This window comes from uncultured Tenacibaculum sp., from assembly GCF_947494125.1.
Classification (GTDB): Bacteria; Bacteroidota; Bacteroidia; order Flavobacteriales; family Flavobacteriaceae; genus Polaribacter.
Window position 1 is genome coordinate 1 of record NZ_CANLTU010000011.1, and the last position, 57,671, is coordinate 57,671.

At 29.0% G+C, this 57,671-nt stretch carries 51 protein-coding genes and 1 pseudogene (1 of these 52 running past the window's edge); 36 read left to right on the forward strand and 16 right to left on the reverse strand.

The genetic code is table 11. The features are described from left to right. Positions 1 to 594: 594 nt before the first annotated feature. The 4 genes from Q0881_RS14575 to Q0881_RS14590 all read right to left on the reverse strand — a co-directional run bounded on the left by Q0881_RS14575 (position 595) and on the right by Q0881_RS14590 (position 5,444). Complete coding sequence (locus Q0881_RS14575; RefSeq protein WP_299161763.1) at positions 595 to 1,323, reverse strand: DUF4294 domain-containing protein; 729 nt, start codon at positions 1,321 to 1,323, stop codon at positions 595 to 597. Between the two features lie 105 nt (positions 1,324 to 1,428). After that, on the reverse strand, positions 1,429 to 2,682 hold the full coding sequence (locus Q0881_RS14580; protein WP_299161766.1) for an aminotransferase class I/II-fold pyridoxal phosphate-dependent enzyme: 1,254 nt from the start codon (positions 2,680 to 2,682) through the stop codon (positions 1,429 to 1,431). A 135-nt stretch (positions 2,683 to 2,817) separates the two neighbouring features. Beyond that, positions 2,818 to 4,971 carry a molybdopterin cofactor-binding domain-containing protein gene (locus Q0881_RS14585; protein WP_299161769.1) on the reverse strand — a complete coding sequence of 718 codons (2,154 nt, stop codon included), beginning with the start codon at positions 4,969 to 4,971 and terminating at the stop codon, positions 2,818 to 2,820. A gap of 11 nt (positions 4,972 to 4,982) precedes the next feature. Further along, complete coding sequence (locus tag Q0881_RS14590; protein ID WP_299161772.1) at positions 4,983 to 5,444, reverse strand: (2Fe-2S)-binding protein; 462 nt, start codon at positions 5,442 to 5,444, stop codon at positions 4,983 to 4,985. 166 nt (positions 5,445 to 5,610) lie between these two features. Here Q0881_RS14590 and Q0881_RS14595 point away from each other — a divergent pair, with 166 nt between their 5' ends. Next, entirely contained in the window at positions 5,611 to 6,855 is a 1,245-nt protein-coding gene (locus Q0881_RS14595; protein ID WP_299161774.1) for a mechanosensitive ion channel domain-containing protein, read from the forward strand. On the opposite strand, the gene Q0881_RS14600 is transcribed toward Q0881_RS14595, so the two are convergent. The 4 genes from Q0881_RS14600 to Q0881_RS14615 all read right to left on the reverse strand — a co-directional run bounded on the left by Q0881_RS14600 (position 6,845) and on the right by Q0881_RS14615 (position 9,912). Next, complete coding sequence (locus Q0881_RS14600) at positions 6,845 to 7,321, reverse strand: hypothetical protein (RefSeq protein ID WP_299161777.1); 477 nt, start codon at positions 7,319 to 7,321, stop codon at positions 6,845 to 6,847. The two genes, Q0881_RS14595 and Q0881_RS14600, sit on opposite strands and share 11 nt — an antisense overlap. Before the next feature lie 75 nt (positions 7,322 to 7,396). Beyond that, entirely contained in the window at positions 7,397 to 8,584 is a 1,188-nt protein-coding gene (gene fabV / locus Q0881_RS14605; RefSeq protein WP_299161780.1) for an enoyl-ACP reductase FabV, read from the reverse strand. Then, the gene (locus tag Q0881_RS14610; RefSeq protein WP_299161783.1) at positions 8,562 to 8,972 is read right to left on the reverse strand and encodes a glyoxalase; all 411 of its coding nucleotides are present in this window, start codon (positions 8,970 to 8,972) and stop codon (positions 8,562 to 8,564) included. The genes fabV and Q0881_RS14610 overlap by 23 nt, the downstream gene beginning before the upstream one ends. After that, entirely contained in the window at positions 8,965 to 9,912 is a 948-nt protein-coding gene (locus tag Q0881_RS14615; RefSeq protein ID WP_299161785.1) for a phosphoribosylaminoimidazolesuccinocarboxamide synthase, read from the reverse strand. The genes Q0881_RS14610 and Q0881_RS14615 overlap by 8 nt, the downstream gene beginning before the upstream one ends. A 162-nt stretch (positions 9,913 to 10,074) precedes the next feature. On the opposite strand from Q0881_RS14615, the gene Q0881_RS14620 reads away from it, so the two are divergent. After that, positions 10,075 to 11,511, forward strand: coding sequence for an endonuclease/exonuclease/phosphatase family protein (locus Q0881_RS14620; RefSeq protein WP_299161788.1), 1,437 nt, complete (start codon positions 10,075 to 10,077; stop codon positions 11,509 to 11,511). Between the two features lie 123 nt (positions 11,512 to 11,634). Here the strand turns inward: Q0881_RS14620 and Q0881_RS14625 are convergent, their stop codons facing one another. Further along, complete coding sequence (locus tag Q0881_RS14625; RefSeq protein ID WP_299161791.1) at positions 11,635 to 12,588, reverse strand: PhoH family protein; 954 nt, start codon at positions 12,586 to 12,588, stop codon at positions 11,635 to 11,637. A 119-nt stretch (positions 12,589 to 12,707) separates the two neighbouring features. Here Q0881_RS14625 and Q0881_RS14630 point away from each other — a divergent pair, with 119 nt between their 5' ends. The 5 genes from Q0881_RS14630 to gldG are packed head-to-tail and all read left to right on the forward strand — an operon-like array spanning position 12,708 to position 16,772. After that, positions 12,708 to 13,571: an SAM-dependent chlorinase/fluorinase gene (locus Q0881_RS14630; protein ID WP_299161794.1), complete on the forward strand. Its 864-nt coding sequence runs from the start codon at positions 12,708 to 12,710 to the stop codon at positions 13,569 to 13,571. A 4-nt stretch (positions 13,572 to 13,575) separates the two neighbouring features. Then, complete coding sequence (locus Q0881_RS14635; RefSeq protein WP_299161797.1) at positions 13,576 to 13,872, forward strand: antibiotic biosynthesis monooxygenase family protein; 297 nt, start codon at positions 13,576 to 13,578, stop codon at positions 13,870 to 13,872. An 8-nt stretch (positions 13,873 to 13,880) separates the two neighbouring features. Then, positions 13,881 to 14,402 carry a GNAT family N-acetyltransferase gene (locus tag Q0881_RS14640; RefSeq protein WP_299161800.1) on the forward strand — a complete coding sequence of 174 codons (522 nt, stop codon included), beginning with the start codon at positions 13,881 to 13,883 and terminating at the stop codon, positions 14,400 to 14,402. Positions 14,403 to 14,419: 17 nt separating this feature from the next. Next, positions 14,420 to 15,139 (forward strand): gliding motility-associated ABC transporter permease subunit GldF, encoded by a 720-nt coding sequence (gene gldF, locus Q0881_RS14645; protein ID WP_299161803.1) that lies wholly within the window; start codon positions 14,420 to 14,422, stop codon positions 15,137 to 15,139. Continuing rightward, positions 15,132 to 16,772, forward strand: coding sequence for a gliding motility-associated ABC transporter substrate-binding protein GldG (gene gldG, locus Q0881_RS14650; RefSeq protein WP_299161806.1), 1,641 nt, complete (start codon positions 15,132 to 15,134; stop codon positions 16,770 to 16,772). The genes gldF and gldG overlap by 8 nt, the downstream gene beginning before the upstream one ends. Here the strand turns inward: gldG and Q0881_RS14655 are convergent. Together Q0881_RS14655 and Q0881_RS14660 are read right to left on the reverse strand one after the other, a co-directional pair. Further along, positions 16,769 to 17,533 (reverse strand): NAD-dependent epimerase/dehydratase family protein, encoded by a 765-nt coding sequence (locus Q0881_RS14655; protein ID WP_299161809.1) that lies wholly within the window; start codon positions 17,531 to 17,533, stop codon positions 16,769 to 16,771. The two genes, gldG and Q0881_RS14655, sit on opposite strands and share 4 nt — an antisense overlap. Further along, the gene (locus Q0881_RS14660) at positions 17,520 to 18,185 is read right to left on the reverse strand and encodes an MIP family channel protein (protein WP_299161811.1); all 666 of its coding nucleotides are present in this window, start codon (positions 18,183 to 18,185) and stop codon (positions 17,520 to 17,522) included. Before Q0881_RS14660 ends, Q0881_RS14655 begins: the two co-directional genes overlap by 14 nt. A 110-nt stretch (positions 18,186 to 18,295) precedes the next feature. Between Q0881_RS14660 and Q0881_RS14665 the strand changes: the two genes are divergently transcribed. After that, positions 18,296 to 19,135 carry a DUF2911 domain-containing protein gene (locus Q0881_RS14665; protein ID WP_299161814.1) on the forward strand — a complete coding sequence of 280 codons (840 nt, stop codon included), beginning with the start codon at positions 18,296 to 18,298 and terminating at the stop codon, positions 19,133 to 19,135. A 177-nt stretch (positions 19,136 to 19,312) separates the two neighbouring features. Continuing rightward, positions 19,313 to 21,589: a neutral/alkaline non-lysosomal ceramidase N-terminal domain-containing protein gene (locus tag Q0881_RS14670; protein ID WP_299161817.1), complete on the forward strand. Its 2,277-nt coding sequence runs from the start codon at positions 19,313 to 19,315 to the stop codon at positions 21,587 to 21,589. 65 nt (positions 21,590 to 21,654) lie between these two features. Here the strand turns inward: Q0881_RS14670 and rlmF are convergent, their stop codons facing one another. Genes rlmF through Q0881_RS14685 form a run of 3 tightly spaced genes read right to left on the reverse strand, consistent with a single transcriptional unit; the run spans position 21,655 to position 24,766 of the window. Next, entirely contained in the window at positions 21,655 to 22,509 is an 855-nt protein-coding gene (gene rlmF, locus Q0881_RS14675; protein WP_299161820.1) for a 23S rRNA (adenine(1618)-N(6))-methyltransferase RlmF, read from the reverse strand. Continuing rightward, positions 22,509 to 24,101 carry a bacillithiol biosynthesis cysteine-adding enzyme BshC gene (gene bshC / locus Q0881_RS14680; protein ID WP_299161823.1) on the reverse strand — a complete coding sequence of 531 codons (1,593 nt, stop codon included), beginning with the start codon at positions 24,099 to 24,101 and terminating at the stop codon, positions 22,509 to 22,511. Before bshC ends, rlmF begins: the two co-directional genes overlap by 1 nt. Next, positions 24,101 to 24,766, reverse strand: a complete 666-nt coding sequence (locus tag Q0881_RS14685) for a class I SAM-dependent methyltransferase (RefSeq protein ID WP_299161826.1) — start codon at positions 24,764 to 24,766, stop codon at positions 24,101 to 24,103. The genes bshC and Q0881_RS14685 overlap by 1 nt, the downstream gene beginning before the upstream one ends. Positions 24,767 to 24,888: 122 nt before the next feature. Here Q0881_RS14685 and Q0881_RS14690 point away from each other — a divergent pair, with 122 nt between their 5' ends. From Q0881_RS14690 to Q0881_RS14710, 5 genes are read left to right on the forward strand one after another with little or no spacing between them, the layout of a single operon-like run. Continuing rightward, a complete protein-coding gene (locus Q0881_RS14690) occupies positions 24,889 to 26,823 on the forward strand; it encodes a BatA domain-containing protein (RefSeq protein ID WP_299161828.1) in 1,935 nt (644 codons plus the stop codon). After that, the gene (locus tag Q0881_RS14695) at positions 26,820 to 28,079 is read left to right on the forward strand and encodes a dihydroorotase (protein ID WP_299161831.1); all 1,260 of its coding nucleotides are present in this window, start codon (positions 26,820 to 26,822) and stop codon (positions 28,077 to 28,079) included. The genes Q0881_RS14690 and Q0881_RS14695 overlap by 4 nt, the downstream gene beginning before the upstream one ends. A 2-nt stretch (positions 28,080 to 28,081) precedes the next feature. Next, positions 28,082 to 28,408 carry a hypothetical protein gene (locus Q0881_RS14700; RefSeq protein ID WP_299161834.1) on the forward strand — a complete coding sequence of 109 codons (327 nt, stop codon included), beginning with the start codon at positions 28,082 to 28,084 and terminating at the stop codon, positions 28,406 to 28,408. A 4-nt stretch (positions 28,409 to 28,412) separates the two neighbouring features. Then, entirely contained in the window at positions 28,413 to 29,054 is a 642-nt protein-coding gene (locus Q0881_RS14705) for an alpha/beta hydrolase-fold protein (RefSeq protein ID WP_299161837.1), read from the forward strand. A gap of 28 nt (positions 29,055 to 29,082) precedes the next feature. Next, positions 29,083 to 30,018 (forward strand): sterol desaturase family protein, encoded by a 936-nt coding sequence (locus Q0881_RS14710; protein ID WP_299161840.1) that lies wholly within the window; start codon positions 29,083 to 29,085, stop codon positions 30,016 to 30,018. A gap of 33 nt (positions 30,019 to 30,051) precedes the next feature. On the opposite strand, the gene bcp is transcribed toward Q0881_RS14710, so the two are convergent. Beyond that, entirely contained in the window at positions 30,052 to 30,504 is a 453-nt protein-coding gene (gene bcp / locus Q0881_RS14715; protein WP_299161843.1) for a thioredoxin-dependent thiol peroxidase, read from the reverse strand. A 34-nt stretch (positions 30,505 to 30,538) separates the two neighbouring features. Between bcp and nth the strand changes: the two genes are divergently transcribed. Continuing rightward, complete coding sequence (gene nth / locus Q0881_RS14720; protein WP_299161846.1) at positions 30,539 to 31,189, forward strand: endonuclease III; 651 nt, start codon at positions 30,539 to 30,541, stop codon at positions 31,187 to 31,189. 246 nt (positions 31,190 to 31,435) lie between these two features. Here the strand turns inward: nth and Q0881_RS14725 are convergent, their stop codons facing one another. Further along, positions 31,436 to 32,020, reverse strand: a complete 585-nt coding sequence (locus tag Q0881_RS14725) for a sigma-70 family RNA polymerase sigma factor (RefSeq protein WP_299161849.1) — start codon at positions 32,018 to 32,020, stop codon at positions 31,436 to 31,438. Between the two features lie 328 nt (positions 32,021 to 32,348). Between Q0881_RS14725 and Q0881_RS14730 the strand changes: the two genes are divergently transcribed. The 21 genes and pseudogenes from Q0881_RS14730 to uvrA form a co-directional block, all read left to right on the forward strand. Then, complete coding sequence (locus tag Q0881_RS14730) at positions 32,349 to 32,849, forward strand: hypothetical protein (protein ID WP_299161852.1); 501 nt, start codon at positions 32,349 to 32,351, stop codon at positions 32,847 to 32,849. 69 nt (positions 32,850 to 32,918) lie between these two features. Beyond that, positions 32,919 to 34,631 carry an ATP-binding protein gene (locus Q0881_RS14735; protein WP_299161854.1) on the forward strand — a complete coding sequence of 571 codons (1,713 nt, stop codon included), beginning with the start codon at positions 32,919 to 32,921 and terminating at the stop codon, positions 34,629 to 34,631. A gap of 2 nt (positions 34,632 to 34,633) precedes the next feature. After that, positions 34,634 to 35,380: a response regulator transcription factor gene (locus tag Q0881_RS14740; RefSeq protein WP_299161857.1), complete on the forward strand. Its 747-nt coding sequence runs from the start codon at positions 34,634 to 34,636 to the stop codon at positions 35,378 to 35,380. Positions 35,381 to 35,569: 189 nt separating this feature from the next. After that, positions 35,570 to 36,076 carry a hypothetical protein gene (locus tag Q0881_RS14745; RefSeq protein WP_299161859.1) on the forward strand — a complete coding sequence of 169 codons (507 nt, stop codon included), beginning with the start codon at positions 35,570 to 35,572 and terminating at the stop codon, positions 36,074 to 36,076. 71 nt (positions 36,077 to 36,147) lie between these two features. Continuing rightward, positions 36,148 to 37,221, forward strand: coding sequence for a linear amide C-N hydrolase (locus Q0881_RS14750; protein WP_299161861.1), 1,074 nt, complete (start codon positions 36,148 to 36,150; stop codon positions 37,219 to 37,221). 29 nt (positions 37,222 to 37,250) lie between these two features. Continuing rightward, positions 37,251 to 38,915: an FAD-dependent oxidoreductase gene (locus tag Q0881_RS14755; protein ID WP_299161864.1), complete on the forward strand. Its 1,665-nt coding sequence runs from the start codon at positions 37,251 to 37,253 to the stop codon at positions 38,913 to 38,915. Between the two features lie 30 nt (positions 38,916 to 38,945). After that, the gene (locus Q0881_RS14760) at positions 38,946 to 39,794 is read left to right on the forward strand and encodes a glycosyl hydrolase family 18 protein (RefSeq protein ID WP_299161866.1); all 849 of its coding nucleotides are present in this window, start codon (positions 38,946 to 38,948) and stop codon (positions 39,792 to 39,794) included. A 767-nt stretch (positions 39,795 to 40,561) separates the two neighbouring features. Continuing rightward, positions 40,562 to 41,251: pseudogene (locus tag Q0881_RS17890) on the forward strand (AraC family transcriptional regulator); the annotation flags it as partial. A 460-nt stretch (positions 41,252 to 41,711) separates the two neighbouring features. After that, on the forward strand, positions 41,712 to 41,948 hold the full coding sequence (locus Q0881_RS14775; protein WP_299161868.1) for a hypothetical protein: 237 nt from the start codon (positions 41,712 to 41,714) through the stop codon (positions 41,946 to 41,948). Between the two features lie 56 nt (positions 41,949 to 42,004). Next, on the forward strand, positions 42,005 to 42,625 hold the full coding sequence (locus Q0881_RS14780) for a hypothetical protein (RefSeq protein WP_299161871.1): 621 nt from the start codon (positions 42,005 to 42,007) through the stop codon (positions 42,623 to 42,625). A 92-nt stretch (positions 42,626 to 42,717) separates the two neighbouring features. Beyond that, positions 42,718 to 43,164 (forward strand): hypothetical protein, encoded by a 447-nt coding sequence (locus tag Q0881_RS14785; protein ID WP_299161873.1) that lies wholly within the window; start codon positions 42,718 to 42,720, stop codon positions 43,162 to 43,164. Positions 43,165 to 43,192: 28 nt separating this feature from the next. Beyond that, positions 43,193 to 43,741, forward strand: coding sequence for a hypothetical protein (locus Q0881_RS14790; RefSeq protein WP_299161875.1), 549 nt, complete (start codon positions 43,193 to 43,195; stop codon positions 43,739 to 43,741). Positions 43,742 to 43,975: 234 nt separating this feature from the next. Then, a complete protein-coding gene (locus Q0881_RS14795; protein ID WP_299161878.1) occupies positions 43,976 to 46,870 on the forward strand; it encodes a hypothetical protein in 2,895 nt (964 codons plus the stop codon). After that, positions 46,863 to 47,471: a phage tail protein gene (locus tag Q0881_RS14800; protein WP_299161880.1), complete on the forward strand. Its 609-nt coding sequence runs from the start codon at positions 46,863 to 46,865 to the stop codon at positions 47,469 to 47,471. The genes Q0881_RS14795 and Q0881_RS14800 overlap by 8 nt, the downstream gene beginning before the upstream one ends. Positions 47,472 to 47,492: 21 nt before the next feature. Next, positions 47,493 to 49,703: a glycosyltransferase gene (locus Q0881_RS14805; RefSeq protein ID WP_299161883.1), complete on the forward strand. Its 2,211-nt coding sequence runs from the start codon at positions 47,493 to 47,495 to the stop codon at positions 49,701 to 49,703. An 85-nt stretch (positions 49,704 to 49,788) separates the two neighbouring features. Continuing rightward, positions 49,789 to 50,424 (forward strand): hypothetical protein, encoded by a 636-nt coding sequence (locus tag Q0881_RS14810; protein WP_299161886.1) that lies wholly within the window; start codon positions 49,789 to 49,791, stop codon positions 50,422 to 50,424. 47 nt (positions 50,425 to 50,471) lie between these two features. Continuing rightward, entirely contained in the window at positions 50,472 to 51,149 is a 678-nt protein-coding gene (locus tag Q0881_RS14815) for a DUF1906 domain-containing protein (protein WP_299161889.1), read from the forward strand. 401 nt (positions 51,150 to 51,550) lie between these two features. Continuing rightward, positions 51,551 to 52,033, forward strand: coding sequence for a DUF1842 domain-containing protein (locus Q0881_RS14820; protein ID WP_299161891.1), 483 nt, complete (start codon positions 51,551 to 51,553; stop codon positions 52,031 to 52,033). Positions 52,034 to 52,553: 520 nt separating this feature from the next. Then, on the forward strand, positions 52,554 to 54,533 hold the full coding sequence (locus Q0881_RS14825; protein WP_299161893.1) for an amidohydrolase: 1,980 nt from the start codon (positions 52,554 to 52,556) through the stop codon (positions 54,531 to 54,533). 243 nt (positions 54,534 to 54,776) lie between these two features. Then, positions 54,777 to 55,034, forward strand: coding sequence for a hypothetical protein (locus Q0881_RS14830; RefSeq protein WP_299161895.1), 258 nt, complete (start codon positions 54,777 to 54,779; stop codon positions 55,032 to 55,034). A 138-nt stretch (positions 55,035 to 55,172) separates the two neighbouring features. Then, positions 55,173 to 57,671, forward strand: partial view of an excinuclease ABC subunit UvrA gene (gene uvrA / locus Q0881_RS14835; RefSeq protein WP_299161897.1) — the 5' portion only. 288 nt of this gene lie beyond the right edge of the window; only the first 2,499 of its 2,787 coding nucleotides appear in the window; the start codon lies at positions 55,173 to 55,175; its stop codon lies off the right edge, out of view.

Consider the following 57,671-nt stretch of genomic DNA (forward strand, 5'->3'; position numbering starts at 1 on the left):
TTACGCTGTCAATTTCAATATTTTCAATGAACTTTATTAATCGCTATATTTAGTCTTATCAACCAAAACATTAATTAATTTTTTTTGTAGAAATACTAGACTCGAACTAGCTGATTTTTTATCTCTAAATCATTCCAAAATTTCTGTGATCGTTTCGCTTTCTTAAAGCGGTTGCAAATTTACAAACCTTTTTAAAACTGACAAACTTTTTTTGAAGTTTTTTTTAATTTGTTTTTCGCTATATTTTAATGAACTATCGCCTCTAAAACGGACTGCAAAGATACTCTCTTTTATTTGTAATAAACAAGTAATATTTAACTTATTTTTTACTCCTTTTTAACATACCTAACCAACCTTTTTAATGAACTTTTACTAACTTTAAAACCTTACGTTTTTCCCTTAGCGGGTGCAAATATAGAACCCTTTTTTAACATAACAACACCTTTTTTAAAGTATTTTTTGAAGTTTTTCTCAACTCCTATTCTATCAACACATTAACCCCAATCTTTTTTTATCCCTAACCCTTTTTAAACTACCTTATTCTTTTTTAATTCTCCTTTATAGGTTGTTTGTTTATTCTTACATATATACTTCCTATTTCTTTTTAGGCTTCTTTTTTTTCTTTTTCATCTTTGAAAACATCTTTTTATACACTTCTACATCTACCTCCCCTCTTTCTTTTATGACTATAGCTTTATAATCTTTCTTTAATTTAGGCTCTTGATATTCTATTTTTTCTTCTATCAAAGCTCGTTGTATTACATCTTCTATTAAATAGTCTTCATTTTCTATTTCTGGTTTATACTCTGACTTCAATGATAATTTAAAAATATTTGCTGTTGCATTATACCAAAACGCCTTCCATCCGCTTCTTAATTCTTTAATATTATTAAATGCTGTTTTTCCCGATTGCCTATGAATTAACTTTAATAACAACCTTCCTTCTGTTCTAGTTAATTTTTTTAATGGTTTTGTTAATTCTTCTTCTAGGTACTTTTGTACTCTTTTTATATATTTTCTTTTTTTTCTCTTTGACTTTATTCGTGATAATCGAACATTTACACTGTCTATTCTTTTTGCTGCTATTACTGCATATGGATATGCCTTAAACACTTTTCTTCTAAACCAATAATAATAATGTACATCTGATTGTTTCTTAAACTTGTGTTTTGGTAAAATGGAAACTTCATTTAATGTTATCATTAAACTATCCCCATCTTTTATCAAGAAGTATTCATCATTAAAATTTGGCAATGTATCTTTTATTTGTCCATCCATAACTGTGACAAATAATACGACATATATATATAAAAGCTTTTTCATTATTTTTTTATGTATCTAAAAGGAATCCAAATGTAATTAGTTTCTTTTTAAAACAAAAAAACTCATGAAATGTTTCATGAGTTTTTTGTTTTTATTTTCCCTCTATTATTCTGCCATAATAGATTCTGCTATTCTTTTATAAGTACCATTTTCTAATTTCTCTCTTATTGCTGAAAATGCTACGATTGTTTCATCCACATCTTCTTGTGTGTGTCTTGCTGTTGGTATTAATCTTAATATAATTAATCCTTTTGGGATTACTGGATATACTACTATTGAACAGAACACTCCATGATTTTCTCGTAAATCTTGTACCATTGCCATTGCTTCTGGTATTTCTCCTTTCAAATATACTGGCGTTATACATGTTTGTGTTGTTCCTAAATCGAATCCTGCATTACGTAATCCTGACTGTAATGCGTTTGTGATTTTCCATAAGTTCTCTTTTAACTCCGGCATTGTACGAATCATATCCAAACGCTTTAATGCTCCTTTTACCATTGGCATTGGTAATGATTTTGCAAACATTTGTGATCGCATATTGTATTGTAAATACTGTACTACATCTTTATCTCCTGCAAAAAATGCTCCTATTCCTGCCATTGATTTTGCAAATGTTGCAAAATACACATCTATTCCGTCTTGTACTCCTTGCTCAAATCCTGTTCCTCTTCCTCCTTCTCCTAATGTTCCAAAACCATGTGCATCATCTACTAGCAACCTAAAATTATACTTTTCTTTTAATGCTACTATTTCTGCCAACCTTCCTTGCTCTCCTCGCATTCCAAAAACTCCTTCAGAAACTAACAAAATTCCTCCTCCTGTTTTCTCTGCCATTTTTGTTGCTCTCATCAAGTTTTTCTCACAACTTTCTATATCATTATGGCGATATACAAATCTTTTTCCTGCATGTAATCTAACTCCATCTATTATACATGCATGTGTATCCATATCATATACAATAATATCGTCTTTATTTACTAATGCATCTATTGCTGAAACCATTCCTTGGTATCCGAAGTTTACCAAGTACGACGCTTCTTTTCCTACAAACTCTGCGCATTCTTCCTCTAATTGCTCATGATACTTTGTATGTCCTGACATCATTCGCGCACCCATTGGGTATGCCATTCCATCTGTTGCTGCCGAATCTCCATCTACTTTTAATACTTCTGGATGATTTGCTAAACCTAAATAATCATTAATACTCCAAGTAACTACTTTTTTTCCATTGAAAGACATTCTATTTGAGATTGGTCCTTCTAATTTAGGAAATACATAATACCCTTCTGCTTTATCTGCCCATTTTCCTAAAGGTCCTTTATCTTCTTTTATTCTTTCAAATAAATCTTTTACCATTATTACTTTTGATTTTTTATAGACTGCGAAAATAGTTCTTTTTTAACAGATTTTCAAATTGGCTTAATCTTGATTTTTACTCATAAAAAAAGATGCCTATAAGACATCTTTTTCTTTCTTTGTGATTTTTAATTCTTAGCTTTCCATTTTTACTGCCAATTCTTTTTCAAATGGTTGGCTGTACATCCTCCTGCCTAGCGCTTTATATACTGCATTTGCAACTGCTCCTCCTGCTGGAGGCAATCCTGGTTCTCCTAAGCCTGTTGGTGATAATTCATTTTTCACAAAATGCACTTCCACTTGTGGCGTTTCATTCATTCTTATTAAACGATATGTATCAAAGTTTTTATTAGACGGCTTACCTTTTTCAAATGTTAGATCTCCATACATTGCATGTCCTAACCCATCTAAAACTCCTCCTTGAATTTGATTTATTGCCCCCGTTGGGTTTATTACAATTCCGCAATCTACTGCTGCAACTACTTTTGTTACTATTGGAGAACCGTTTTTTAATTCTACTTCTGCTAATTCTGCTACATGTGTATTATGGCTATAATAGGCTGCGAATCCCTGATAAACTCCTTCTCTTGGATTTCCCCAGTTTCCTTTTTCTGCTGCCAATTTTATTGTATTCTGCATTCTTTCTCCAGAATACTCTATTTTTTCATCTTTTGAATTTTTTACATTTTGCAATAATTCTAACCTTAACTGTACTGCATCTTTATTTAACTCTAATGCTAATTCGTCAAAGAAACTTTGCTCTGCAAATGCTAAGAAATTAGTATATGGTGCTCTCCATGCTCCTGTTGTTATATTACTTTTATAACTTTTTGTTGATACTTTATAATTTGGTATACACCCTGCTGGAAAAAAGTGTGGTATTAATCCATACATATTTCCATTGATTGCTGCCTCTTTTAAATGATATCCTGTTATTTTCCCTTCTTTGATTGAAGCTGCTATTCTATATTTTATTGCTGGTCTATAGATTCCATCTGTCATATCATCTTCTCTTGAAAAAACTACTTTTACTGGTTTTTTAGATTTATCTGATATTTCTGCTGCTTCTAAAGCAAAATCTCCATATAAGCGACGGCCAAATCCACCACCCATTCTGGTCATTTCTAATTCAATTTCTTCTTCTTTTCTATTTAATAGTTTTGCTACTCTTCCTGCTGTCCATTGTGGCGTTTGTATTGGACCTACTAAATGCACTTTTTCTTGTGTTACATCTGCGTAAAAATTCATAGGCTCCAAACAATTGTGAGGTAAAAATGGTGAATGATATGTTCTTTCTATTACCTTATCTGCTTCTTTAAATGCTTTTTTTACATTTCCATCTTCTCTTCGTACATCTAAATCTTTTGCATCTAAAATTTCATCAAGTACTTTATTATGATCTGATGTACTTTCTAATTTTGAATCCTCTTTCCATGTAGTCTTTAATTCTTTTTTTCCTTTCATTGCAGCCCAAGTGTTTGTTGCCAAAACTGCTATTTTGTCTCCAAATTTCACAATTTGTGAAACTCCTTTTACTTTTTTTGCTTCCGCATCATCAAAACTTTCTAACTTTTGTCCAAATGCTGGTGGTCTTAAAACCGACGCAAATAACATTCCTTCTGCTTTATAATCTAAACCAAACAATGGTTTTCCTGTTACTATTTTTTCTACATCTACATTAATTGCATCTGTTCCTATTATTTTATATTCTGAAGCTTTCTTTAATGTTACTTTTTCTGGAACCTCTAGTACTGAAGCTTCTTTCACTACTTCTCCATAACCTAAACTTTCTCCTTTTGCATTTGTAATTACTCCGTTTGATGCCTTACATGTTGATGCTTCTACTCCCCATTTAACTGCCGCCGCATTTATTAACATTTGCTTGGTTGTTGCTCCTGTTTCTCGTAATGCATCCCATCCTTTTCTTATTGATTGGCTCCCTCCTGCTACTTGTCTTGTATACTCTTTTTTATTATATTTTGCTTGTGCTACATGAACTTTGCTCCATTCTACATCTAGCTCTTCTGCTATTATCATTGGCATAGATGTTTTTACTCCTTGTCCTATCTCTGGATTTGGCGAATATATTGTTACAAAACCTTCATCTGAAATTTTTATAAATGCATTAAAATCATTAAAATTTAAATTCTTTATATCTACTGATGGTTTTACATTTGGCTTACATGCTGTAAACAAATTAAAACCTATCATTATTCCTCCTCCTGCTAATGCCGTAGTTCTTAAAAAATTTCTTCTACTAAATGTATATTTATTTTCTTGTGTGCTCATAATTTAATTTTTTAAGACATCTTTTTTGCTGCTATAGCAACGGCTTTTTCTATTCTATTATACGAGGCACATCTACATATATTACCATGCATTGCTTCTCTAATTTCTTCTTGAGACGGATTAGGTGTTTCTTTTAAAAACGATGCTGCTGTCATTATTTGTCCTGCCTGGCAATAACCACACTGCGGTACGTCTATTTCTTTCCAAGCTTCTTGTAATGGATGATCTCCTTTTTCTGAAAGTCCTTCAATAGTTGTAATTTCTTCTTTATCTAACATTGATACTTGAAGTTGGCAACTTCTCATCGCAGCCCCATCTACATGAACGGTACACGCTCCACATTGAGCTATACCACATCCATATTTGGTTCCTACCATATCTAGTTCATCTCTTAAAACCCAAAGTAAAGGTGTATCGGCATCTACATTAACGGTTTTTGAACTCCCGTTAATCTTAATTGTGTATGTTGGCATTTTGGATAGTTTTGTTACGTTTTGTGTAAGTTACAAAAAATATAATCTTCTAGTTTTCTTCAACTTGATTTTAAGAAAATTTTAAGGATACCTTTTTAAAATTAAAAGATTAGCTTAATCAATTCATATCCTTTTAATTAATAGCTTTGTACTTTATTTTATATTTATGAAATTCGATAGACATTTTTTTTATAACTACTTACAAGATTTCGGCTTATCTAACGATACTTCTAAGTACTTAAATCTATTTTTTCTAATTACTATATCTTTAATTCTTATTTATCTTATTGATATTATTACTAGAAAAATTTTCCGTAGTTTTTCTATTAGAATTGCTAAATCTTCTAAAACAAATTTTGATGACATTTTAATTACTAATAAAGTTCCTACGAATGTTGCTCATCTTATTCCGGTTCTTATATTTTTTGAATTAATTCCTATCATTTTTTTTGATTTTGACTATTTAAAAAATTTTACTTCTAAATTAATTTTAATAGTCAGCATTATTATAGCGCTTCGCATAGCTAGAAGTATTCTTAATACTTTAAAAGACTTTTTAAAAAAACTTCCTCGTTTTAAAGACAAACCTGTTGACAGTTATATTCAAGTATTTATGATTTTTGCTTGGTTTTCTGGAGCAATTTTAGCTTTTGCTATTATTACTGATCAATCTATTTGGAAATTTTTTACCGCTCTTGGTGCTGCCTCTGCTATTATTATCTTAATTTTTAAAGATACTATTCTTGGGTTTGTTGCCAGTATTCAGGTTTCTATAAATGACATGGTACGTATTGGTGATTGGATTACTTTTGAAAAATTTGGTGCGGATGGTGATGTTATAGAAATTTCATTAGCTACCGTAAAAGTTCAGAATTTTGATAAAACTATTACTACTATTCCTACGTATGCTTTAATTTCTGATTCTTTTAAAAATTGGAGAGGAATGGTTAATTCTCAGGGTAGAAGAATTAAAAGAGCTATACATATTAAAATAGATAGTGTTCATTATTTATCTAATGATGAAATTAACAATTTAAAATCTATACAATTAATTGAATCATACTTGACTAATCGTCAGGAAAAAATTGATGCTTTTAATAATGAAAATAATATTAATAAAGATCTTCTTTTAAATGGTAGGAACTTAACAAATATTGGTGTTTTTAGAAAATATGCTGAGACTTATATTGAAAATCATCCTGCTATTAATAAAAATATGATGATTATGGTTAGGCAATTAGCTCCAACAACTCAAGGTTTGCCTATTGAAATCTACGCTTTTAGCGCTGATAAAAACTGGAAGAATTACGAGTATATTATGGCTGATATTTTTGATCATTTACTCGCTTCTGTAAAATATTTTAATCTAGAAATATTTGAATTGCCTACTAATTTTAATACTACAAGTTAAGCTCGCTAATCATTTCATTATAATCGTACTGTAGATCTTCGTGTAACTTGTCTATAGCTTTTTTTGCTAGCTCCAATTGTCTTTCATAAGTAGCTTGTAATCTCGGGCTTCTTTTTATACTTGGCTTAAATTCTTTTAGCTTAACACAAAAGTGTAACAGTAAAGCTACTTCTGTCTCTTTCTTTTTTGAGTATCGAATAAACTTTTTGGTTATTGTTAAAGTTTTACGAACACTTTTACGTATATAATAATAACTCTTCGTATTTACTTGTTCAAATAACTCATCTATTTCTTCTTTTATACTCTCTATATAAGCTTCTTCATTATGAGATTCAAATAACAAGTATGTTAACAGTTCTTTATTTTCTTTTTTAAATTTTGATAACTGTAAACATAACTCCATCAATTCTCCTGATGTTTTATAAGCTAATTCATCTTTTATTTTTTTTACAGTTACTGCCTTCATCTGTTTTGTTTTAAAAGTTAAAAATAAAAAAAGCCTCATAGAAATTCTACGAGGCTCTTTTAAATTTTGAAATTATTATTGAATACTTGGAATTTCAACTAACTCATTTACATCTGCATCATAGTCTACTCCATTTACCTTAAATCCAAATAATTTAAAGAACTCTTCACTATATCCTTCTAAATCTCCTATTTCTGATAAATTTTCTGTAGTTGCTTCTTCCCATAATTTAGAGATTTCTGCCTGTACATCTTCTCTCATTTCCCAATCATCTACACGGATTCTTCCTTTTTCATCTAAAGCTAAACCTCCTCCAAATAAACGTTCACTATATAAACGTTGAATTTGCTCTATACACCCTTCATGAATTCCCTTTTCTTTCATTACTTTAAATAATAATGATATGTATAATGGAATTACTGGTATTGCTGAACTTGCCTGCGTTACTAAAGCTTTGTTTACTGACACATATGCTTTAGCTCCTATTGTTTTTAAATCTTCAGTAATTTTAAATGCAGTTGCTTCTAAATCATCTTTTGCAGCTCCAATTGTTCCATTTCTATATACTGGCTTTGTTACTTCTGGACCAATGTATGAATAAGCTACTGTTGTTGCTCCTTCCGACAATAAGTTTTCTGCCTGTAAAGCGTCCATCCACATTTTCCAATCTTCTCCTCCCATTACAGTTACTGTATTTACCACGTCTTCTCCTTCTGCTGGATTTATTGATATTTCTGATACATTTCCTGTATGAAAATCTACTGTTTTATTAGAAAACACTTCTCCTATTGGCTTTAAAACCGACTTAAAACGTTTTCCAGATTCTGGATGTGTTCTTACTGGTGATGCTAAACTGTAAATTACTAAATCAATCTGACCTAAGTCTTCTTTAATTAAATTTACAACTTGTTCTTTTATTTCATTTGAAAATGCATCTCCGTTTATACTTTTTGCATATAATCCTGCTGCTTGTGCTTCTTTTTCAAAAGCTGCTGTATTATAAAATCCTGGTGATGCTGGTCTTCCTTCTGTTGCTGGCTTATCAAAAAACACTCCTATTGTTGCTGCATCTGAACCAAATGCACTTGTAATTCTTGATGCCAATCCAAAACCTGTTGAAGATCCGATTACTAAAACTTTTTTTGCACCTTCAATTTTTCCTTTTGACTGCACATATGCTATTTGATCTTTTACATTTTGTTCACATCCTACTGGGTGAGATGTTAAACAAATAAACCCTCTAGTTCTTGGTTCTATTATCATTGTTGTTTGTTTTAAAATTTTTAATTTCTAATTGGCTATCTTTAATTCTCTGGCCAACCATCGTTAAAATTCTTTTATTAATCTCAGAATCGTTTTCTTTATAAAATTCAAATTCACTTACTGTAAATTGCCCTATAATTAAACCTATAAACTGATTTTTTAAAGTTATATTTTTTTTAGTTATTGTATTAACTGTTTTATTAAACTTTTCTTTCTCTGTATTTAAAATGTCAACTTTTTGTTTATTACAAAAAAAAACAAAAAACTGTAAAATAAGATCGTGCTGTAATTTTAAAATCGGACGTACAGTTCTATTTTGAAAATCTTCAATGGGAATTTCTGATGTCAAATTTAATACTGGCCGAATACTTACTTTATCACTATCCATTTAAAAAATTGACAACATTTTCATTTATACGACTTAACACATTCTCTGTATTTGCTTTCACAAATTTTTCTCCTGTGATTTGTTCGTACAATTCAATATATCTATTTGATATTTCAATTATCTTTTCATCTGACATTTCTGGAATCTGTTGTCCTTCCTTTCCTTGAAATCCATTTTCAATTAACCATTGACGTACAAACTCTTTTGATAATTGCTTTTGTTTTTCTCCTTTTTCCTGACGTTCCACATAACCTTCTTCATAAAAATAACGTGATGAATCTGGCGTATGTATCTCGTCTATTAAAACGATTTTTCCTTCTTTGGTTTTTCCAAACTCGTATTTAGTATCTACTAAAATTAAACCTCTTGAAGCTGCTATCTCTGTCCCTCTTTCAAATAATTTTCTAGTATAATCTTCTAATACTAAATAATCTTCTTTTGAAACAATTCCTTTTGCTAAAATTTCTTCTCTTGATATATCCTCATCATGCTCTCCGTTGTCTGCTTTTGTTGAAGGTGTAATTATTGGAGCAGGAAATTTATCGTTTTCTTTTAATCCTTCTGGCATCTCAACTCCACATAGAATCCTTTTCCCAGCCTTATATTCACGAGCTGCATGTCCTGATAAATACCCTCTAATAACCATTTCTACTTTAAAAGGTTCGCATAAATGTCCTATAGCTACGTTTTCATCTGGATTTGCTACCAACCAATTCGGAACAATATCCGCAGTATCATTCATCATTTTTGTAGCAATTTGATTTAAAATCTGACCTTTAAAAGGTATTTGGCGCGGTAAAATTACATCAAAAGCTGATAATCTATCAGAAGCAATCATTACTAATACTTCATCATTTACATTATATACTTCTCTTACTTTTCCTTTATAAACTGACTTTTGTTGTGGAAACTCAAAGTTAGTTTCGTTAATTGTATTCATTATTTTGTTGTGTTGTTGTCGCGCAAAAATATGCTATTTTTTTCTCTCTATTTAAAAGAAATAAAAAATAACTATTTTATTTTTTCTACATTTTAATAAACAAAACTTATTAATTGTTAAAGTATTAAATTTATAAAATTTTTAACCAAATAATACTTAAAAATGAAATCAACCCCCAAACTATTTTTAATTTTTGCTATGCTTTTATTTGTTAGATGTCAAAATAACTATGATGATATTTATAATGAAAATGAAGTTCTTACAAATGACAATTACCTTTCTAAAAAAAATAATGAATCTGAAGTAAACATTTTAACATACAATATACATTCGTATTTAATAACTAAAAAAGATGAAGCTTTAAGGTTAAAAAAAATCACACAATACCTTAAAGAAAACAACACTAATTATGATGTTATTTTATTCACTGAAATTTGGAGAGATGACAAAAAAGAAGAATTAATTGATTCTCTTCGACAAATTTATCCATATAGTATTCACAGTAATAATGTTTCTTCTAACATTGGTGATGGACTTCTTGTTTTATCAAAAATACCTATTGGTAATACTCATTTTTTTAAATATAAAAATTCAGAAGGCTTTGATTGGTTTGCTAAAAAAGGTTTTTGGAAATTAGAATTACTATTGAATCAATCTAGTTTTTATGTATTCTTAACACACGCTCAAGCCGATGAAGATAAAGTAGCCACTAGAACAAAACAACTTCAACAAATAAAACATGAAATTGATAAAGTAAAAAAATATCCTACTATTATTGCTGGCGATATTAATATTATAGGTAATTCAAAAGAGTATCGTGATATGTTTACCATTTTTTCTGATTTTAAGGACTCTTATTCTATAATAAATCCTGATAAAGACGGATATACTTATGACAATACTACCAATGAACTTGCCAAACATTTTGATGGAGGTGGAACTATTTACCAACAACGATTAGATTACATATTATACTCTAAAGGATTAACACCTATAACATCTAAAGTGATAACTGATTGTAAATATACCAATCCGAATGAGCAAATTTGGGATTGTTCTGATCATTATGGACTTGCTACAAAATTTATAGTATCTGAAAACAATACAGATAATTCTTTACCTCCTTTTATTTTTAACACAAAAAAAGAAGCTGAAACAAAATTAAATAGTTTAAAAAATTTGTATGGAACTGGCTTAACTGCAAAAATAATAATTGCTAATAAAACGGATAAATCTTTAACTTTTTTTAATAAAAGTACCTGGTATACAAGTACTTTTTATTCTGTACCTCCTAATGAAATACCTCCTGGTAAATACGCTGTAACATTAGCGAGTCATGACACAAGTGAAGCTACAGGTGTTTACAACCAACTTACTTACACTTATAATAATAATCCGAATAAAAAATTTAGTTTCGGAACTTATGTACCATGGTCATGGGTTTACACTAATAATGTTTTAACTGACTTCAACTCTATAAACTATACAAATCTTAGTAAATACAGTAGCAAAAACTACATTAAAAAAAATGATTCCTTTACAGTTTCTGGAAGCATAAATAAAGGAGATTCTCCATTTGTTTATTTTGAAGTAAAGTAAAATTCATTTTTTACAAATAAAAAACCAGTATAGCTACTGGTTTTTTTATTGATACTACAATTATACAAGTAATGTCTATCTTTATTAATACTTATTAATTGTTCTTTTTATTACATAAAAAGCTTATTCCGTTTCAATACTTTTATATGCTTTTATAATTTTCTTTATTAAGCGATGTCTTACCACATCCTTATCATCTAGATGTACTTGGGCAATACCATCAATATTCTTTAATGCTAATAATGCTTCTTTTAAACCTGAAATTTGTTTTCGTGGTAAATCTATTTGCCCAGGATCTCCAGTAATAATAAATTTCGCTTGCATTCCCATACGCGTTAAAAACATTTTCATTTGATTGTGCGTTGTGTTTTGTGCTTCATCTAAAATTACAAACGCATTGTCTAATGTTCTACCACGCATAAATGCTAAAGGTGCAATTTGTATAACTCCTTTTTCTAAAAGTGATTCTAGTTTTTCATGTGGAATCATATCTCGAAGTGCATCATATAAAGGTTGCATATACGGATCTAGCTTCTCTTTTAAATCTCCTGGAAGAAATCCTAAGTTCTCACCAGATTCTACAGCAGGTCTCGTTAATATTATCCTACGTACTTCTTTTTCTTTTAATGCTTTTACTGCTAATGCAACTGCAGTGTATGTTTTACCTGTCCCTGCTGGTCCTACTGCGAAAAGCATATCGTTTTTTTGCATTAAATCAACCATTTTACGTTGATTTGTTGTTTGTGCTTTTATTAATTTACCATTAACCCCATGTACTAAAACACCTTCTACCTTATTCGATTTACGAATTTCTTCTTCTTTACCTGTTGATGTTAAAATACGTTCTATGCTATTTTCATCTAGTTTATTATACCTGTTAAAGTATTTTATAAGCATTTCCAAACGTTTTTCAAACTCATCTAGAAGTTCAGCTTCACCATAAATCTTCAGCTTATTTCCTCTAGCTACAATTTTCACTTTAGGAAAGTATGTTTTCAATTGAGTTATAGTACTGTTTTGTGCTCCAAAAAAATCTTTTGGGTTGATTTCGGTTAATTCAATGATGCGTTCGTTCAAATGATATATGTTTTAATATTATTCACTCTAAAAATAATGATTATTTTTATCGAATTATGTAGTTTTGCTTTAAATTCAACATATTTTTTCAACATATTAATTAACAAGTCACTAACTTAATGCCTCTCATTACTTTAACTACCGATTTTGGAATAAAAGACCACTTTGTAGGGGCAGTTAAAGGAGCTATTTATTCAGAGTTACCTAATGCTAATATTGTTGACATTACACATCACATTACTCCTTTTAACATTACAGAGACTGCTTATATTTTAAAAAATACCTATAAAAGCTTTCCTGAAAAAACAATACATATTGTAGGAGTTGATTCTGAATTGAGTATTGACAATAAACATATTGCTTTAGAATTAGACAATCATTATTTTATTTGTCCAGATAATGGAATAATTTCTATGATTGCTTCTGAAATAAAACCTTCAAAAATTGTTGAAATTAATATACATAATCATATTGAAACTAGTTTCCCTGTATTAGATGTATTTGTTCAAGTAGCCTCTCATATTGGTCGAGGAGGTAGTTTAAATGTTATTGGTAAAGAAATTGAGTCTTATAAAAATATTACCGAAATACAACCCAAAATAAATCAAAAACAAGATCATATTATAGGAGGTGTTATCTACATTGATAATTACGGGAATGTAATTACTAATATTAGCAAAAAACTATTTAACACTATTGGTAAGGGGCGTAAATTTACGATTACTGCTAGGCGCTATAATTTTGACAAAATTTTCAATCGTTATAATGAAATTGTAGATTATTCGATTCCGGTAGAAAAAAGACAATATGATGGAGAAAAGTTGGCTATTTTTAATTCAGCTGGCTTTTTAGAAATTGCTATTTACCGAAGTAACTTAGATACTGTAGGAGGTGCCTCTACCCTACTTGGCTTAGGTTATAGGGACAGTATTTCTATTGAATTTGAAACAATTATTACACCTGATTTTACCACTATAAATTAATCATATGTTTGTTCGAATTGTTAAAATGAGTTTTCAACCTGAAAAAATTGAAGAATTTTTAGAAAACTTTGATACGAAAAAAGAATTTATACGAAAATCTCCTGGTTGTCGTTTGTTAGAATTATATAGAGATAAAACAAATCCGAATATATTTTTTACTTATAGCTATTGGGATACTGAACAAGATTTAGAAAATTACAGAAATTCTGATTTATTTAAAGGTGTTTGGGCACAAACCAAAGTTTTATTTAACGATAAACCTTTGGCTTGGAGTGTTGACAAAATGGTTAGTTTACAATAATAACTCTAATGGACTTTATTCCTTTTCCTTTTTTAAAAACACAACGTTTAGAATTCAATCAACTTGAAGAAAAAGATATTGATTCCTTTTTTGAATTAAGGTCCAATCCTAAAACCAATGAATTTATACAAAGAGAAATACCCAGAAAAGTAAATGACTTACTTCCTTATATTGAAAAAATAAGAAATGGTATTTTAAATAATGACCATATATATTGGGTTATTAAGAAGGAAGAGCAATTAATTGGAACTATTTGTTTATGGAATTTTTCTGATGATAAATTAACTGCAGAAATAGGCTACGAACTGCATCCTGATTTTCATAAAAAAGGTTTTATGAGTGAAGCTATACAGAAAATTGTTCATTTTGGTTTTTCTAAACTCAATCTAAAAGCTATAGAAGCATTTACTCATAAAAATAATGAAGGCTCTATAGCGTTATTAAATAAAAATAATTTTGTTTATCAACCAAAGAGAAGAGATATCGGTTTTGAAAATAATCGTATTTTTCGAATTGATAATAATCAATAATCACTGTTAACTATCATATGTTTCCAATTTTAAAAAAAGAATTTAACTCATTTTTTTCATCCCCCATAGCTTACTTAGTTATTGGTGTTTTTTTACTTATAAACGGGTTGTACTTATGGGTATTTAAAGATAATTTTAATATTTTAAATGCTGGATTTGCCGACCTGAGTAGCTTTTTCTACTTAGTTCCTTGGTTGTTTTTATTTTTAATTCCAGCAATTACTATGAAAAGTTTTGCTGATGAATTTAATAGCGGAACTATAGAAATATTAAAAACGAAGCCTTTAACCGATTGGCAAATTATATTAGGCAAATTTACAGCCTCGCTTCTTTTAGTTTTTATTGCTTTAATTCCTACATTAACCTATGTATATACAATTTACGTATTAGGAAATCCTGTTGGTAATTTAGACTTAGGTAGTATTGCTGGCTCTTATTTTGGTTTGTTTTTTTTAGCATCCATATACACAAGTATTGGTTTATTTACATCTACCTTATCAAAAAATCAAATTGTGGCATTTATCCTTAGTGTATTTATCACTTTTATTTTATTCTATGGTTTTGACACAATAGGTACTTCATTAGGAAATGATGGATACATTTTTCAACAATTTGGAATTAACGAACACTTTAAAAGTATTAGTCGTGGTGTTATAGACACTAGAGATGTTATTTACTTTATTAGTGTTACTTTTTTCTTTTTATTCATTACCAAACAACAATTAAAGAATGAATAAGAAAATACAACATATAGCAATAGCATTCGTAGCAATCTTATTAATAAATTATCTTGCTAATTCAGTATTTAAACGCTTCGATTTAACTCAAGACAAACGTTATACTATTTCAAATGTTAGTTCTAAACTATTAGAAAAAGTTGATAGAAATATTTTAATTAATGTTTATTTAGAAGGTGATTTCCCAGCTGAATTTAAGCGTTTACAAATAGAAACACGTCAATTTTTAGAAGAACTAAAAGCTAAGAATTCTAAAGTACGATTTCGTTTTGTTAATCCAGATAATATACGTGAGCGTTTAATAAAAAAAGGAATCTTCCCTAGTCAGTTAACTGTAGAAGAAGACGGAAAATTATCAGAGGCAATTATTTTTCCTTGGGCTGAAATTAATTATGGTAAAAAAACAGAACTTGTTTCTCTTTTACCTAATTCTGTTGCAAAAACACAAGAAGATCAATTGCAAAATGCAATTGAAAAATTAGAATATTCTTTTGCTAATGCAATTCATAATATTACTAAAACAAAAAAACAAAAAATTGCTGTACTATCTGGTAACGGAGAGTTAGATGATATTCATGTATACAGCTTATTAAGTGAAGTTGGAAAAAAATATCGTTTAGCAAAATTTACGCTAGATAGTGTTGAAAATAATCCTGAAAAAACATTAAGTGATTTAACTAAATACGATTTAGCTATAATTGCCAAACCTACTAAACGATTTACCGAACAAGAAAAATTCACACTTGATCAGTTTATTACTAACGGAGGAAAAACACTTTGGATGGTTGATACTAATTATTCTGATACAGATAGCTTATATAATGAAGGTAAAATGTTGGCTTTTCCACGCGATTTAAACTTAACGGATTTACTTTTTAGTTATCAGGTACGTGTAAATAACAAATTAATTCAGGATTTATATTCTGCTAAAATACCTTTAGCAACTGGTAACTTAGGTAACCAAGCTCAATTTCAACATTTAAATTGGTTTTACCATCCTTTAGTAAATGGAAATCCAAATCATCCAATTACTAAAAATGTTTCTCCTGTTCGTTTTCGTTTTACAACTCAAATTGACACTTTAAAAGGAGCTATAAAAAAGACTCCTCTATTAGTTTCTTCTGTTTTAACAAGAAAAGTAGGTACTCCAAAAATTGTTGAGTTGCAAAGTATTTCTAAACAACCACAACAAAACGATTATTCTGGGGGTCCACAATTATTAGCTGTTTTATTAGAAGGTGATTTTAAATCTGCATATAAAAGCAGAATTAAGCCTTTTAACACTTCTCTTTTTAAACCAGAAAGTAGTACTAACAAAATGATTGTTATTGCTGATGGAGACCTAGGTAAAAATCAAGTTTTAAAAGGGAAACCTCACGATTTATCTTTAGATAAATGGACTGGTGAACAATTTGGAAATAAAGATTTTTTAATTAATGCGATTAATTACTTATTAGATGATTCTGGCTTAATTCAGTTACGTAATAAAACAGTCAAAATAAATCTTCTAAATAAACAAAAGGCTTATACAGAAAAACGTTTTTGGCAATTTATAAATATTGGTATTCCTTTAATTTCACTTGCTATATTCGGGTTAAGCTTTAATTATCTCAGAAGGAAAAAGTATTCTTAAAGAGACAATAATTCATCATATGTATAAGTGTAGCTTAATTCTCTTTGTAATTTATCAGAATTAATTATTTTATACTTTAAAGGTAAAGAATCGTCAAAAACTGGTGGTTCTTTTTTTACTTTAATCTTTGCTGTCGTATAAAACTCTTCACGCGTTGGATGATGATTTGAACAGGCATTAAATATTTCGCTCCACATATTTTGTCTAATTACTTGGTATATAATATTAATACAATCTTCTTGATGTATCATATTTACATAACCTCTTGGATGTGGTATTTTCCTTTTTTCAAACCAGTTCCCAGGATTTCTTCCATTTCCTAACAATCCTGCAAAACGAATTATAGTTGTTTTAAAATTTATATTTTCTTTAAAAGTATTTTCTATTTCAACTAAAGGAGAATCGATTACAGCTTGTTCTTCTGTAATTATATTATTAGAATTAGGATAAACCGAAGTAGAACTTATAAAAATTACTTTTTTAATAATTGACTTCTCAATCTCTTTAATTAGGTTCTTATATCCTTCAACATTTTTAGAAGTTATTGCAACAACTAATATTTCAGATGTTAAAAATTGTTGAATTTCTAGATTCTCTTCTCTATCAACATCAATTAAAAAAGGAGTTATTCCTTTCTCTTCAAAAACACGTAATTTATTGTCTGATGTTGTAGATCCTTTTACTACGCATTTTTTATTTAATAAAAATGTTGCTAAAGGCATACCTAACCACCCACAACCTAAAATACTAACATCCATCATCACAACAATTATCGTCTTTTACTAATTTACAAGACACAACAGCTAACAACGCTCCTAAAATCGGCGCTAATAAATACAGCCATAAATGTTCTAAATGCCCCGAAACCAAAGCTGGCGCAATAGAGCGTACTGGATTCATTGATGCTTTTGTCATTGGTCCTGCAAACATTGCTTCTAATAATACAACACCACCAATAGCTATTCCTGCCATTACTCCAACTTCTTTACTTCCAGTTGAAACATTAATAATTGTTAACATTAAAAAGAACGTAAGTAGAAACTCTAAAATAAATGCTCGCCAAGGATCTATACTTGGAATTGTAGCTCCGTAATATTCACTTGTGGGAAATAACACCCAAAGAATACAACTTGCCAAGACTGCTCCTATTAACTGAGCCACAATATATTTCGGAACTTCTTTCCAAGAAAACTTTTTAGCATAAGCAAAAGCAATAGTTACTGCTGGATTAAAGTGAGCTCCTGAAATTTCTCCGAAAGAATATATCATAGCCATAACAATTAGTCCCCAAGTAATAGCTACCCCAACATGAGTTAAATCTGCTCCTCCAGTTATTTCACTTACTGTCATAGCTCCTGTGCCACAAAAAACTAAAGAAAAAGTTCCTATTAATTCTGAAATATATTTTTTCATACCTGCAAATATCAACTAAATAGTTCATATTTATTTTAAGTTTTCGTTAACATTAATCCATATAATTCCTTGTAATTTTATCAAAGCAAACTAAAAACAAATTAATCATCATGAAAAAATTACTTTTAAGCTTATTTGTTGTAGCAGTATCAACAAATATCAATGCACAAGTAAAGACTCCTGCTCCTAGCCCTTCTTCAAAATTAGAACAACAAGTGGGTTTAACTGACGTTACTTTAGAATATTCTAGACCTGGAATGAGAGGTAGAACTATATTTGGAGATTTAGTTCCTTATGGAAAAGTATGGAGAACTGGAGCCAACGCAAACACAAAAATTACATTTAGTGACGATGTTACTATTGATGGAAAAGAATTAAAAAAAGGTACATACGCACTATATACTAAACCAAACAAAGATTCTTGGGAAGTTATTTTTTATTCTGACGCTAAAAACTGGGGAACTCCTCAAAAATGGGATGATAGTAAAGTAGCATTATCTACAACAGCTAAAGTAGAAAAAATGCCTATGAAAATAGAAACTTTTACTATAACTATTGACGATATTAAAAACAGTTCTGCTGTTTTAGGTATGTTATGGGAAAACGCTTATGTTGGATTAAAATTTAATACTCCTACCGATAAAGGTGTTGAAGCTAGTATTGCTAAAATAATGAGCGGACCTTCTGCTGGTGATTATTTTTCTTCTGCTAAATACTATTTAGACGAAGGTAAAGATATTAAGAAAGCTAAAGAATGGATAAACAAAGCTGTTGATATGACTAAAGACCGTCCACGTTTTTGGTACTTACGTCAACAATCTTTAATCTTAGCTAAAGCTGGTGATAAGAAAGCAGCTATTGCCGCTGCTAAAGCATCTTTAGCCGGTGCTGAAAAAGCTGGTAATGCAGATTACGTTAAAATGAATAAAGAGTTTTTGACTAAAATGTAATCAACTCATTTACTTAAACAAAACTCGCAATTATATCTAATAATTGCGAGTTTTTTATTTTATTAAACCGCATATTTAGTTAATTTATTCACATATAGATAAAATTTATCATAAAAAATTAAATTAAACGTATTTAAAACATAGATTAGTAAGAAATTAACCAAACATAACTAATTTATGAGTAAAATTAACTCCCCCCTCTTAATTGTATTCTCTTTTCTTACATTACAATTAACACAATCTCAAAACAATAATTACGATATCGGTTTAGGAATATCTGATATTACTGGACAAATTGCTGAAAGTGCTTTTTTTGGCTATGGAAATCCTTTTTTTAAAAACAGCGGAATTAAAGACAGGCAATATGCTAGAGCATATATTATGAAAGAACCGAATGGCACGCCAGCTGTTTTTGTTTCTATAGACAAAGGCGCCATGTTTCAATCCGTAAATTTAGCAGTTCTTCAAAAACTTAAAAACCAATACGGTAGTACTTATTCTGACACTAACGTTGTTATCAGTGCAACACATACTCACGTTTCTCCTGGTGGGTATTCTCATTACGATTTATACAATACTTCTACAGGAGGTTTCTATAAAACAAACTTCAATATTTTAGTTGATGGAATTTTTAAAGCTATACAACAAGCACATGATAACTTAGCTCCTGGAAGAATTTATTATAATTCAGGAAGCTTAACCAACGCTAGTATTAATCGCTCTTTGGTTGCCTATAATTTAAATAATGACGCTAATGATTATATGAATATAGATGATCAAATGACCGTTTTAAAATTTGTTCAAGGAAATACGGAAGTTGGTATGATATCCTGGTTTGGAGTACACCCTACAAGCTTAACTAAAAGCTATAAATATGCTAGTGGAGATAGTAAAGGTTATGCTTCTTTAAAGTTTGAACGCTACAAACAATCAACATACGGAAACGGGAATTTTACATTTATTGCTGCTTTTGCAAATACAAATCCTGGAGATATGTCTCCTAATTTAAATCAACCAGCACCAAATGATTTATACACTGATGCTACAGGGCCTGGAAATAGTGAAGAAGAAAGTTCTGAAATAATTGGAAATAGACAATACTATAAAGCTTTAGAATTGTACAATAATGCAAACCAACAATTAATTGGTTCTATTAAATCTGTATCTAGGTATAGTGACTATTCTAATATTGAAGTTGCTTCTAAATTTACCGATGGTAGTATACGTCATACCTGTAAAGCTGCTTTAGGAATTTCTTTTAGAGCTGGTGCAGAAGACGGAAGAAGCGGTATTGGACGCGAAGGTCAAACTAGGTCAAATCCTAATTCTGGTCCAGCTGTAGATCAATGTCATATGGAAAAACCTATCGACCCTTTATTTTATGTAGGTTCTAATAGCAACAATCCTAAAACTCCAAAAATTTTACCTACTAGTATTTTAAAAATTGGACAATTTGGTATACTAGCGACTCCTGCTGAATTTACAATTATGGCTGGAAGGCGCGTAAAATATACCGTTGCAGAGAATAATGCAACAGGAATTCAATATTCTGTTTTGGCAGGTTATTCTGATGCTTATTGTGGCTATGTAACAACTCGAGAAGAATATGCTTCTCAACAATACGAAGGAGCTAGTACACAATTTGGCCCTTGGACATTAGCAGCTTATCGTCAAGAATTTGAAAGATTAACAAGCTTGTTAGTTTCTCCAAATTCTAATCCTTGGCCTTCTACTGCCCCAACTCCACCACAAAAAACATATATAGGTCTTGACAAAACGGTACACATTCTTTTTGATGACAAGCCTTTATTTAAAAGCTTTGGTAGTGTTTATTCAAACACTAATAATTCATATAATACAGGGAATACAGTTTCAGTTACTTTTTGGGGCGCTCATCCAAATCACGATGTCAAAACAAATGGAACTTATTTTACTGTTCAAAAGAAAGTTGGAAATTCTTGGATTACTAAATTTCAAGATAGAGATACCAATACCCTTATGATATGGAAAAGAGATGGTATTGCTAATTCAAAAATCACTATACAATTTAAAATTACTTCTGATGTAGAAAGCGGTTATTATAGGATTGTACATACTGGAAAATGGAAAAATGGTTGGACTGGTAAAATAAATCCATATAACGGAACTAGTAAAACATTTTATGTAAACGGATTAGCTAATAGAATTTCAAAAAAAGAAATTAAGAAAAACATGTTCGATCAAAATATAGTTTTTCCTAATCCTACTAACGGAAACTTCACTTTTATTAATAATAAAAAATCGAGTGGCTCTTATAAAATAGTTAACACTATAGGACAAATTATAAAAACTGGTGAAATTTCTGATGATAGATATCATACTAACTTATCTTTTAAAGGAGATCCTGGTGTATATCTTATAAAAGTTGAATATACAAATGGAGAAACTGATATATCTACAATTCTAAAAAAATAAAAAATATGCATAAAAAAACTCACAATATTAATTGTGAGTTTTTGTTTTTTATATAAACCTTTAATTTAAAAACTCCAACAAACAATTCTAGTTACTTTGTTTCCTTGTTTCATTGGTATTACTTTAAACTCTTTTACTCCTAATTTCTCTCCTGACTTCTTTAAACTCTCTACATTTTCTTTTTTAGATACCAAGCTTGTAAACCATTTACTTATTGTTGGATACTGTGAACTCTCATACAAATAGGTATGTAAAAATGCTTTCTCTCCTCCTATGTACCAAAGTTCGTTATTATTTCCTGCAAAATTACGAACTGCATTATTTCCTAAATTTTTAGATTTTCTTCTATTCGCTCCTCTTGCCTCTTCTGCCGATTTATAAAAAGGAGGGTTGCACATTGTTGCAAAAAAAGAGTCTCCTTCTTCTATAATCCCTTTTAAAACATGCTCTTCTTTAAACTGCTGTCTTAGTTTAATTTTTGCATCTAAATTATTATCATCTATAATATCTTGAGCTGAATCTAACGAATCTAAATCAATATCTGTAGCTACAAAATTCCAATTATACACAGCACTTCCTAATAAAGGATATATACAACTTGCTCCTGTACCAATATCTAAAACAGTAATATCTTCTTTTACTTCTCCTATTAAATCTGCTAAATGATGAATATAATCTACTCGTCCTGGTATTGGTGGGCATAAATTCTCATCAGAAAATTCCCAAAAATTTATATTATAATAAACAGATAATAATGCTTTATTAAATTCTTTTACCGCAATTGGATCTGAAAAATCAATTGTTTCTTTATCGAATTTTTCAATAACAAATTCAGTTATTTTTGGATATTTCTCCTTAAGAATTTTAAAATCATACCCATTATTATGAATATTCTTTTCGTGTAATGTTTTTTTCTCCATTAAAGTGTGATAATTGTAAATTCTAAAGCCAATGGATGTAAATTATCTTTTAATTTACTTATAAAATCAGCTCCATATTCTAAATAATATTCTGAAAAATTACGTTGACGCTCTTCTAAACTTTGGTTTGGCAATATTTCATTTTGAAGTACAGTAATTCTATCAACTAATTCTTTCTGCCTTCTTTTCTCGGCTCTCAACCATCTACTTTCAAGGTTTTCTATACCTTTTAATTGTTTCTTTTCCTGTGCATTTACTGCTCCAACAAACGATACATCTGTTTTATTTGCTACTTTTCGTAGCTCATTAAATTGTTCTTGTAAAAACTTTTTCTGATTTGTAAAATCAACTTTTGTTTCAGAAGTATTTAAAATCTTATTTTTTAATAAGGTATTCTGCTTACTAAATAATTCTTCTTTTGATATATCTAGTTTCTCTAATTTTTTCTCTTGCTTTTCTGATAATACCTGTACTGAATTTCTTAATAATAAAACAGGAAATGGCACTTCAACTGTGTCAAAATATTTTTTTAATTGTAACCAATATGCTAGTTCTCCTCCTCCGCCTATATAACATAGGTTTGGTAATATTACTTCTTGGTACAACGGACGCATAATTACATTTGGTGAAAAGTTTTCAGGTTTTTTATCAAGATGGTCTAATACTTCTTCTTTAGTCCAAGAAATATCTGCATTGTTTACTTTATAAACTCCTTCTTCAAAAATAATTCTTTCTCGAATTCCATCTGTTAAATAAAACAAATTAATCTCTCTTGGATTTACCTGTACTTTATACCCTTTTTCTAATTCTTCAATTGTTTCGGTTACTTTTTCAAAAGATACTTGTTCTAATAATTCTCTTTTTACAAAAGGGATAAATTCTTCTTTCAAGTCTCTATCATCAGCATCAATAATTACCAATCCATATTCTCCAAATAATTTATTTGCTATAAATCGAGTTGCATCTGCTAAATTATTATGTTCTAAATAACCTTCTTTAAAAAGATTTATTAAATACTGAGCATTTTTTGAACTTCCTAAATGTTCCGAAAAAGCTTCTAAAACTTCTTTTAAACCTTCAGTAGAAAAACGTCCAACACCCCCAGTTTGTTCTGAATTCCACTGAACTTTTTTTCCTTTAAAATTAAAGTAATTTATTTCATCAAAATCATGATCTTCAGTAGCCATCCAATAAATGGGTACAAAATTTTGATTTTCGTTTTTGCTTTTTAACTCTTCACATAAATTAATCGTTGAAAATATTTTATATAAAAAGTATAAAGGTCCTGTAAACAAATTTAATTGATGTCCTGTGGTTACAGTGAATGTGCTTTCTAGTAATAAACTATTAATATTCTCTTGTGTAGCTTCTGTAGTATCTAACTTATTGTATTGCTTCTTTAAAGCATTTACTAAAACAGTCCTAAACGCTGGTTTATACGACTTGCTTTTAATTTCTATTTGCTTTTGTAAACCTTCAATATCTGAGAAATTACTGTAAAAAGATTTTAATTTTTCTGATTTCTCTAGATAATCAATCATTGTTTTAGAAAAGAAACCAGTTTTTTTAAAAGGAATTTGGGTAGTACTCATTACTTATTTTTTCTTTGAAATAATGTATAAATATATGGTCGTTCTCCTCCATAAGGATTTGTAAAAGTATAATTGAATTTTTTAATCAATTCAAAATCTTCTCCAAGTCGCTCTTGTAACATTTCAGCACTATATCGTTGTAATTCTAATCCGCAACATTTTTCTGCTCCATTTAAAGCAAAAACAGCTATAATTACAAAACCATTATTCTTTACTAGTTGTTTTAATAATTTAAAATAGGATGCTTTTTCTTCTTCTTTTAAGAAGAAATGTAATACAGCTCTATCGTTCCAAATATCAATATTTGATAGTTGGTTAAGCTTTGATGGATTTATTAAATCATCAACAATAAAATCTATTTCAGTTGATTTTTCTTTTAATCTATCTTTAACATCCTCAATTGCTTTTTCTGATAAATCATTTGCTATTAAGTTTGTGTAACCATCTGCAATTAATTCATCAATTAACTTAGAAGATCCAACACCTACATTTAAAATTTTAGCATTTTTAGCTACTTCAGATGTTTTTATTAATTCTATGGTTTTTTTCGAGCTCTCTTCATACCATCCTAATTTCTGAGTAGTATTTTTATTATAAGCTATATCCCAGTGTTTTTTTAAAGTATTTTCCTCTGGAACTTTACAATCACTCTCTTTTGTAGTCATACTCCAAAAATAGTAAAATTTGATGCTTCTTCTATAACAAAATTATATTCTAACAGTTTTTTAACTACATTCTTTTTTTAATCATCATTTTAGCTATTTTTACATTTAGTAAAAAAATATCTATGCTGTTTAAACATCCTGAAATTTTATACTTCTTAGGGCTTTTAATTATTCCTGTATTAGTACACCTATTTCAGTTACAACGATTTGTAAAAGTTCCGTTTACCAATGTTGCTTTTTTACAAAAATTAGTTTTACAAACACGTAAAAGTTCTCAAATAAAAAAATGGTTAATTCTTACTACTAGATTGCTCCTTTTAACTGCTTTAATTTTAGCTTTTGCTCAGCCTTATTTTAGTAATCATGCTATTAATAAAAAGAAGAAAATCTTTATTTACCTAGATAATTCTTTAAGTACAAATACTAAAGGTGAAAAAGGAAACTTATTACAAATAGCCTCTCAAGAAATTATAGAAAACCTTTCAGAAAGTGTTACTTATTCTTTACTAACAAATAATAATTTTTATAAAAACAAAACTGCTGCTGATTTAAAAACTATTTTACTTAAAGTTTCTAACACTTCTAAAAATATTAGTTTTAAGGATGTTTTATTAAAAATTTCTACAGAAAACAAAACAACAAACTCCTTATCTAAAAATATTATTATTTCTGATTTTCAAAATAGTAATAAAGATGAATTTAGTAATTTAAACGTTCCTGTTTCTTTTGTAAAACTTACTCCTGAGTTAAAAAATAATATAGCTATTGATAGTCTATTTATAAATGATAATGGTTCTTCTAATTTTAATATAAATATTCTTATCAACAATCAAGGGAAGGCACAAAAAAATATTCCTATATCTATATCAAACAACATTAAATTAATAAACAAACAAACGTTTTCAATTGAAGAAAACCAAATTAAAAAAGTTGTTTTCTCTATTGTTAAACCTATAAATTTTTTAGGTAAAATTGATCTTAATTTTAGTGATACATATAGCTTTGATAACTCTTTTTATTTTACCATTAATACAAGCACTAAAATTAATGTTTTAACTATTGGGGAGCCTGCTAATTTTTTAAATAGAATATATACTAAAGATGAATTTAATTTAACAACATTAAATAGTAAAAACATCAACTATAATTTAATTCCTAAGCAAAACCTAATTATTTTAAATGAGCTTGTTAGTATACCACAAACTCTTACTAATATTTTAATTGATTATGCCAACAAAGGAGGAAATATTGTTGTTATTCCAAATAAAAACTTAGCAATTTCATCATACAATCAATTATTTAATAGTTTTAAAATTGGTAAATTATTATCCAAGAAAAAGGATAGTTTAAAAATTACTGATATTAATTATAATCATCCTCTTTTAAAAAATGTTTTTGAAAAGAAAGTTCAAAATTTTCAATATCCATTTGTAAAAGAATCATTCGTAACGCAATTAAATAATGCTAGTAATTTAATTTCTTTTGAAAATAAAAAAGGCTTCATTAAGCAAATTAATTTATCTAATTCTACATTCTATTGGGTAGCGGCTCCTTTGACAAAAGAGAATAGTAATTTTATTAATTCTCCTTTAATTGTACCTACCTTTTATAATATAGGGAAACAAAGTTTACAATTATCAGAACTTTACTATACTATAGGAAATAATAATAGTATTGATATTAATAAACAATTTGGGAAAGATGAGATTCTAACTATTTCTAATAGTGAAAATTCATTTATTCCATTACAACAAACTTTTCAAAATAAAATTAGAATCACTACTAAAAGTAAACCTTTAAAAGCTGGTTTTTACAACATCAAACAACAAGAAAACATTCTTAAAAACATAGCATATAATTATCCTAAAACTGAAAGTTATTTAAACTTCTTAGGTATTTCATCTGCTACAAATCAAACTATTTCAACTTCAGTAAAAAACACTTTAGAAGACATAAATAATGAAAATAAAATTCAATGGCTTTGGAAATGGTTTTTAGCTTTAGCCATTGTATCTTTGCTCATAGAAATTTTGATCTTAAAATTTTTTAAACCATGACAACGCTGCTAAAATCGGCAACTATTATTGATGCCACCAGCTCTTACCATAAACAAACTAAAGATATTTTAATTACCGACGGTATTATTACTAAAATTGATGATTCGATTTTAGCTACTAAAGAATATCAAATTATAGAACTTGATAACTTACATGTTTCAACCGGATGGTTCGACACCAGTGTTTCTTTTGGAGAACCAGGATACGAAGAACGTGAAACTATAAAAAATGGGTTATTAGCCGCTGCCAAAAGTGGATTTACTGAGGTTGCTGTAAATCCGAATACAAATCCTGTTATAGATAATAAATCTGCAGTAGAGTTTTTAATTAATAAAGCAAATGGATTTGCCACCAACTTATACCCTATTGGTACTTTAACACAACAAAGTAAAGGTATCGAAATGGCAGAGCTATACGACATGAAACAGTCTGGTGCTATTGCTTTTGGCGATTATAACAAACCTATTACTAATGACAATTTGTTAAAAATAGCTTTATTATACACTCAAAATTTTGATGGATTAGCATTAAGTTTCCCTAAAAATATTGCCATAGCTGGAGAAGGTGTTGCTAACGAAGGAAAAAATAGTACGCTACTAGGTTTAAAAGGAATACCTTCATTGGCTGAAGAAATTCAAATTTCTCGTGATTTATTTCTACTAGAATATACCGGTGGTAAACTTCATATTCCAACTATTTCTACTGAAAAATCTGTTGAATTAATTAAAGAAGCTAAGAAAAAAGGACTAGATGTTACTTGTAGTGTTACCGTTCATAACTTAGTTTTAACAGATGAAGAACTTCATGGTTTTGATGGAAATAAAAAAGTAAGTCCACCTTTAAGAACTGAAAAAGATACTAAAGCCTTAATAAAAGGATTAAAAGAAGGAACTATAGATATGATTACTTCCGATCATAATCCTATTGACATAGAACATAAAAAAGTAGAATACTCTACTGCAAAAGACGGTACTATTGGTTTAGAAAGTGCATTTGGAGCTTTAAATTCTGTATTAGATATTGAGACTATTGTAAAATGTTTATCACATAACCCGAAAGAACGTTTTAGTATTGAGAAAAACTCGATAGAAGAAAATCAAAAAGCTTGTTTATCTATATTCAACCCGGAAGGGAATTTTATTTTTTCTGAAAAGAATATTAGTTCTACTTCTAAAAATAGCATCTTCTTAAATAAAGAATTAAAAGGGACTGTTTATGGTATTTATAATAACAATCAACTTATTCTAAACTCTTAATTATGGAAAATATAACCGCAAACAAAGGTAAAACAAATGCCATAATTAGCCATTTTTGGATTATTGGAACCTTAATTGCATTTGTACTAAATATGAATTCAAAAAACTCCTTTACAAGCTTTTACATAAGACAAATGATAGGCTTACATATCTTATCTGCAATAAATGGTTGGGTAGTATATAAATACCTAGGTAATTTTGCTGGATGGATTGTTGGACTTGTTTTGTTTGTTTTTTGGCTTATTAGTTTTATGGCTGCATTTAATGAAGAAAAAAAATTAGTTCCTTTTATTGGGGAACAATTCCAAGACTGGTTTAAAGGAATTTAATTATATGAGTTTACATTATATTATACGAGAACCTAAAAAGGTTTCTACCAACCCTCCCCTTTTAATTTTATTACATGGATATGGGAGTAACGAAAGAGATTTATTTTCATTTTCTGAAGAATTACCAGATGAGTTATTAATTGTAAGTGCTCAAGCTCCATACAGTATGGGATTTGATGCATATGCTTGGTATGCAATTAATTTTGATGCGAATAATGAAAAATTTTCAGATTTAAATCAAGCAAAAGAATCAATGATTAAAATTGCTTCTTTTATTAATGAAATAAAAAACAAGTACAATACAAACCCTGATAAAACATTTCTTTTAGGTTTTAGTCAAGGAGCTATTTTAAGTTACGCTTTGAGTCTTAACTATCCAAACATAGCACAGCATGTAATTGCTTTAAGTGGATATATTAACGAAGATATACTTCCTTCTGAAATTAATAATACTATTACTACAGATTATTATATTTCACATGGATCTGTAGATCAAGTTTTACCGGTAACTTGGGCTAGAAAAGCCCCAACTCTTTTAAGCAGCTATAACTTAAAAAGTGATTATTCAGAATATCCTGTTGGGCATGGAGTTGCTCCACAAAATTTTTATAGTTTTAAGAATTGGATTGAACAACGATTGAAATAAAATTATAACTTTGCCAAAAAATTAATTAATGGATATTTTCACGCATCAAAATGCTTACAAGTGGTTTATACCTATTTGTGCATTAGCCATTTTTATTGAAATGTATTTTAGCTACAAAAGAAAAGCTAAAAATTACGAATTTAAAGATGTTTCTACCAATGTATATTTTGCCATAACTAATGTTTTATTAGATGGTTTAATGTATGGAATTTCATTTATTGTAATGAATTTCTTTTACAGCTATAAACTAATTACTTGGGAAAATACTGGTGTTTTGTACTGGTTAATCGCTTTTCTAGGCCAAGACTTTTTGTATTATATTCATCATTATGTAGATCATCATTCTCGTTTTTTCTGGGCAGTTCATGTAACACATCATAATTCTGAATATTATAATATTTCTACTGGTTTCCGTTCTCCTGTATTTCAACCTTTTTATCGATTCATGTTTTTGATTCCTCTAATTCTTTTAGGAATCGCTCCATTACATATTATGTTTGCTTATGCAATGAATCAGAATTATGGAACTTTGTGTCATACTAATTTTATTAAAAGGAATAAACGCAAAGGTGTTCTAGGTTTTTTCTTAAACATATGGGAATACATTTTTGTTACACCTTCACATCACCGAGTTCATCATGCTTCAAACACAAAGTATTTGGATAAAAATATGGGGATGGCATTAATTATTTGGGATAGAATTTTTGGTACATTTCAAGCAGAAGAAGATGAAGTTGAATATGAAAAACTTAAATTTGGATTAACTAAACCTTTAGAAGACAAAGGTCCTATTAATATTATTTTTCATGAATGGAAAGAAATTTTTAAAGATTTCTTCAATCGCAAGAAACATTTACCAATTGGCATTCGTTTAAAATATGTTTTTATGCCTCCAGGCTGGAGTCATGATGGTAGTTCTAAGACAAGTAAACAACTTCAAAAAGAATTAATAAACAATAAATAACAATAAAAAACCGAGCATAAAGCTCGGTTTTTTTTATCCTAAAATTTGATTTGCATGTTCTTTAGTTTTCACTTTTGAAATTACATCTTCAATTATTCCATTTTCATCAATTACAAAAGTAGTGCGGTGGATTCCGTCATATTCACGTCCCATAAATTTCTTTGGCCCCCAAACACCAAAAGCATTAATTACTTCTTTACTTTCATCTGCTAGTAAAGGAAAAGGCAGTTCATGTTTATTTATCCAATTTTGTTGGCGTTTTGCTGAATCTGCGCTTACTCCTAATACATCATAACCTTTAGCTAAAAAAGTTTGATAATTATCTCTTAAATCACATGCTTCAGCTGTACAACCTGGTGTACTTGCCTTGGGGTAAAAAAATAACACTAATTTTTTACCTTTATAATCTGAAAGTTTTACACAATTTCCTTTTTCATCAACCGACTCAAAGTTGGGTGCTTTATCTCCTATTTTTAATGTAGTCATAATTTGTATTTTTGTGGATCTAAAGATATAGAAAATGACCAAGGCAGACAAAGTACAATTTGTTATAAATACACTAGAAGAATTATACCCAGAGATACCTGTACCATTAGATCATAAAGATCCGTACACCTTACTTATTGCTGTTTTATTATCTGCTCAATGTACAGATATTAGAGTAAATCAAATTACTCCTTTACTTTTTGCAAAAGCAGACAATCCTTTTGACATGGTAAAAATGACTATTGAAGAGATTAAAGAAATTATTAGACCTTGTGGATTATCTCCTATGAAATCTAAAGGAATCCATGGGTTATCTAAAATTTTGATTGAAAAACATAATGGTGAAGTTCCTCAGAGTTTTGAATATTTAGAAGAATTACCTGCTGTTGGTCATAAAACAGCCAGCGTAGTAATGAGTCAAGCATTTGGTGTTCCTGCTTTTCCTGTTGACACACATATACATCGATTACTTTTCCGTTGGAATTTATCTAATGGAAAGAGTGTTACTCAAACAGAAAAGGATGCTAAGCGATTATTTCCTAGAGACCTATGGAATGATTTACATTTGCAAATAATTTGGTACGGACGAGAATATTCACCTGCACGTGGTTGGAAGTTGGATAATGATATAATTACAAAAACCATTGGAAGAAAATCTGTTCTAGAAGAATATTATAAAAAATAAATTCATAAAAAAAGCTTCAACATTTGTTGAAGCTTTTTCCACTCTTAATTCAAATTCAATTCAATGAGATAGTTTGATTTGGTTTTAACTACTTTTAGCGATTTAGAAAAATTAATCAAAAATTGAACTGTTTCTTGTTTAGGTTTCATTTTAAAATCCGAAGATCTTTCAGAGTAAATTTGCATCATATAATTCCCTTATTTGTTTATTTTCAATTATTTAACGATGCTATTTTACTTTTATTGTTTAATTAACTAAAATAATTTTATTTTTTTCTACAATCTTTCTCAAATTAATTAATGCATATCTCATTCTACCAAGAGCTGTATTAATACTAACTCCTGTATTTTCTGATATTTCATTAAAACTCATATCATTATAAATACGCATTTTCAAAACTTCTTTTTGTTCTTCAGGTAATTCCTCTACCAATTCTTTAACATCAGATAGTATTTGATCTTTTATAATTTTATTCTCAGCATTTAAAGCCCCGTCACTTAAAACAGAAAAAATATCAAAATCATCTGTATTATTAAATGTCGGCATTCTATTACTTTTTCTAAAATAATCGATAATCAAGTTATGTGATATTCTCATAACCCAAGGTAAAAATTTACCTTCCTCATTGTAACTCCCTTTTTTAAGTGTTCTAATTACTTTTATAAAAGTGTCTTGAAAAATATCTTCTGTAGTGTCTCTATCTTGTATTTTACTATATATGAAACTATATAGGCGTTGTTGGTGACGCTTAATCAATAATTCTATTGCTAACTCTTTTCCGTTAATGTAGTCTTTAACTAATACACTATCACTTACATCGTTTTTATGCATCTTAATTACTTTTATAAAGAAATCCTTCAAGGGCTTTCTTTGGTTAAGGGGTATGTTTATTAAAAGTAATTATTTAGCTATAGGCTTTTATTTATTGATTAATAACTAGTTACAAATATTGCTTTTTTTATGTGAAAATACAAGAATAATTTATTTTTTTTACATAAACATTGATAATTTCAATATTTATAACCTTAAAATAAGTGTTTGTAATATTTTTTATTAGAGGTTTTTTAACTAAGTTTATTTTCATTTTCTAGGTTATGTTTTTATATATTTACAAGAAACGTAATTTAAAAAATATTTTAATACCAAATCCTCCGAAACTATGACTCAGTACAGCACTACCGAAAATATAATTTACCCTCCTGGAAAATTAATTTCATCAGTAATAAAAGTTAAACCTTCTGGAAACATTTTTTATGAAGGTCTGTCAAAGCAACAATACCCCTTACCTACTCTTGTAGAAGCAAAACGAAATCAAGATGGTTCAATTAATGTTAAAACTCTTATTTTTTTAAACTCAACAATTTCTTTAACTTCCTCTATGGTAAACGTTTCTCAGTTATTTTCCATAAGTGATTTTGGAGATTGTAAACTTCAATTTTTTATTCATTCTACTAAAGACGATATAGCTCTTATAAAGGAAGATAAAACTGAATATAATTATCTAGCGTATGTTATTGAATTTACAACTAATGATAAAACTAATTTCCCAAAAGGTATTTCTTTAGAAAATATTAAAACAGTTCAAACATTTTTATGGGATATAGACCCTAAAACTTCTAGAGGAACAGAAACTACTGTTCAGGATACCACTCCAGATTAACCATTAGTCTATAATAAAAGCTCTAAATAGAGCCTGTTTCTTTTATATAATTTTTACCCCCCGTAACAAATGCATATTTTAAGAACTATAATAGTATTCTTATTTACTATAAATCTCTTTACACAAGAAAAAGGTGATTTGTCTTTAGAATTTGAAAAGACAATCGACCAACATCATAAAAAAATAGACTTAAAAAAAGTATATACTTTTTTTAAGCAAAAAGAATGGGATTCAACTTTAATTTATTCTTATAATTTATTAAAAAAAACTAATGATAAAAAGTTACTAGATTATATCTATTATCTAAGGGCTCGAAGTTTTAAGAAGAAAAATGTTTTTAATCAATCTTTAAAAGAATATCGATTAATTTCTTCTAATTTCCCTTTCTTTCATTATACCAGAGGTGCTATTGCTCAAATATACTTACATCAAAATAAATATAAAAAGGCGTTAAATATCTTTCTTAATTTAGAGAAAGATTATGCTAGCATTAAATATAAACCACAAAAAAGTGCTATTTATCATAATATAGGACTTTGTTACTTTCATTTATCTAAGTTTAAAGAAGCTGAAGAATATTTATTAAACAGCACTAACCTCCAAGAAAAAAAGAAAGATACTTTACTCTTAATAGGATCTTATATGGATATTGCTAATGTATACTATGAGCAGTATAAAGATAAAGATGCTATACCTTTTTTTAATAAAGCTTATCTACTATCTAAAAAAGTATCCGACTTTAAAATAAAAAGAAAAGCCGCTTTAAATATGGCGGTTGTGGAAGAAAACAGAAAAGATCTTGTTAAAGCACTTGTGTATAGAAAAGAATTTGAAAGGTGGAAAGATTCTCTTAACAATCAAAATAAGATTTGGGCAGTTGCACAAGTAGAGAAAAAACTTGCCGTTTCTCAAAAGCAAAAGCAAATAAATTTATTAGAAGCTGAAAACAGATTAAAAATATCTCAACGAAACGGATTTATAATATCCTCTTTCTTACTTATTTTACTGCTTATTAGTGGAGTTTATTTATATAGACAAAAAAGTAAAACTCATAAAATAATTAGTAACCAGAAAGAAGAACTAAATCAATTAAATAAAACAAAAGATAAACTTTTTTCTATAGTTAGTCATGATTTACGTTCATCTGTTAACCTTTTAAAAAAGAGTAATTCTCATCTGTTGACAGAAATTAAAAATCGTAATTATAATACACTAGACATTATTGTAAATAAAAATGCTGCCATAGCTAACAGTTCCTATAATTTATTAGAAAACTTATTAAACTGGGCTAGTATGCAAACTAAGCAACTTTATTTTCAAATAGAATCTGTCGATTTATTTTCAATAATGCAGCAGGTTGCTTTTAACTATCAACCTTTATTTGAAACTAAAAATATTAGTTTCACAAATAAAATAACTCCAGCTACTTTTATTCTTGCAGATATAGATTCTCTTAAAATTATTATCCGAAATTTATTAGATAATGCTATAAAATTTTCAAATGAAAATGATAATATATCTGTCTATAATTTTTATAGTAATAACAATTCAGAGTCTTTAGTAATTGAAGATACTGGTATTGGAATGAGTGAAGAGACTGTAAAAGACCTTTTAAAAGAAACATCTTTACTTCATAAAAAAAGAAATCAAGAAGAAATAGGTACTGGTTTAGGTATTCATCTCTGTAAAACACTAATCTTAAAAAATAACGCAAAATTTAAAATTGAAAGCATCAAAAATATGGGTACAAAAATGATTATCAGTTTTCAAAAATCTAATTAGACATGGATAATATAAACATACTTATTGTAGAAGACAATAGCATTATAGCTATGGAGCTGAAATCTATTTTAGAAAAAAATGGATATAATGTAGTTGGTATTGGTCATAACTATCAAGAAGCTCTGTCACTTTTTTATGAACTTACAGTTGATCTTGTAATTATTGATGTTTTTTTAGGAGAGAATCCAGAAGGAATTACTTTTGCTGAAACAATTTCTACTGTTCCAAAATCATTAAAACCTTTTATATTTTTAACAGGGTCTAAAGACAGGCATATTTTTGAACGAGCCAAACTAACCAAACCTTTTCGTTTTTTATTAAAACCTTTTAATGAATTAGAAATTTTGTATGCTATTGAAATGGCTATCGAAAAGTTTTACGATCAAACAAATATATTCGCTAGCACCAATCAAAACACAGTAATTAGTGATGATTATTTATTTATAAAAAAAAGAGATTCATTAAAGAAAGTAATACTTTCTAATATCATTTACATAGAGGTTGACAACAGGTATTGCAACATAGTTACTGAGCATGAAAAATTTATAATTCAAATTTCTTTAGGGAAAATAAATACTTATTTAAATAACTATTTATTTAAACAGGTACATCGTAAATACATTGTAAACATTGATTCTATTGAACAAATTAGATTAAAAGAAAACTCTCTACTCTTAAAAGGGAAACATGTCATTTATTTTAGTGATAAATACAAAGAAACTATTAAATCTTTTGCTATTTTAAAATAACTACAAAAACAATTTTCTACTTAATCAAACCACAATGACGTATATTTTATACGTCATTTTTTTTGCTTTACTACAAAAAAAAATGTATTCACAACATATCTATAAAATTCAAGTGTCTTAAACAGTAAATTTATCTAAATAAACTACAAATAGCGCGATAAGTAGTTTTTTTAACTTAAATCATTTAACATGGAAACAATACAAAAAGAAACATTACAAACAATAGATAGTTCAATAAAAGAGAAAATTAACGCTGATATTGGAACAAAAATCAAATTAAAATTAAGTATGAAAAATCCTTTAGGTATAGTTACCGAAAGAGGTTATATGGGAATGACTAAAAAAAGCGGTAAAAATTTTGTTTGTGATTTAAGTCAAGAAGATGCAACTATTTTTGAGGTAAAGAGAACTAAATACGCTAAAGATGGATATAATACTTATGAAATTAAAAATGGTAAGTACAAGAAACGTTGGTTAGATTATCATATAGGAATAGGCAATGGAGAAGTTTTTGCCGAAAGTCATACCTTTTTTGAGTTTGACATTGCTATTTGGCGAGAAAAAGACGATTCCTTATTTGCACTTGCAGGAAAAAAAATTGCTATCCCAGTAAGAGGCACTAAAGATGGTACAACAATGTTTGTATCTGAAGATCCTCGTTATCCACTATTTTATATTACTGAAGAAAAGCAGTAACTAAAAATATAAGAATAATACAATCTACTACGACTTACTACAAAATTACTTCAATTACAAAAAAATAAAATATGTGTACAAGAATATTTAATAATTTTAACGAAGAGGATAATTACTTAACTACAGCTAGAAACATGGACTGGGCTACTCAAATGGCTACCTCAATTTTTGCTTTTAAAATAGATAACAATAAACCTTTAGTGAGAACTGGTACTCATCCTCAGAATGAAAATTCATTAATTTGGACTGCTAAATATGACAGTATTGTTACTATGGTTGGAACTGAAGCTCCTTTTGGAGCTTCTGATGGTATAAATTCTAAAGGGCTCGTTGCAAATTTATTATACGATAGCAATGCTAGTTATGATCGTGAAGATGGAACCTCTTGTAAGAATTTAGACGTATTACGTTGGATACAATTTGTTTTAGACACTTGTTGCTCCGTAAAAGAAGTAGTAAATAAGTTTAATGATAACGCAACTACCAAAATTCAACTTATAGGAGGAAAAGTACCAGGAACCGAAAAATCTGCGGCATTACATCTAGCTGTTTCTGATAAATTTAAAAACTCTGCCATTATTGAAGTGTATAATGGTGAATACCATATACATGAAAGTTCAGAGTATAGAGTAATGACCAATGAACCATCTTATGATAAACAAATTGAATTAAATCAATTTTGGAGATGGCAATGGACCAATCAAAATAATTTTCCTAGTTATACTTTACCTGGAGGTCCATTCCCGTCAGATCGATTTGCTAGAGCTTCATATTATTTAAATCATTTAAATCCAACTAATAACACTTCTGATTCTTTAGCTCAATCAAAATCAGTAGTTATGAATGCTTCCGTTCCAGTTAATTTTAAATCAGGTTTATTAAAATATCCAAATATTGCTCAAACACTTTGGACAACTATAGCCAGTCATAATGATTTAACATACTATTTCTGTAATGCTCGTACCATTGGGGATATATGGATGAACTTAAATCAAATGGAACTTTTTCCTTCCTCTGTTTCACAACTTATTGTTGTATTAGAAAATAAAAATGAAGAGTTTATAAATGTTCCTTTATATGGTTTTCAAAATGGAAACTTTAAAACAACTGATGATCCTTTTAAAGCTGAAAAAAATAAACCTTAATAAAAAATTTTAACCAACTAATCTTTATTATGATACAACCAGAAACTATTACAGCACAATTAAAAGAACAAATAGATTCTTTTTTAAAAGAGCTTAATCAAATAATTCCTTCAAATATTGATATTTCAACCAATTGGGGCGATTTACAAAATGTATATGAACACAATATTAAAAGTCAAATTTTTAACAGGCGTTTACAATTCAACCCGTTTGTTATAGTGTATTGTGAAACAGCATCAGATGTTGAAGCAACCTATAATACTGCCATAAAAAACAAACTTCCAATTAAAGTTCGTGCTGGTGGACATGATCATGCTGGAGAATGCAATGGCACAAACGTAGTTTTAATTGATGTTTCAAAAATGGATCGTGTAACAATAGATTCAGATACCAAAATAGCTAAAATAGGGCCAGGAATTCGATTTGAGTCGTTAACCTCAATCCTAGCAGACAGTAATGTTATGATACCTCATGGTACTTGTGCTACTGTAGGAATTGCTGGTTTCACCATGGGTGGTGGTTGGGGACCATGGACTCGAAAAATGGGGATGTGTTGCGAACATCTAGTAGGTGCTACAATTCTATTAGGAAACGGAAAGCTTATTAATTTAAATGTAGATTCTGAAACTGGATTTGTACCTGATTTATTATGGGCTCTTAGAGGTGGTGGCGGTATGAGTTATGGAATTGTTACAGAATTACGCATTCAAACATTTCCTTTACCTAAAGTTTTACATCGATTTGAAATTGAATGGAATCCATACAATGATGAACAACCAGATTTAATAGAAGGAAATATTCCTACTATACAAATATTGAAAAAATGGGAAGAGTTCATAGCTTCAAAAAATACTCCTAGATTAACTGGAACTAATTTAAAAATAAACGGAAGAGCTTGGAATAACAATACTCCAATTGATACAGAATCTATAGCTCACAATTGTGTTTTTTATGGATATTGGGAAGGAGATGAAACTAGTTTAACAGATGCTATTAATGATAATTTCCAAGGCATTTTATCAAATTATCAGTTCACTATTGAACCTGCTACTGGTGCAGATTTTCATCATACAAACAGATATGGTAAAAACCTAATGAGTAATTGGGATAGAGAATCTCATTCTAAAATTTTAAGCAAACTTAATTTACTTCAAGGTACACCATTACAACCAGATGAGGACTTAGCAGCTCCTCATAAAATTACTTCTCGTTTAGTTGATAAAGATGGATTAAATTTTAATAATAAAGATGGATATCAACAACTATTAAAAAGCTTAACTTCTAATTTAATTTTAGACGGTAATAGAGCTTTAGGTCTATTTACCTATGTTACTTTAGGTGCAATAATTGGTGATTTTTACACAGAAAACATAGCTAAAACTAACAGTGCATTTCCTTATAAAGACAAGCTATATACCATACAATACCAATGTTGGTGGAATACAGAAACTGAAGAAAAAGAAAAGTTTCAAAATAATTTTGTTTATGATAGAACCAACCGAGCATTAGATTGGATTGAAACTAGTAGAAACTTTGATATTCCAAATACCTCTGGAGCTTTTATTAGCTTTAAAGATAGTTCAATACCTACCAAAACTTACTTTGATAAAAGTTACGAACGTTTAAAAGAAATAAAAGAAAATCAATCTAAAGATCCATATAATCACTTTAGAACACGTAAAACAATTATTTAAAAAAAGATATAATCTTAAAAGCAAAACATTATGACAAAAAAAGTAATAGGCTATTTTAGTAACTGGGTTACATTAGCTGATGTAGAAAACAAATGCGAAGGGTATACAGATATTTTATTTTCTTTTTGGCAAGACCCAACAAATGGAGTCATAGGAGCTGCAGAAGCCACTGTAAGCAACCCTGAAATTATTCAGTTTTTAAAAAATAAAAACAAAAAATGTATTCTAGCTGCTGGTGGAGAATATCTAAATCCTTTAAATTATGATCCTAAAAATTATGGAACTGCTCTTGCTAATTTTGCAATACAACATCAGTTTGATGGGGTCGATTTAGATATAGAGAATATAGCAATGGACTCACAAACAATTCAATGGTTAGTTGATACCACTATAACAGTACATCAAGTTAGTAAAGAAAAGAATTATCCTTTACAAATTTCTCATGCTCCACAGGCTCCATATTTTATGTTTAACGGAGGATATAGCGAAATAGAAACAAGAACTAACGGAATAATTGATTATTATAACATTCAATATTATAATCAAGGTAACTGGGAATACCAATCTTATGAAAATTACAGCTCTTTATTTGATGAACAATATAATGCTATTAAAAACCCTACTTCTACACAAAGTATTCTAAAACAAGGAGTGCCTGCTCATAAATTAATAATAGGGAAACCAATTACTCCTGCCGATGTAAATAATACTGGATATATCCCTATAAATAAATTCGAAAACATATTAAACGAAGCCATAATAAATAAAGTAGAATTTGGAGGTATAATGGGATGGAAAGTAGATAGCGATATTAATGGCAACTGGGGTATAGCAATATCAAAAACAATGGGGATTTCTAAAGTAAATATTCCAATATAAAATACTCTCATTTTTGTATAAACATAAAAAGAGCTCTAAATTTAATATTTGGAGTTCTTTTTTATTTAAATATAATTTTAAACCTCATTCATAACAGTCTTTCACCTACTCACAACATAAAAAAATCTCCTCACAACATTAACCTGATTTTTGCTTTATTTTAAAAGTAGTTTTATAAAAACAAATAGTTCTATCAGTTAGTTTCCAATGGTTAAATTAGAAATTACCATAATATAGATTGTTACTAATAGAGCTTTGTTAATAGAAAAATAATTTTCAACAGACTCTATCTTTATAAATGTTAATAAAATACATCAACATCCATTATCATAAACTAGCTACAACATTTTATCATACTAACATAAAGTTATTTGGGATAAATTTTCTAATAATTTGAATCCAAAACTATATAGCACTCTACTCTACTGTATAAACAAATTTTCTGAAAAATAACGCTATTGCATTTAATCCATTAAAGCTATTTAAATAAAACAATAACGTTTCGTTCAATTCTAGGCTTTTATAAAAGATAAATACATGTAATAAGAGGTTGAAAACCTGAGTTTGTTGCTTGCAACATTCTCCTTTTGCGCCTACAATAACATTAACGTTTTAAATCAAATATTTAAAAAACTAATACAAATGAAAAAAATCATAAACAAAAACAACATCATTATTACCGACATAAATTTTGTCAAAAAAATTGACATTATTATTCAGGAAAAAAAACAGATGCTTCATTTGGAGTTTCTCAATTAGCTGAATTATTACAAATAAGCAAATCTCAACTCAATAAAAAAACATTAGAACAAACAGGTTACTCTCCTAGTAAACTAATCTTAAAACACAAAATGGACCTAGCCAAACAACTTTTAAATTTAAGTTCTAATCAAATAAAAGAAATCGCATTTCAATGTGGGTTCAATAGCTTGAGTACATTTAGTCGTAAATTTAAACATGAATATGGGTCTTCTCCATCAACATATCGTAAAAATTGTATTAAATCAGAAACTAAACTTATTGACTGGAACCTCCCTTTTACTGAAAATTATTTTAATCAGTTAGTTCTAATTAAAAATAAAAATACCTGGCTAAAAAACTTATTTTCAATAGTTATTGATAACCTTGATAATGAATCATTTTCTATTGAAGATTTATCAAAGCAACTTTTCATGTCTTCATCTAATCTTAACCGTAAGGTTAAAAAGTTATTTGGCTTTTCAACTTTAAAATTAATACGAGATTTACGTTTACAATATGCTGCTGAACTTCTTAACATACACAACATGTCTGTTACTGAAGTTTCTTATTCAACAGGTTTTTATGATGCTGCTCACCTTTCTCGCTATTTTAAAAAAACATTTGGTTGTTCTCCTGGTGAGTATAAAAATATAACTCCTATTTATTCGTACATAAAAAAATTAAAAGAAACAAAAATAAATCAAATTCTCAATTAGTTTTATGCTAAATACAACACACCTCATATAACTTAAAGTAATTAGAGTTTATTTTAAAAACTACTTAAAAACAACAATAGTTCAAATTGTAAAATAGTTGCATAATCGGTACAAAAAAAAGCACTTCTCTCTCTGTACATTTGAACTATAAGAATTCAATAATTGTACAATTAGAGTTTTTAATTTCATAAACTAAAGCTGCAGATTAGGATGTGAAAAAAGTAAATTTCAAATGATAGTCCCCCGACAAAAGTACATGGTATATAATATATCGAACTTATAAGAAAATACAATAATGTTGCGCTATTTGATTTTGAAATTTTCACACAATACCTATACACTTCTTAAAAAGATTAAAATAGGTCTGTGAAAAATAATAAAGATCATTAGAAAGTCTAATGGCTTATACTAACTTGTTATAGATCTTATCTAAAATCTATAGCCTTTTTAAAAAATAATTATGGCATCTTACAATGTTCAAAACTTTACTTATGATGGCCCTGGTGATAGTCTTTGCTACGGCAAACAAGACGATCATAATCATTATAAAGCAAACAAATTCACAATTGATGTGACAGCATACCTTCAAAGCCAAGGCATACAAAACATACATGCTGGTCCTTTTAAATCTCATCAAAACAAACCAAGTTTAGGCAAAGAATTTAAATGGAATGGTAATGCTTGGGTTAAGTCTTAAATAAAAACACTTAAAATAAATATAAAACAAACTTTTTATAAAAAATTAACATAATCATGGACAAAATTAAATTAAACTTCGTTAACAAATCAGCAGATACAAACAATAGTAGTATTGTAATTTTTCAACAAAATGTTGCCGAAGATTTTGGAGAAATTGCAATTGCTTGGAAAGTAATTGAAAACTGTGGAAGATTAGACAATCATCCATTTACATACCCTATGCAATTTCAAGTATCATCAAGTGATTCATATGGGAACTTTACACCTCAATTAACTGCTTCAAATGGAAATGCTTTTGATATGATTAAGGATACGTCTGGAGACATCCTTAAACAATCTTCTACATCTGCTACTAGCTCTAATGAAGTAGAAGTAAGAAATAATTTAGCTAGTGGAGCAATCAATGCAAACTGTTATAGAGACGGGAAATTATTAGCTTCCAAAACTGGTTTAGCTCCTGGGCAAAAAGCTGTTTTTGAGTTCCAACCAAAAATTTACATCGGTGTTGTTTCACAAATAGAAGAAGGAGATGTAATGAACTCTGCTATAATTTCACAAATTAATTCAGAAATTAATTTATTTGGAATTACAAGTGCAGATATAGTAATGTCAGGTGGAGGACCTGGAAAAAGTTCTGAGCCTTTCAATTTTACCTTAGAAAACATCAATCAGTAATTACTTTTAGGTTAGGTATAGAAGGCATGGTCATACATGCCTTCTTATCATAAATCATTCTTATAAAATATCTCATTAATAAAAATTTAAAAATGAATAATACTTATAATAATATTTGGTACTCAGGAGACTGGAAACAACAAAACCATGATCAAGTTCCTTACAATGGAATTAAAATTGAAGCCATTACTAAATATAGCCCTCAAACAAGTCCTCCTACCAAGCAAGAATTAATTTCTATTGATGCAATAGTAACTGATTACACAAAGGACCCCAATGGAGTGTCTAGTAAAGTTACTCTTAGTAAAACAGGAGCTTGGTACGATATTCCTATTCCTGAAGATAACAAAGTATCTCCTCCCAAACCGAATTCTAATTTTACAGTAACCGATATATATTTTAACGGACTAGGAAAATTACAACTTCATGTTACAACTACTGGAATCTATTTACGTATACAATTTCGATATGGAGAAACAAATAGAACTAGAGAAGAATTAGGTTTTATTTTAAAATTTAAAGAATACTTAGAAGAATAAGTTTAAAATAAATATATGCTTTCAATTTATGTATACAAACTTTCATTTTACAAATTTATCCATTGGAAATAATAATATTGCTTTCTTTCAAAAAGATAGAAACAAATCCTTAGCCAATACAAAAAAAAATATTTGGGTAAAAAATTGCCAATACAAATGGTCTTGTAAAATAAAAATTTTATGGCATTTAAGTTTTCGTTTAGTAAAAATATCAGGAAGCACAACAGTATTTTACAACTTAAAAACTGTATATACTACATTAAATAAACTCTTTTTAATTTCTAAGAATGGGATTATTTCAATACAACAAAGTTATAGAGATGGAAAACAGATTATTGATTATGAACAAATAAAAGGAAATGAATTTATAGCTATACAAATTTACAGAGGAGATTTTCTTATTGAAGAACAATATTTTAAAGGAAAATACCTCAACTTTCAAATTGGCACGGTTATAAGCGTCTCAAAATTGAATTCTAAAGAACCTTCTTTAAATATTGACTTTACAAGCTTAAAATCAATTTACTTAACCCTTGTTGCTAACAAAATTCAACTTGAAACAATAGAAAAATGGTAAGAGTCTAATTAAAAACAGCACGCTATGTTATATTTTTTAATGAAAAATGGTTAATTCGAGGCTTCTACAAATCACATTTAAATAAAATAGAATTACAAATTGACTTTACAATATTGATTGTATATCAAGAAAATAACACTCTTAAATACAAGTGTTTTCTTTTTAATTCTCGGAAACAATTTTAGCTAAAACTTAAATAAGCTCAGTTTAATAAGAATATTAAAACTACACACAATGGAGGTAGAAATAAAAATATGGGAAGACACAATATTCCCCACCTTTGATGATAATTTAGTAATTCATTTCGAAACTCCAATTTGGAATGACAAAACAGAATATCAAGTTTCATCTAAAGTTTTTTGGAAAAAAAACAAACAAGATAGTTACACTCCGAAGAACCTTTTTATTTCTACACCCTCCATTATACATCATACTTTTAAAAATGAAATCATTATAAAAGGAACATTAGAAATAAAAAAATTTAGTAGTTTTAATTCTACAGACACTTTAGGAATTTTTGCAGATTTCTATTATTACAAAAAAGAAAGCACAAATTATGCGTGGCACACTGAAGGTTTTCTAATAAGTTTTAATCCAAAAATTCCAACTCCTATTCCTGACGATATTATTATTGAGAACTGTAATACAGATATTACAACTCCAATAATTACTTCTGATACTTTTAGTGATCTGTTTCCATATATTTATTTATCAGGTTGGCCAAAGGTGAATAACTCTGAACGCTTATGGAACTTTTTTTATTATAAACCGTTTATTAAAAGCCCTCCTCTTTTTACCTTTATTAATAAATTGTCTTCATTAAAATCCGTAAACAACCGAGAAGGAATGTTTACTGAAGCCACTTCCTTTATTGAAGGAAAGCCTCCTTATGAATTACAATATGTAGATAATCTTGCATCATTACATGGCTATATTAATAATTTCAATTCCTTTTTTTTCTTTTTAACTAAAGAAAAGAACTTAAGTCAAATAATAGAACAAACCTGTATTTTTTTTAAAACGGATATTGTTGATTTTTCAAATTATCTTAAAACAACAATCTATTTAGAAAATAAAGAAAGACTATGGGAATCTTATTTTGCTTTAATTATAGAAATGGGTTACGAAAATGATAACTTGATGTCAATAATAGAAGTATTAACTATTTGTAATTTTTTAGAAGTTGTATTTAACCATTTAGATCATTCTCAAAATAATACAACAATTTCTCAAACTACATTACTATCCCTATTTAATGCAACCATAGTTTTAGATGAAAAAATATTTCCTTTACCTCCTTACCCTTCTTCTCCTCCTATTAGTATTACCAATACTATTTTACCCTATGCTATTGGTGATTTACAACTAGTTAAACATAAATTACTTCGCTACGAAATAGGTGAACTAGCAAGTATAACGAATATTATGCCTGGGGAGAAAAGAAAAATTATTAATAGAAAACTAGATCGTGTTGTAGATAAAAAGATTTCAAAAACAGTGTCTTTAAATGACTCTTTTACTTCGAATAATGAGAATAACAATGATTTTAGTGAAGAATTATGGAACGCCATAGCTGAAACTACTGAAACTACTAATTATCCCGATCCTGGTTTAGTTTCAACATATGGGCCTCCAACAAATATAACAATCAAAGGCTCATATACTAAAACACAAACCACACAAACACCAGATAAAAAGCAGTTATCCTCTTTTGCTAAAAAAGTTTTAAATAAAACAACACAGCGAGTATCCGAAAAAATAAATAGAGTAAGAGCATATACTGAGTTAAAAGAATTAGAAGATACTTCTATTAGTACAGTAAATAATAGCAACAATAAGAATCCTGTATATGGTATCTATTGTTGGTTAAATAAAGTGTATAAAACCAAAGTAATTAATTATGGTAATCGCATGCTTTTTAGTTTTAGTATCCCTAATCCAGCAGCTGCGTATATAAAACAAACTAAAATTTTAAACGGAAGTAACCTTCAAAAACCAAAAACACTTGAAGATTTTAATATTTATACCTATCAAGATGTTACAAAAGATAATTATCTAATAGCATCTCAGTATTATGAATTAAAAAAAATTCCTTTATATCCACAAGAAAAAATCGTTGTCTCTGACATCATCACGCTTTCACAAAGTAAACTAATAGCATTACCTAGCCTATATTATGCTAATGCTGCAACCATAGAATATGCTTTCGGTTCAGGAGAAACAGATAGTATTGTTAATGGCTTTTTAGGACAAAATACCTTTACTTTTAGTCGATCATCTTCTGTTACTGGTACTAGAGAATTAAATTCATTAAATAATGAACAAAGTAATATTGCTGTTAGTGCTGTATTCAATCCAAGTATTCAAATGTCACCACCAAATTCAGAAACAGATTTTCAAATGGGTGTAAACATTTCTTGCGTACCACTACCAAAAACTATTTTAACCTGGCAAATAGAAATGTACCAACTTTTATATGATTCTTATATAAAAAAAGAAACAGCATATAATTTAACTATAGGTACTTCAAACACAAAAAAAGAAACTATAAATCCTCTTACTGAGCGTTCTATTGTTAAACGAGAATTAGAAAAAAATATTCGAAAACAATTACTTCAAAATACATTACAGGTTAAAGGCCTTCCCATAAACATGATTAATTCTGATGTCAATAATTCCTTAGAATATAATCAATCAGAAATCATACAATATTTAAATAGTGCTCTCGAATGGAATGAAATGTCTTATACCTTTTTTGATGAGTATGATAATCATAATGGTTTTTTTTCTGTTTCTTCTTTATCTCCAGATTTTTTCTCTGCTTTTCTTAAAGCAAGTTATGCTGAAATTATTATTCCAATATCTCCTGTGTTTAACTATGGTTTCCTTTATTTCTTAAGCACAGGCACTGTTTGGACATCAAAAGATAGTTTAGCTCCTTGTTTTAATAATATTAATAAAAATGGAACTATAAATATAGATCAACTATCAATTATATATGAACTAAAAAAAACATTCCACGTTGCTAAATATTTACCCAAAATAATAGACTCATGGGAAGTACTGATTCCTACCTCAATGCAAATTCTTCAAAACAGTAAAAAACTAAACATAGAAAACCATGAATGATTCCAATTTTTCTTTATTTAATACAACTCTACCAGTGGGTGCAATAACAGCTTTTGCGGGCAATGTAGCTAGCTATATAAATCCTCAACAAAATAGTAGTCCGCCAACAACACAACCTATAGAATCTTTTGGATGGATGTTATGTGACGGTTCTTCATTAAAAGCTAGTGAATACCCTGAGCTATATGTTGCATTAGGAAATCTTTATGGTTCTTCTGGATCTGAGCAAAACTTAATGTTTAACCTCCCAGATTTAAGAGGTCAATTTCTTAGAGGTATTGATACTGATAAAGCTAGTATAGAAGACCGTACAGCAGCAGCAGGAGGAACGAAAAATGGTATAGGCTCTACTCAAAAAGATGCTTTACAAACACACCAACATATTTATACCAAACCGATAGGACCTCCGGCTCCTGGAGAAAATGGTAGTGGTACAGCTACAGTTAATAGTAAAGCATATACAGGAATACCTACTAGCGAAACAGATGCTTCCTCTATAAAAGTAAGTCAATATGAAACAAGGCCTACCAATACGTTTGTCAATTATTTGATAAAATATACTTATAAACTACCAAAATTTAATCATACAGTTTCTTTGTAACAGTATATAATAAAAGAAAAAATGAAGCCAATTAAAAATATTTTCATATGTTTAGTTCATGAAAATCAAGACTGTATTATTGATTTAGTTAGAAACTTAAAGTATCTAGACCCTACATCTAAAATTTTATTATACAATGGAGGAACAGATGAAAACTTATTCAAGTATTTTCCTTTTGAAAAATATGGTGTCGTAATTCATTCCAATCCTAAACCATTAAAATGGGGATGGTTACATGATTTTGCTATCGATTGTATGGAATACGCTATCAATAATTTAGAGTTTGATACCATTACTGTCGTCGATTCTGATCAACTTGCTTGTGGTCAAAATTACACTGATTTTATTACAGAAACATTTTACAAAAACCCCAATTTGGGTATGTTAGGTCAAGTACCTTCACGTATTGAAAAAGACACTCACATAGATCCAGCTATAACAGCTTATCAAGAAAAAGAATTATGGCAACCTTTTTTAGATCAATTACCTAATGGCAAAAATGCCTTTTTATATTGGACATTTTGGCCTTCAACAGTTTTTACTTATCGAGCCTCTCTAAAGTTAGTTGCTCTTTTTAGAACCAACATTCAATTACAAGAAATTCTAAAAAAAACAAAAATTTGGGCTAGTGAAGAAATAATACTTCCTACTCTAATTATTGCCTTAGGTTTTACTATCATAGAAAACCCATGTACCTATGATTTTGTAAAATATAAATATGTTTATACTAATGAAAATATTCAGCACGCTCTACAAGCGGAGAAATCATTTTGGATTCACCCTATAATAAGAGACATTAGAAATAAAAATAGAAATAATATAAGTACCTATTATGAAAATTATGTTCTTTCTTACCCGAAAGAATATTCTGAAGATATATTTCAATTAATTAAAAACATTCGCCCTAAAACACAAAACATTGAGGGCTGGTTAGAAAATGATGAATTCGAATTATTAGTTGAATTAGTTTTTTTAAAGGCTAAAAATAAAACTAATGCCACCTTTTTAGAAATAGGTAGTTATTGTGGCAAAGCAACTTCAGTTATTTCATTGGTCATTCAACATGTAAACAACCAATCTCAAATAATTGCTATCGATGATTTTTCAGGAAGACTAGGTGCTGAAGATGCTATTATTGATCAATATGCACCTTGCTATGACAAATTTAAACAGAACCTTAAAAACTTAAATTTAGAAGAAGTTAAAGTAATTAAACAAACTCCTTATTTAGTTGATCTTGATGAAAAAATAGATTTTATTCTAATAGATGGATTACATGATTACGCCAATGTATCACGCGATTTTTATCATTTTGAAAAAAACTTAAAGGAAGACGCTATAATATTATTTCATGACTATTGTTTGGCATTCCCAGGAGTAATGACTTTTATTAAAGAACTAACAAACTCTAATTCATATCGAATAGTAAAACAGAGTTCTTCATTAATATCTTTACAAAAAACACCTATTAATATCCTTGAATCTAATCAATTAAGTATTATAAAAAATTCAACAATTGAAAAAGATAAACTGCCTTTAGTTAGTTGTATTATGCCTACCTATAACCGTGCTAAATTCATAAAACATGCAGTAAATCAGTTTTTAGAACAAAACTATCCAAACAAAGAGTTAATAATAATTGACGATGGAGAAAATGCTATTAAACCTTTAATACCCAATAGCCCTCTAATTAAATATGTTCATCTTAATGAAAAATTAGATATTGGTACCAAAAGAAATATGGCTTGCCAAATGAGTAAAGGGCAGTTTATAGTTCATTTAGATGATGATGATTTTTATGCATCAAATTGGATAGAACAACAACTCTTTTTTCTTCTTACTCATGAATTAGAAATTACAGGTTTAAGCACTCCTTTATTTTATGATAAATCATCTTCTAATTTCTGGCAGTATAATTATCCACTATCAAATAAACCTTGGGTGTACGGAGCTACCTTATGCTATACAAAGAAGTTGTGGGAATCTAATCCTTTTCCTGTAATGACTTGTGGAGAAGACAATGCTTTTGTTTGGGCGGATGCTGTAAAAAAAATACTTCCAAATAATACTACAACCTCTTATATAGGACAAATTCACTCTGAAAACACCAGCCCTAAACAAATAGATAACGACCGTTGGAATACCTTAAAACAAGAAGATATTAACAATTTTTTCGAAAGCCTTCCTATATCTTCTATCCCCATATTTTCTAGTATAGAAAGCTTAAAATAAATACTTCAATAAAAATAATATATCATAAAAAACAGGGACGCTGAAAACTGAATAGAGTAGGCAATTATTTAATACAAACTCAATTATGATTTACGATTATTCTACAAATCCACCTCATCTAGTAACAAGTAATCAGGCAAATATTAATTTTCCTGGATTCTATTTTGCAGATGACACCGATCTTTACTTTATTTATCCTTCTGCCACAGATAAAATTATTTACAATTATTCTCTAGGTGTGTTTTTTAAATATATAAGAAATAGTGAATACGAAAACATTGCTATTAGACCTATAGTTACTTTAGCTCAAATGGGAAATTTAAGAGGTTATACACAATCTACCCCTAATCAATTACCTACTTTATATTTTGAAAATGGCCGTTTAACTCTTCAACATTCAAATTGTAGAAATATTGGTTGGCATCCAAGAAAAGCTAATCTCACTTACGTTTATGGAAATATTTTACATCCAAACAACCCAAAAGTATTTAGCCTAGGTACTACTTTCGTTCAAAAAGATTTTGATGACGCCATTGCTCTTGCTGCTACGAGTACTTCAAATGAAGTTAAACTCATAGAGTTATACTATGATGAAAATTTAAAAATAACAAGCAGACATGTTTCTAGATCAAAATTAATAGCAGGCAATCCTCCAAATTTTGTTTTAAATATTCTAAACCAATTTTTAGCCGCTAAAGAGATAAATCCATCTCCGTTTTAACACCTTATAACTCATCAATTTTATAAACTAACCAATACATTTAAAACATGGAAGCTAACAAGAAAATACTATCTGGAACAATTCAAAATGCTCCACCAAATTTAAAAGGATTTGATACAAATACAGTTGTAACTGCTAGTCAAGCTGTTTATTTAAAAAAAGTAGGATATTCATTTTGTATTAGGTACCTCTCTCTTACGGCTGGTCAAAAATCTGGCGACCTTAGTTTTAATGAAGCACAAGATATTCTTAATGCTGGATTAGCATTGAGTGCAGTACAACATGTTCTTTATTCGGGATGGACACCTACAGCAAATAAGGGAACTACTTATGGTGAAAATGCTGCTTCTAACGCCATCGATATTGGGTTACCACTAAGAATGAATATTTGGTGTGATTTAGAAGGAATTGCTTCAAATACTCCTTCTAAAAATGTAATAGATTATTGTAATGCATGGTATAATACTGTTTTTAATGCTGGATATATTCCTGGAATATATGTTGGAGCTAACTGTATACTTACTGGTAATCAATTATATGAAAATCTTAAGTTTAAACATTACTGGAAATCTTTAAGCAGAGTTCCAACTATTCCAAACCGAGGATATCAATTAATTCAATCATTAGAGGAAAACTTAATTGATAATTTAAGTATTGATAATGATACTACTCAAAATGATGAGCAAGGTGATTCAATGATATGGCTTAAGGATTCAAATATTTAGAATATAACCGAAATCCTTCTAAAGAGATGTTTAAAAAGTTACAGTATAAAGTTTAATAAAAACACTTACACTATTTTTATATATTAACTATTTCCTTTTTCATGTTATCTAATAATGAAATAAAACAACTTAAGATGTTATATCTTGAGTTGTTTTAGTTTTCAAAAAACAAATTAAAAATCCAATTTACAACACCTTACACTTTACTCACAACACAAAAAAGAAGAATTCACTACATTAATTTAAATCGCTCCTACTATTAAAAGTAACTTTATAAATGAAGACAAATAGCGCTATAAATTAGTTTTCAAAAGTAGAGATCAGAAACTACTAAAAAAACGAGGCGTCTCCCGAAAAGCCTAATGAGTAAGGAAAAATACCAAACTTAAAAAACGTCCCTCATGGAAAATCAAAACAACGAAATCAGACATTATTTTCATTTAAATTATAGAATTAGCAACCACCTTGCTGGAGGTATTTCTTTTAATCTATCGCTAATTGTAGATACAAACACAAAAAAGATTATTGGAAAGGGTAATATTACACAAGCTGTAAATCCTCCTTTAAATATTCCAACAATTTTAAGTGGTGATTACTCATATATGTGTACAATGAATTCATGTAATATTTTAGTAGTAGCAGAAGGTGTATCTCCTTATGCACCTTTAATATTAGGAGCACCTCAACCAATACAAAATGTAAAATTGAGAATGTCATTAGAAGACGATTGGAAATCGGGAACAGCAACATACTCATTTTTACGTGATGAAAAATGGGTTGATGTTGGTTATCAAAAAGTTGAACTTATTGAATTATCTGACGAATTGAATGTAGATAAACTTTCTTCTTTTGTTAAAGAACAAAATATGGAACCAAGTCTATAATACTTTAATCAAGCCACACTACTTTGTAGTGTGGCTTTTATTTAAACTACGTTATAATATCTATTTCTTACTTAAAAAAACAATTCATTTTTTAAGTAAAACTTATAGTAGTACATTTTTTATACCTTCCTTTTTTACCATTTTTGACAATCACTACACCTAAACTGGACTATCTCAATACTATTACTTCACAAACAAAAAAGATAAAAAATATTATTAGTATATCAATTTTGAACTATATACTATAATCAATTATAATTATACCGTTCAAGAGTACAATCAATATCACAACTTTATTAAACGATCTATTGCTCTATATTTTATTATTAAACTATATTTTCTTAATAAAAATCCATTGTAAAAATACAATTCTGAAAAACTTCCTGATTGAAAGCTTTTATCTCACAACATCTAAAAGCACGTTCACAACATCTTTCCAAAATTCAGACTACTTAAACTCTAATTTCACATTAGAGAATAACAAATTGCACTATAAATAATAGTATTAAAAACTAAAACTATGAGTCATACACATAATCACCCTGAGGGTTTACATTGTTCATGCTGTAATCCAATGTGGAAATCATTAATTCCTGATGCTAAACTAGGAGAGACAGAAAACGAAAAAAACACAGAAAACACCACTCTTTCGAATACAATCATATTCCGTACAGGAACTAATCCTATGGATGAAAATGATAAAAACATAGGTTATATCCAGACCATGGCTGAAGGAAAAGATGCCATGGTTGAAGCTGTAGGTATAAAAAATGGATATATCATAGCAACCGGTTCCTATGATAGCGTAAAAGAAAAAATGCCTGAAGATACTGCTGAACAAATTATTTTTGGAGGACAAACACTACTTCCTGGTTTTTTTGAACCTCATCTTCATATTCTACCAACAGCAGTTTTTAACATGGCTACAGATGTAGGTCCTTTTATAGGACAGGAATTAAGAACAAATGTAGCTACCAAAGAAGAAGATAAGTACAGTACAAATTGGATTATACAAACTTTAAAAAAAGAAGCAACTGATGGTAAAAAAGAAAGTTTATCAGATACATGGATTTTTGGAAGTAATGCGGATCCATCTTTATTAATAAATCACAATAAGGAGTTCAACGCTGAAATTTTAGATCGTGTATCAAATACCCAGCCCGTATTTTTAATGAACTCATCTATGCATTTGGCTTATGTTAATACAGCAGCCATTGAATTAGCAGCAAGAAAAGGGGTAACATTAAATAAGGACGGTATATTGAAAGAGATTGCCGAAATGGAACCTGTATTAAAAATAATAGCAGAAAGTATTAATCCTATTACATTTGAGAAAAAATTATCTACTGAAGTCGATAAGATTTTTAAAGAAGCTAGTAGTAGAGGTGCAACCTATCTTTTTGATGCTGGAATAGAACCTTATTCTCAAAAAGGGCTGAACCAACCCGAATACTTAAAAGAAAAAGCCAATAAAGATTGTAGTGTAAGAATAGGAGGAGCACTGGTTGCTATCACTTTAGATGATTTTAATAATAAGATAGAGAATAAATATTATCCAAATAAAGGCAACGATAAATTTAACCTAGCCTATGTAAAAGTAGTGTCGGATGGGTCTAATCAAGGGCTTACAGGTTATCAAAAAGCACCTTATGACTGTAATGAAAATTTTGTTCTCTATGGAGAAGATGGAACAAAAATTTCTGAACAAATAAACGAAGGAGTTTTTAATTATGGCTATCCAATAGAATTCAACACCCTAATAAGTAAAGCTGTAGATAATAATTGGCCTGTAATGGTTCATGCTAATGGAGATCATGCACTTGATCGTACAATCAATGCTTTCAAACTAGCAGGCATTAATAAATCAACCATAGAAAGTAGAAGAGATAGAATAGAACATGCTTCTTTATTATCTAATCAAAATATGGCTGACATGCGAGAGTTAGGAATATCTCCAAGTTTTTTAATAGGACATGTAGGTTATTGGGGCTGGGTTTTTCAACAAACTATATTAGGTAAAGAAAGAAGTAACCACTTAGATAGGTGTTATGCTGCTTTACATGATTATGATATGAGAATCACACTTCATAGCGATAATAGTGTTACTCCATTAGGTCCATTGCGTATGATGGAGCAATCTATCACAAGAATAATGGAAGGGGCTCCAAAAGAATTAAATACCCAAGTCTTAAATAAAACAGAACGCATTACTAGGTTTCAAGCCCTTAAAGCAATGACCTATGATTCAGCTTGGCAATGTCATGCAGATAAATGGGCAGGATCATTAGAGGTAGGTAAATGTGCAGACTTTGTATTACTAGAAGAGAATCCTCTTACATATAGCAATAAAGAAGGCGTTTATTCAGCTCAAGGTATGCGTAATATTCCAGTATTAGAAACTTGGAAAGGAGGAATAAAGAGATATAGTACTGCTGATGAAATCAAAGAATTATTACTTGAAAATCCTTCTTTGAGAGTTGGTGTAAAAGATTTAGTATAGTAATCTACTATACTAAATTTCAAAAAAAGCACTTTACAACCTTTTTTAACCTAGTCACTTCATTTCAAAAAAGTACTCATAACATTAATACAATTTTCAATGTATTTAAATAGTAATTTTAATTAAGAAAACTAAAAATAGCGCTAAAAATTAGTTTTCAAAAGTAGAGCTCAGAAACTACTATAAAAAACGAGGCGTCCCCCTGAAAAGCCAAACGAGTAAAGGGATAATACAATAAACATTATGATAACAGTATCAAATCAAACATCAAAAACAATAGAAGTTGCTATAAATCAATGGGCAACAGATGGGAAAACTAACTTTTTCACAATTAAACCTCAACAAAATGAATCTTGGGGTAGAGGAAACGAAAATGGTTTTGTGATGGCTATAAAAATAGACAATGAAACTAGTAGATATTATGTTAAAGCAGAAAGTGCTATAGTCGTTTATGATAAAAAAGTGACGGATCATAATAAGGATATTTTCCCTGTAGGGTAAAATATTTAATTTTTGAAAAGTGCCTTGTGCTGTTAGCACAAGGCACTTTTTTATTTAATTTTAATTTAAACTCTTTTTAATATTACTTCTTTTCTTAATTTAGAAATCTGTACTTTTATCGCTTATTTTTTCGCGTAAATGAAGACAGATATTTCTACCATAAGTCCTAAAGAAAACATCATTATAAAAGGAGCTAGCCTCCATAATTTAAAAAATATAGATGTTGTTATTCCCCGAAATAAACTAGTAGTTATTACTGGTCTTTCTGGTTCTGGAAAATCATCACTAGCTTTTGATACTTTATATGCAGAAGGGCAAAGACGTTATGTAGAAAGTTTATCATCGTATGCACGTCAATTTTTAGGAAAATTACATAAACCTAAAGTAGATTATATTAAAGGTATTGCTCCTGCAATTGCTATTGAACAAAAAGTAAATTCTACCAATCCAAGATCAACAGTTGGTACCTCAACAGAAATTTACGATTATATAAAATTATTATACGCTCGAATAGGAACAACCTACTCTCCTATTTCTGGTAATGAAGTAAAAAAACATACTGTTTCAGACGTTTTAAACTTTGTGAAAAAATTTGAAGAACGCACAAAACTTTTATTATTAGCACCTATTATTATTAATGAAAATAGAGATATTAAAACAGTTATCCAAGTACTAACTCAACAAGGATATGCCCGTTTAAAATACAACGATACTGTATATAGAATTGATGAGTTTCCAGTTTCTGATTTTAAAGGAAATGAGCTATTATTAGTTGTGGATAGAATTGTTGTAAAAGATGAAGAAGACTTTTATAACCGTTTAGGAGATGCTATACAAACAGCTTTTTTTGAAGGAAAAGGAATCTGTTTTATAGAAAATTTAGCTAATAATACTATAAATGAATTTAGCAATAAGTTTGAGTTAGATGGAATTTCTTTCTTAGAACCAAATACGCATCTTTTTAGTTTTAACAATCCTTATGGAGCCTGTCCAAATTGTGAAGGTTATGGAAGTGTTATAGGAATTGACGAAGAATTAGTAATACCTAACACAGGGCTTTCTATTTATGAAGACGCAATTTTTCCTTTTAAAACTGATAGTTACCGAGAATATAAAAACAATTTAATTCTACATGCTTCAGATTTTAATATTCCAATTCACAAACCTTGGTTTGAATTAACAGAAGAGCAAAAAGAATTGGTTTGGAATGGAAATAAAAAGTTTGATGGAATTAATAGTCTATTCAAAAAATTAGAAGAAAAAAGTTATAAAATTCAAAATCGAGTAATGCTTTCTCGCTACAGAGGAAAAACTACTTGCTCAGATTGTAATGGTAAACGTTTACGTAAAGAAGCTAATTATGTAAAAGTATATAATAAAGTAATTTCTGATTTAGTTATGTTACCTCTAGATGAACTTGCTTTATTTTTTAATAGCATTCAGTTAAATAAATATGAAGAAAAAATAGGGAAAAGATTACTAACAGAAATTAATAGTCGATTACAATTCTTACAAGATGTTGGTTTAAATTATTTAACCTTAAATAGAACATCAAATACACTTTCGGGTGGAGAAAGCCAACGAATAAATTTAGCTACTTCATTAGGTAGTTCTCTTGTAGGTTCCATGTATATTTTAGATGAACCTAGTATAGGATTACATCCAAAAGATACGGAGAAATTAATTGGTGTTTTAAAAGATCTTCGCGATTTAGGTAATACTGTTATTGTTGTAGAACATGACGAAGACATCATGAAAGAAGCTGATTACATTATCGATATTGGCCCTGAAGCTGGTACTTATGGTGGCCATGTTGTTGCTGAAGGAACTTTTGATGAAATCTTAAAATCAGAATCGTTAACTGCTAAATACTTATCAGAAGAACTAAAAATTGAAGTTCCTATAAAACGTAGATCTTCTAAAAACACTATAGATATTGTTGGTGCTCGTGAAAATAATTTAAAGAACATCAATGTTTCTTTCCCTCTTAATAATTTAACAGTTATTACAGGTGTATCTGGTAGTGGAAAAAGTACGCTAGTTAAAAAAATTCTATACCCTGCAATGCAAAAAGAACTAATTGGATATGGAAACAAGATTGGACAATTTACAGAGATAAAAGGAAGTTATAGTGAGTTAAAACATGTTGAATTTATAGATCAAAATCCTATTGGACGTTCATCACGTTCTAACCCTGTAACCTATATAAAAGCCTATGATGATATTCGTAAGTTATTATCTATACAGAAACTATCACACATAAGAAATTACCAACCAAAGCATTTTTCTTTTAATGTTGAAGGTGGTCGTTGTGAAGTTTGTAAAGGTGAAGGTGATGTTACTATTGAAATGCAGTTTATGGCCGATGTGCATTTACAATGTGAGACTTGTAATGGAAAACGTTTTAAGAAAGAAGTTTTAGAAGTTAACTTTGGAGGAAAAACAATTGATGATATTCTAAACCTTACCATAGACGATGCCGTTGCTTTTTTTACTGAACACGATCAGCCTAAAATTGCAAAAAAACTAAAACCTTTACATGATGTTGGATTAGGATATGTACAATTAGGACAATCTTCTTCTACTCTTTCAGGTGGTGAAGCGCAACGTATAAAACTTGCTTCTTTTTTAGTAAAA

Excerpts from the sequence above, each read along its gene's own strand:
- Q0881_RS14575 (WP_299161763.1), bottom strand. The coding sequence starts at position 1,323 with ATGAAAAAGCTTTTATATATATATGTCGTATTATTTGTCACAGTTATG.
- Q0881_RS14580 (WP_299161766.1), bottom strand. The coding sequence starts at position 2,682 with ATGGTAAAAGATTTATTTGAAAGAATAAAAGAAGATAAAGGACCTTTA.
- Q0881_RS14585 (WP_299161769.1), bottom strand. The coding sequence starts at position 4,971 with ATGAGCACACAAGAAAATAAATATACATTTAGTAGAAGAAATTTTTTA.
- Q0881_RS14590 (WP_299161772.1), bottom strand. The coding sequence starts at position 5,444 with ATGCCAACATACACAATTAAGATTAACGGGAGTTCAAAAACCGTTAAT.
- Q0881_RS14595 (WP_299161774.1), top strand. The coding sequence starts at position 5,611 with ATGAAATTCGATAGACATTTTTTTTATAACTACTTACAAGATTTCGGC.
- Q0881_RS14600 (WP_299161777.1), bottom strand. The coding sequence starts at position 7,321 with ATGAAGGCAGTAACTGTAAAAAAAATAAAAGATGAATTAGCTTATAAA.
- fabV (WP_299161780.1), bottom strand. The coding sequence starts at position 8,584 with ATGATAATAGAACCAAGAACTAGAGGGTTTATTTGTTTAACATCTCAC.
- Q0881_RS14610 (WP_299161783.1), bottom strand. The coding sequence starts at position 8,972 with ATGGATAGTGATAAAGTAAGTATTCGGCCAGTATTAAATTTGACATCA.
- Q0881_RS14615 (WP_299161785.1), bottom strand. The coding sequence starts at position 9,912 with ATGAATACAATTAACGAAACTAACTTTGAGTTTCCACAACAAAAGTCA.
- Q0881_RS14620 (WP_299161788.1), top strand. The coding sequence starts at position 10,075 with ATGAAATCAACCCCCAAACTATTTTTAATTTTTGCTATGCTTTTATTT.
- Q0881_RS14630 (WP_299161794.1), top strand. The coding sequence starts at position 12,708 with ATGCCTCTCATTACTTTAACTACCGATTTTGGAATAAAAGACCACTTT.
- Q0881_RS14635 (WP_299161797.1), top strand. The coding sequence starts at position 13,576 with ATGTTTGTTCGAATTGTTAAAATGAGTTTTCAACCTGAAAAAATTGAA.
- Q0881_RS14640 (WP_299161800.1), top strand. The coding sequence starts at position 13,881 with ATGGACTTTATTCCTTTTCCTTTTTTAAAAACACAACGTTTAGAATTC.
- gldF (WP_299161803.1), top strand. The coding sequence starts at position 14,420 with ATGTTTCCAATTTTAAAAAAAGAATTTAACTCATTTTTTTCATCCCCC.
- gldG (WP_299161806.1), top strand. The coding sequence starts at position 15,132 with ATGAATAAGAAAATACAACATATAGCAATAGCATTCGTAGCAATCTTA.
- Q0881_RS14655 (WP_299161809.1), bottom strand. The coding sequence starts at position 17,533 with ATGATGGATGTTAGTATTTTAGGTTGTGGGTGGTTAGGTATGCCTTTA.
- Q0881_RS14660 (WP_299161811.1), bottom strand. The coding sequence starts at position 18,185 with ATGAAAAAATATATTTCAGAATTAATAGGAACTTTTTCTTTAGTTTTT.
- Q0881_RS14665 (WP_299161814.1), top strand. The coding sequence starts at position 18,296 with ATGAAAAAATTACTTTTAAGCTTATTTGTTGTAGCAGTATCAACAAAT.
- Q0881_RS14670 (WP_299161817.1), top strand. The coding sequence starts at position 19,313 with ATGAGTAAAATTAACTCCCCCCTCTTAATTGTATTCTCTTTTCTTACA.
- rlmF (WP_299161820.1), bottom strand. The coding sequence starts at position 22,509 with ATGGAGAAAAAAACATTACACGAAAAGAATATTCATAATAATGGGTAT.
- bshC (WP_299161823.1), bottom strand. The coding sequence starts at position 24,101 with ATGAGTACTACCCAAATTCCTTTTAAAAAAACTGGTTTCTTTTCTAAA.
- Q0881_RS14685 (WP_299161826.1), bottom strand. The coding sequence starts at position 24,766 with ATGACTACAAAAGAGAGTGATTGTAAAGTTCCAGAGGAAAATACTTTA.
- Q0881_RS14690 (WP_299161828.1), top strand. The coding sequence starts at position 24,889 with ATGCTGTTTAAACATCCTGAAATTTTATACTTCTTAGGGCTTTTAATT.
- Q0881_RS14695 (WP_299161831.1), top strand. The coding sequence starts at position 26,820 with ATGACAACGCTGCTAAAATCGGCAACTATTATTGATGCCACCAGCTCT.
- Q0881_RS14700 (WP_299161834.1), top strand. The coding sequence starts at position 28,082 with ATGGAAAATATAACCGCAAACAAAGGTAAAACAAATGCCATAATTAGC.
- Q0881_RS14705 (WP_299161837.1), top strand. The coding sequence starts at position 28,413 with ATGAGTTTACATTATATTATACGAGAACCTAAAAAGGTTTCTACCAAC.
- Q0881_RS14710 (WP_299161840.1), top strand. The coding sequence starts at position 29,083 with ATGGATATTTTCACGCATCAAAATGCTTACAAGTGGTTTATACCTATT.
- bcp (WP_299161843.1), bottom strand. The coding sequence starts at position 30,504 with ATGACTACATTAAAAATAGGAGATAAAGCACCCAACTTTGAGTCGGTT.
- nth (WP_299161846.1), top strand. The coding sequence starts at position 30,539 with ATGACCAAGGCAGACAAAGTACAATTTGTTATAAATACACTAGAAGAA.
- Q0881_RS14725 (WP_299161849.1), bottom strand. The coding sequence starts at position 32,020 with ATGCATAAAAACGATGTAAGTGATAGTGTATTAGTTAAAGACTACATT.
- Q0881_RS14730 (WP_299161852.1), top strand. The coding sequence starts at position 32,349 with ATGACTCAGTACAGCACTACCGAAAATATAATTTACCCTCCTGGAAAA.
- Q0881_RS14735 (WP_299161854.1), top strand. The coding sequence starts at position 32,919 with ATGCATATTTTAAGAACTATAATAGTATTCTTATTTACTATAAATCTC.
- Q0881_RS14740 (WP_299161857.1), top strand. The coding sequence starts at position 34,634 with ATGGATAATATAAACATACTTATTGTAGAAGACAATAGCATTATAGCT.
- Q0881_RS14745 (WP_299161859.1), top strand. The coding sequence starts at position 35,570 with ATGGAAACAATACAAAAAGAAACATTACAAACAATAGATAGTTCAATA.
- Q0881_RS14750 (WP_299161861.1), top strand. The coding sequence starts at position 36,148 with ATGTGTACAAGAATATTTAATAATTTTAACGAAGAGGATAATTACTTA.
- Q0881_RS14755 (WP_299161864.1), top strand. The coding sequence starts at position 37,251 with ATGATACAACCAGAAACTATTACAGCACAATTAAAAGAACAAATAGAT.
- Q0881_RS14760 (WP_299161866.1), top strand. The coding sequence starts at position 38,946 with ATGACAAAAAAAGTAATAGGCTATTTTAGTAACTGGGTTACATTAGCT.
- Q0881_RS14775 (WP_299161868.1), top strand. The coding sequence starts at position 41,712 with ATGGCATCTTACAATGTTCAAAACTTTACTTATGATGGCCCTGGTGAT.
- Q0881_RS14780 (WP_299161871.1), top strand. The coding sequence starts at position 42,005 with ATGGACAAAATTAAATTAAACTTCGTTAACAAATCAGCAGATACAAAC.
- Q0881_RS14785 (WP_299161873.1), top strand. The coding sequence starts at position 42,718 with ATGAATAATACTTATAATAATATTTGGTACTCAGGAGACTGGAAACAA.
- Q0881_RS14790 (WP_299161875.1), top strand. The coding sequence starts at position 43,193 with ATGTATACAAACTTTCATTTTACAAATTTATCCATTGGAAATAATAAT.
- Q0881_RS14795 (WP_299161878.1), top strand. The coding sequence starts at position 43,976 with ATGGAGGTAGAAATAAAAATATGGGAAGACACAATATTCCCCACCTTT.
- Q0881_RS14800 (WP_299161880.1), top strand. The coding sequence starts at position 46,863 with ATGAATGATTCCAATTTTTCTTTATTTAATACAACTCTACCAGTGGGT.
- Q0881_RS14805 (WP_299161883.1), top strand. The coding sequence starts at position 47,493 with ATGAAGCCAATTAAAAATATTTTCATATGTTTAGTTCATGAAAATCAA.
- Q0881_RS14810 (WP_299161886.1), top strand. The coding sequence starts at position 49,789 with ATGATTTACGATTATTCTACAAATCCACCTCATCTAGTAACAAGTAAT.
- Q0881_RS14815 (WP_299161889.1), top strand. The coding sequence starts at position 50,472 with ATGGAAGCTAACAAGAAAATACTATCTGGAACAATTCAAAATGCTCCA.
- Q0881_RS14820 (WP_299161891.1), top strand. The coding sequence starts at position 51,551 with ATGGAAAATCAAAACAACGAAATCAGACATTATTTTCATTTAAATTAT.
- Q0881_RS14825 (WP_299161893.1), top strand. The coding sequence starts at position 52,554 with ATGAGTCATACACATAATCACCCTGAGGGTTTACATTGTTCATGCTGT.
- Q0881_RS14830 (WP_299161895.1), top strand. The coding sequence starts at position 54,777 with ATGATAACAGTATCAAATCAAACATCAAAAACAATAGAAGTTGCTATA.